The organism is Erwinia sp. S38 (assembly GCF_016624545.1).
Lineage (GTDB): Bacteria > Pseudomonadota > Gammaproteobacteria > Enterobacterales > Enterobacteriaceae > Erwinia > Erwinia coffeiphila.
Window position 1 is genome coordinate 229,911 of the sequence record NZ_JACVTS010000005.1, and the last position, 57,671, is coordinate 287,581.

Annotated in this window: 52 protein-coding genes (2 of these 52 cut by a window edge); 33 read left to right on the forward strand and 19 right to left on the reverse strand. The window is 55.7% G+C overall.

Going from position 1 to position 57,671, the window contains the following annotated elements:
• From panD to thpR, 9 genes are all read right to left on the reverse strand, one after another.
• Positions 1 to 125 carry the beginning of an aspartate 1-decarboxylase gene (gene panD / locus IBT46_RS08210; protein WP_062747172.1) on the reverse strand. It extends 256 nt beyond the left edge of the window, so only the first 125 of its 381 coding nucleotides appear in the window; the start codon lies at positions 123 to 125; its stop codon lies beyond the left edge, outside the window.
• A gap of 63 nt (positions 126 to 188) precedes the next feature.
• Entirely contained in the window at positions 189 to 1,043 is an 855-nt protein-coding gene (gene panC, locus IBT46_RS08215; RefSeq protein ID WP_200545269.1) for a pantoate--beta-alanine ligase, read from the reverse strand.
• Positions 1,044 to 1,058: 15 nt separating this feature from the next.
• Entirely contained in the window at positions 1,059 to 1,853 is a 795-nt protein-coding gene (gene panB / locus IBT46_RS08220; protein WP_200545271.1) for a 3-methyl-2-oxobutanoate hydroxymethyltransferase, read from the reverse strand.
• Positions 1,854 to 1,954: 101 nt separating this feature from the next.
• Complete coding sequence (folK, locus tag IBT46_RS08225) at positions 1,955 to 2,434, reverse strand: 2-amino-4-hydroxy-6-hydroxymethyldihydropteridine diphosphokinase (RefSeq protein ID WP_200545273.1); 480 nt, start codon at positions 2,432 to 2,434, stop codon at positions 1,955 to 1,957.
• Positions 2,431 to 3,855: a polynucleotide adenylyltransferase PcnB gene (gene pcnB / locus IBT46_RS08230; protein WP_370569422.1), complete on the reverse strand. Its 1,425-nt coding sequence runs from the start codon at positions 3,853 to 3,855 to the stop codon at positions 2,431 to 2,433. The genes folK and pcnB overlap by 4 nt, the downstream gene beginning before the upstream one ends.
• Before the next feature lie 58 nt (positions 3,856 to 3,913).
• On the reverse strand, positions 3,914 to 4,822 hold the full coding sequence (gluQRS, locus tag IBT46_RS08235) for a tRNA glutamyl-Q(34) synthetase GluQRS (RefSeq protein ID WP_200545326.1): 909 nt from the start codon (positions 4,820 to 4,822) through the stop codon (positions 3,914 to 3,916).
• A 70-nt stretch (positions 4,823 to 4,892) separates the two neighbouring features.
• Positions 4,893 to 5,348: an RNA polymerase-binding protein DksA gene (dksA, locus tag IBT46_RS08240; RefSeq protein ID WP_105595421.1), complete on the reverse strand. Its 456-nt coding sequence runs from the start codon at positions 5,346 to 5,348 to the stop codon at positions 4,893 to 4,895.
• A gap of 269 nt (positions 5,349 to 5,617) precedes the next feature.
• A complete protein-coding gene (sfsA, locus tag IBT46_RS08245) occupies positions 5,618 to 6,322 on the reverse strand; it encodes a DNA/RNA nuclease SfsA (protein WP_200545277.1) in 705 nt (234 codons plus the stop codon).
• 9 nt (positions 6,323 to 6,331) lie between these two features.
• Positions 6,332 to 6,859 (reverse strand): RNA 2',3'-cyclic phosphodiesterase, encoded by a 528-nt coding sequence (gene thpR, locus IBT46_RS08250; RefSeq protein ID WP_200545280.1) that lies wholly within the window; start codon positions 6,857 to 6,859, stop codon positions 6,332 to 6,334.
• 76 nt (positions 6,860 to 6,935) lie between these two features.
• On the opposite strand from thpR, the gene hrpB reads away from it, so the two are divergent.
• From hrpB to fhuB, 7 genes are all read left to right on the forward strand, one after another.
• Positions 6,936 to 9,377: an ATP-dependent helicase HrpB gene (gene hrpB / locus IBT46_RS08255; protein WP_200545282.1), complete on the forward strand. Its 2,442-nt coding sequence runs from the start codon at positions 6,936 to 6,938 to the stop codon at positions 9,375 to 9,377.
• Positions 9,378 to 9,500: 123 nt separating this feature from the next.
• Positions 9,501 to 12,038, forward strand: a complete 2,538-nt coding sequence (gene mrcB / locus IBT46_RS08260; protein ID WP_200545327.1) for a bifunctional glycosyl transferase/transpeptidase — start codon at positions 9,501 to 9,503, stop codon at positions 12,036 to 12,038.
• Between the two features lie 294 nt (positions 12,039 to 12,332).
• Positions 12,333 to 13,067 (forward strand): phosphatase PAP2 family protein, encoded by a 735-nt coding sequence (locus IBT46_RS08265; RefSeq protein ID WP_234480022.1) that lies wholly within the window; start codon positions 12,333 to 12,335, stop codon positions 13,065 to 13,067.
• A gap of 247 nt (positions 13,068 to 13,314) precedes the next feature.
• Positions 13,315 to 15,534, forward strand: coding sequence for a ferrichrome porin FhuA (gene fhuA, locus IBT46_RS08270; RefSeq protein WP_200545284.1), 2,220 nt, complete (start codon positions 13,315 to 13,317; stop codon positions 15,532 to 15,534).
• A gap of 48 nt (positions 15,535 to 15,582) precedes the next feature.
• Positions 15,583 to 16,377 carry a Fe3+-hydroxamate ABC transporter ATP-binding protein FhuC gene (gene fhuC, locus IBT46_RS08275; RefSeq protein ID WP_200545287.1) on the forward strand — a complete coding sequence of 265 codons (795 nt, stop codon included), beginning with the start codon at positions 15,583 to 15,585 and terminating at the stop codon, positions 16,375 to 16,377.
• Between the two features lie 9 nt (positions 16,378 to 16,386).
• A complete protein-coding gene (gene fhuD, locus IBT46_RS08280; RefSeq protein WP_200545288.1) occupies positions 16,387 to 17,268 on the forward strand; it encodes a Fe(3+)-hydroxamate ABC transporter substrate-binding protein FhuD in 882 nt (293 codons plus the stop codon).
• A complete protein-coding gene (gene fhuB / locus IBT46_RS08285) occupies positions 17,265 to 19,244 on the forward strand; it encodes a Fe(3+)-hydroxamate ABC transporter permease FhuB (protein ID WP_234480023.1) in 1,980 nt (659 codons plus the stop codon). The genes fhuD and fhuB overlap by 4 nt, the downstream gene beginning before the upstream one ends.
• 121 nt (positions 19,245 to 19,365) lie before the next feature.
• Here the strand turns inward: fhuB and hemL are convergent, their stop codons facing one another.
• Positions 19,366 to 20,646 carry a glutamate-1-semialdehyde 2,1-aminomutase gene (gene hemL, locus IBT46_RS08290; RefSeq protein ID WP_200545289.1) on the reverse strand — a complete coding sequence of 427 codons (1,281 nt, stop codon included), beginning with the start codon at positions 20,644 to 20,646 and terminating at the stop codon, positions 19,366 to 19,368.
• A gap of 275 nt (positions 20,647 to 20,921) precedes the next feature.
• Between hemL and erpA the strand changes: the two genes are divergently transcribed.
• Entirely contained in the window at positions 20,922 to 21,266 is a 345-nt protein-coding gene (gene erpA / locus IBT46_RS08295) for an iron-sulfur cluster insertion protein ErpA (RefSeq protein ID WP_105595431.1), read from the forward strand.
• A 74-nt stretch (positions 21,267 to 21,340) separates the two neighbouring features.
• Here the strand turns inward: erpA and IBT46_RS08300 are convergent, their stop codons facing one another.
• The 3 genes from IBT46_RS08300 to mtnN form a co-directional block, all read right to left on the reverse strand.
• Complete coding sequence (locus IBT46_RS08300) at positions 21,341 to 21,598, reverse strand: hypothetical protein (RefSeq protein WP_200545290.1); 258 nt, start codon at positions 21,596 to 21,598, stop codon at positions 21,341 to 21,343.
• A 146-nt stretch (positions 21,599 to 21,744) separates the two neighbouring features.
• Positions 21,745 to 22,539: a vitamin B12 ABC transporter substrate-binding protein BtuF gene (gene btuF, locus IBT46_RS08305; protein WP_200545291.1), complete on the reverse strand. Its 795-nt coding sequence runs from the start codon at positions 22,537 to 22,539 to the stop codon at positions 21,745 to 21,747.
• Positions 22,532 to 23,230, reverse strand: coding sequence for a 5'-methylthioadenosine/S-adenosylhomocysteine nucleosidase (mtnN, locus tag IBT46_RS08310; protein ID WP_200545292.1), 699 nt, complete (start codon positions 23,228 to 23,230; stop codon positions 22,532 to 22,534). The genes btuF and mtnN overlap by 8 nt, the downstream gene beginning before the upstream one ends.
• Positions 23,231 to 23,319: 89 nt before the next feature.
• Here mtnN and dgt point away from each other — a divergent pair, with 89 nt between their 5' ends.
• Both dgt and degP read left to right on the forward strand, forming a co-directional pair.
• Entirely contained in the window at positions 23,320 to 24,825 is a 1,506-nt protein-coding gene (dgt, locus tag IBT46_RS08315; protein ID WP_200545293.1) for a dGTPase, read from the forward strand.
• Positions 24,826 to 24,971: 146 nt separating this feature from the next.
• Positions 24,972 to 26,411: a serine endoprotease DegP gene (gene degP / locus IBT46_RS08320; RefSeq protein WP_200545294.1), complete on the forward strand. Its 1,440-nt coding sequence runs from the start codon at positions 24,972 to 24,974 to the stop codon at positions 26,409 to 26,411.
• A gap of 102 nt (positions 26,412 to 26,513) precedes the next feature.
• Here degP and IBT46_RS08325 read toward each other — a convergent pair whose 3' ends face one another.
• The 4 genes from IBT46_RS08325 to map all read right to left on the reverse strand — a co-directional run bounded on the left by IBT46_RS08325 (position 26,514) and on the right by map (position 31,701).
• Positions 26,514 to 26,906, reverse strand: a complete 393-nt coding sequence (locus tag IBT46_RS08325) for a DUF3461 family protein (protein WP_200545295.1) — start codon at positions 26,904 to 26,906, stop codon at positions 26,514 to 26,516.
• A 334-nt stretch (positions 26,907 to 27,240) separates the two neighbouring features.
• A complete protein-coding gene (gene dapD / locus IBT46_RS08330; protein WP_105595437.1) occupies positions 27,241 to 28,065 on the reverse strand; it encodes a 2,3,4,5-tetrahydropyridine-2,6-dicarboxylate N-succinyltransferase in 825 nt (274 codons plus the stop codon).
• A gap of 96 nt (positions 28,066 to 28,161) precedes the next feature.
• Positions 28,162 to 30,819 carry a bifunctional uridylyltransferase/uridylyl-removing protein GlnD gene (gene glnD / locus IBT46_RS08335; RefSeq protein WP_200545296.1) on the reverse strand — a complete coding sequence of 886 codons (2,658 nt, stop codon included), beginning with the start codon at positions 30,817 to 30,819 and terminating at the stop codon, positions 28,162 to 28,164.
• A gap of 87 nt (positions 30,820 to 30,906) precedes the next feature.
• Complete coding sequence (gene map, locus IBT46_RS08340) at positions 30,907 to 31,701, reverse strand: type I methionyl aminopeptidase (protein WP_200545297.1); 795 nt, start codon at positions 31,699 to 31,701, stop codon at positions 30,907 to 30,909.
• Here map and IBT46_RS08345 point away from each other — a divergent pair.
• The 23 genes from IBT46_RS08345 (at position 31,689) to IBT46_RS08455 (ending at position 57,209) form a co-directional block, all read left to right on the forward strand.
• Positions 31,689 to 31,883: a hypothetical protein gene (locus tag IBT46_RS08345; RefSeq protein ID WP_200545298.1), complete on the forward strand. Its 195-nt coding sequence runs from the start codon at positions 31,689 to 31,691 to the stop codon at positions 31,881 to 31,883. The genes map and IBT46_RS08345 overlap by 13 nt on opposite strands.
• Before the next feature lie 186 nt (positions 31,884 to 32,069).
• Positions 32,070 to 32,795: a 30S ribosomal protein S2 gene (gene rpsB / locus IBT46_RS08350; protein WP_105595440.1), complete on the forward strand. Its 726-nt coding sequence runs from the start codon at positions 32,070 to 32,072 to the stop codon at positions 32,793 to 32,795.
• 199 nt (positions 32,796 to 32,994) lie between these two features.
• Positions 32,995 to 33,846: a translation elongation factor Ts gene (gene tsf / locus IBT46_RS08355; protein ID WP_105595441.1), complete on the forward strand. Its 852-nt coding sequence runs from the start codon at positions 32,995 to 32,997 to the stop codon at positions 33,844 to 33,846.
• Between the two features lie 157 nt (positions 33,847 to 34,003).
• Entirely contained in the window at positions 34,004 to 34,729 is a 726-nt protein-coding gene (gene pyrH / locus IBT46_RS08360) for a UMP kinase (protein WP_105595442.1), read from the forward strand.
• A 246-nt stretch (positions 34,730 to 34,975) separates the two neighbouring features.
• The gene (gene frr, locus IBT46_RS08365) at positions 34,976 to 35,533 is read left to right on the forward strand and encodes a ribosome recycling factor (protein WP_200545330.1); all 558 of its coding nucleotides are present in this window, start codon (positions 34,976 to 34,978) and stop codon (positions 35,531 to 35,533) included.
• Between the two features lie 149 nt (positions 35,534 to 35,682).
• Positions 35,683 to 36,888 carry a 1-deoxy-D-xylulose-5-phosphate reductoisomerase gene (gene ispC, locus IBT46_RS08370; protein ID WP_200545299.1) on the forward strand — a complete coding sequence of 402 codons (1,206 nt, stop codon included), beginning with the start codon at positions 35,683 to 35,685 and terminating at the stop codon, positions 36,886 to 36,888.
• Between the two features lie 179 nt (positions 36,889 to 37,067).
• A complete protein-coding gene (gene ispU, locus IBT46_RS08375) occupies positions 37,068 to 37,820 on the forward strand; it encodes a (2E,6E)-farnesyl-diphosphate-specific ditrans,polycis-undecaprenyl-diphosphate synthase (protein ID WP_200545300.1) in 753 nt (250 codons plus the stop codon).
• A gap of 18 nt (positions 37,821 to 37,838) precedes the next feature.
• Positions 37,839 to 38,696: a phosphatidate cytidylyltransferase gene (gene cdsA / locus IBT46_RS08380; protein ID WP_105595445.1), complete on the forward strand. Its 858-nt coding sequence runs from the start codon at positions 37,839 to 37,841 to the stop codon at positions 38,694 to 38,696.
• Between the two features lie 9 nt (positions 38,697 to 38,705).
• Positions 38,706 to 40,055, forward strand: coding sequence for a sigma E protease regulator RseP (rseP, locus tag IBT46_RS08385; protein WP_200545301.1), 1,350 nt, complete (start codon positions 38,706 to 38,708; stop codon positions 40,053 to 40,055).
• A 96-nt stretch (positions 40,056 to 40,151) separates the two neighbouring features.
• Entirely contained in the window at positions 40,152 to 42,563 is a 2,412-nt protein-coding gene (gene bamA / locus IBT46_RS08390; protein ID WP_200545302.1) for an outer membrane protein assembly factor BamA, read from the forward strand.
• A 123-nt stretch (positions 42,564 to 42,686) separates the two neighbouring features.
• A complete protein-coding gene (gene skp, locus IBT46_RS08395; protein ID WP_200545303.1) occupies positions 42,687 to 43,184 on the forward strand; it encodes a molecular chaperone Skp in 498 nt (165 codons plus the stop codon).
• A 3-nt stretch (positions 43,185 to 43,187) separates the two neighbouring features.
• Complete coding sequence (gene lpxD / locus IBT46_RS08400; protein ID WP_200545304.1) at positions 43,188 to 44,210, forward strand: UDP-3-O-(3-hydroxymyristoyl)glucosamine N-acyltransferase; 1,023 nt, start codon at positions 43,188 to 43,190, stop codon at positions 44,208 to 44,210.
• Positions 44,211 to 44,369: 159 nt separating this feature from the next.
• Positions 44,370 to 44,825 (forward strand): 3-hydroxyacyl-ACP dehydratase FabZ, encoded by a 456-nt coding sequence (gene fabZ, locus IBT46_RS08405; RefSeq protein ID WP_105595450.1) that lies wholly within the window; start codon positions 44,370 to 44,372, stop codon positions 44,823 to 44,825.
• Positions 44,826 to 44,828: 3 nt separating this feature from the next.
• Positions 44,829 to 45,617, forward strand: coding sequence for an acyl-ACP--UDP-N-acetylglucosamine O-acyltransferase (lpxA, locus tag IBT46_RS08410; protein WP_200545305.1), 789 nt, complete (start codon positions 44,829 to 44,831; stop codon positions 45,615 to 45,617).
• A gap of 3 nt (positions 45,618 to 45,620) precedes the next feature.
• Positions 45,621 to 46,766 (forward strand): lipid-A-disaccharide synthase, encoded by a 1,146-nt coding sequence (lpxB, locus tag IBT46_RS08415; RefSeq protein WP_200545306.1) that lies wholly within the window; start codon positions 45,621 to 45,623, stop codon positions 46,764 to 46,766.
• Complete coding sequence (gene rnhB, locus IBT46_RS08420; protein WP_200545307.1) at positions 46,763 to 47,386, forward strand: ribonuclease HII; 624 nt, start codon at positions 46,763 to 46,765, stop codon at positions 47,384 to 47,386. Before lpxB ends, rnhB begins: the two co-directional genes overlap by 4 nt.
• A 30-nt stretch (positions 47,387 to 47,416) precedes the next feature.
• Complete coding sequence (gene dnaE, locus IBT46_RS08425) at positions 47,417 to 50,899, forward strand: DNA polymerase III subunit alpha (RefSeq protein ID WP_200545308.1); 3,483 nt, start codon at positions 47,417 to 47,419, stop codon at positions 50,897 to 50,899.
• Positions 50,900 to 50,911: 12 nt separating this feature from the next.
• Positions 50,912 to 51,871, forward strand: a complete 960-nt coding sequence (gene accA, locus IBT46_RS08430; protein WP_200545309.1) for an acetyl-CoA carboxylase carboxyl transferase subunit alpha — start codon at positions 50,912 to 50,914, stop codon at positions 51,869 to 51,871.
• Between the two features lie 132 nt (positions 51,872 to 52,003).
• Positions 52,004 to 52,789, forward strand: coding sequence for a hypothetical protein (locus IBT46_RS08435; protein WP_234480025.1), 786 nt, complete (start codon positions 52,004 to 52,006; stop codon positions 52,787 to 52,789).
• Between the two features lie 106 nt (positions 52,790 to 52,895).
• The gene (locus tag IBT46_RS08440) at positions 52,896 to 55,046 is read left to right on the forward strand and encodes a lysine decarboxylase LdcC (RefSeq protein ID WP_200545310.1); all 2,151 of its coding nucleotides are present in this window, start codon (positions 52,896 to 52,898) and stop codon (positions 55,044 to 55,046) included.
• An 82-nt stretch (positions 55,047 to 55,128) separates the two neighbouring features.
• Positions 55,129 to 55,524, forward strand: coding sequence for a VOC family protein (locus IBT46_RS08445; RefSeq protein WP_200545311.1), 396 nt, complete (start codon positions 55,129 to 55,131; stop codon positions 55,522 to 55,524).
• Between the two features lie 54 nt (positions 55,525 to 55,578).
• A complete protein-coding gene (tilS, locus tag IBT46_RS08450; protein ID WP_200545312.1) occupies positions 55,579 to 56,880 on the forward strand; it encodes a tRNA lysidine(34) synthetase TilS in 1,302 nt (433 codons plus the stop codon).
• A 14-nt stretch (positions 56,881 to 56,894) separates the two neighbouring features.
• On the forward strand, positions 56,895 to 57,209 hold the full coding sequence (locus tag IBT46_RS08455) for a cytochrome c (RefSeq protein ID WP_200545313.1): 315 nt from the start codon (positions 56,895 to 56,897) through the stop codon (positions 57,207 to 57,209).
• A 48-nt stretch (positions 57,210 to 57,257) separates the two neighbouring features.
• Here IBT46_RS08455 and rof read toward each other — a convergent pair whose 3' ends face one another.
• Together rof and IBT46_RS08465 are read right to left on the reverse strand one after the other, a co-directional pair.
• A complete protein-coding gene (gene rof, locus IBT46_RS08460; protein ID WP_105595461.1) occupies positions 57,258 to 57,521 on the reverse strand; it encodes a Rho-binding antiterminator in 264 nt (87 codons plus the stop codon).
• On the reverse strand, positions 57,508 to 57,671 hold the 3' portion of the coding sequence (locus IBT46_RS08465; RefSeq protein ID WP_105595462.1) for a YaeP family protein. The gene runs 37 nt beyond the window's last position; only the last 164 of its 201 coding nucleotides appear in the window; the start codon falls outside the window, past its right edge; the stop codon is at positions 57,508 to 57,510. Before IBT46_RS08465 ends, rof begins: the two co-directional genes overlap by 14 nt.

Genomic DNA, 57,671 nt, shown 5'->3' on the forward strand with positions numbered 1-57,671 from the left:
TCATACTGCAGGATGCCGGAAGCATCGAGGAAATCCTGATCGATGGCGCAGGAGCCTTCGTAATTCAGGTCGGCCTGGGTGACTTTCACCCGGTGGAGTTTACCCTGCAACATAGTACGGTTCATAAGCTGTAACTCTGCAATCAGTCGAAAAACGAACGACAGTATTGCCCCTGCGGGCAACGCTGTCTACTGGGTGAGATCAACCTGCTGGTTATCAATCAGGCGGGCTTTACCCAGCCACGCGGCCATCAGGATCACCGCCCGGCGGCTGTCCGTGGTTAACGGCAGCAGGGTATCGGCATCCACAATCGCCAGGCCATCGGCGCGTAGCCCTTTTTCCGCAAGCGCGATCTCCGCGTCGGCAATCAGCTCTTCAATATGGCGTTCGCCGTTGTTGAGTTTGGTGGCGATATCGTTCATCACCTGGCTCAGCCCCGGCGCGATTTTACGCTCATCGGCGGTCAGATAGCCGTTGCGAGAGCTGAGCGCCAGGCCGTCTTTCGCGCGCACCGTTGGTACGCCGACGATCTCTATGTCGTAGCCCAAATCCGCCACCATTTTGCGGATCAGCGCCAGCTGCTGGAAGTCCTTCTCGCCGAAGCAGGCGATATCCGGCTGGACCAGGTTAAACAGCTTGCTGACGATGGTGGACACGCCGCGAAAATGGCCGGGACGGCTCGCGCCTTCCAGCAGGGTGGAGAGGCCGGGAACGTCGACAAACGTCTGCTCGTGCAGCCCCTTGGGATAGATATCTGCCGGAGCCGGAGAAAACACCAGATCGACGCCGCGACGGTTCAGGTTTTCACAGTCGGCCTGCAGGGTGCGCGGGTAGTTCGCCAGATCGTCGGCGCGTTCAAACTGCATCGGGTTAACGAATATCGACACCACCACGATGTCCGCGCGTGCGCGAGCCTCATCAACCAGCGTCATATGCCCATCGTGCAGGTTGCCCATGGTGGGAACCAGCGCGATACGTTTACCATCCTGATGCCAGCGGCGGATTTCACGGCGGAGCAGCGGCAGGGTTTCAATAATCAGCACGGTGTTTCTCCTCGGTTACTGGAAGCTGTGTTGTTCGGCGGGATAGCTGCCATTTTCCACTTCCGCGACGTACTGCCGCACGGCGGCGCGAATGTCGCCGGTTTCTGCCAGGAAGTTTTTGGCGAATTTCGGGATATGGCCGCCGGTAATGCCGAACGCATCGTGCATCACCAGGATCTGTCCGTCGGTGACGTTACCGGCACCAATGCCGATAACCGGAATGGTCAGCGCGTCGGTGACGCGTTTTGCCAGCGCCACCGGCACGCACTCCAGCACCAGCAGCTGCATACCGGCGGCTTCCAGCGCCAGCGCATCCTCCAGCAGGCGATCGGCGTCGGCCTCGGCGCGGCCCTGAATTTTATAACCGCCGAAGATATTTACCGACTGCGGTGTCAGGCCGAGGTGGCCACACACCGGCACCGCGCGTTCGGTTAGCTGTTTAACCGTATCGGCCAGCCATTTACCGCCTTCCAGCTTCACCATATTGGCCCCGGCGCGCATCAGCTGCGCCGCGCTGTCGAAGGTTTGCTGTGGCGTGCTGTAGCTCATAAACGGCAGGTCGGCGAGCAGCAGGGCGGCGGGCGCACCGCGGCGGACCGTTTCGGTGTGGTAGGCGATATCAGACACGGTGACCGGCAGCGTGGAGTCGTGTCCCTGAACCACCATACCCAGCGAATCGCCCACCAGCAGAACCTGAATGCCTTCATCGGCAAACAGACGGGCGAAGCTGAACTCATAGGCGGTGATAGAGGCAAATTTACGCCCCTGCTGTTTCCATTGACGCAAGGTCGAGACGGTAGTCGGTTTCATCGTATCCTCAGTAAGAGTCTTCCTGGTTGGCGTATCTTAAAGGATGGGGAGGAGAGTGCAAAGGAGATATCCGGCGCAGCACGGGCTGCACCGGAAAGGCATTACCAGGGGTGGATCGCGCTGCTGTCGAGAGGAGCCAGCAGATCGGCAATACGCGTACCGTCCGGCAGACAGAGGTCGGGAGCGATCTCTCGCAGCGGCAGCAGCATAAAGGCGCGGTTGTGCATATCGTAGTGCGGCACCGTCAGGCGAGTCGTTGCCAGCGTCAGGTCGCCAAACAGCATGATGTCGAGATCCAGCGTGCGCGGGCCCCAGCGATGATCCTTGCGCACGCGTCCCTGTTCCAGCTCAATACGCTGGGTGTGATCCAGCAGCGCTTCGGGGCTGAGTTCGGTATCCAGCGCCACGGCGGCGTTCAGATAGTCAGGCTGATCGGGTGGCCCGTACGGCGGCGTGCGATAAAGCGAAGAGCAGGCAATCAGCCTGCTCTGTGGGATCGTCGCCAGCGCATCCAGGGCTGATTGCACCTGATGCAGCGGATCGGCCAGGTTACTGCCCAGCGCCAGATAGACCCGCGTCATGCGTTGTTATTATGGCTGTCACGGCGGCTGTTTCCCGGAACGCGCTTACGCGGACGGCGGGTGCGGCGGCGCGGTGCCGGATCGTCACCGAGGGTGTTCAGCATGGTTTTCTGCTGCGGCGGTGCGGAGACCTGGAACTCGCCCCACCAGGTGGTCAGGCGCTGCAGTTCGTGATTGTTTTCCACTTCGGCACGCAGGGCCAGCAGATCGTAGGCGGCGCGGAACTTCGGATGTTCCATCAGCTTCCACGCGCGTTTGCCGTGGCGACGCGACAGGCGCAGCTGTAAGGTCCAGATATCGCGCACCAGCGAGGTGATGCGTTTCGGAATCGCCAGTGAGCGGCAGGCTTCATCCAGCACGTCGTTCATCGCCAGAGCGAAGGCATCGTAATAGGCAAGGCCACTTTCCTGGGCAATTTTCTGCGCTGCTTCCAGCTGCGGATACCAGAACATCGCCGCAAACAGGAACGCCGGGTTCACGCGCATCTGGCTGTGGATACGGGTATCCGTATTCTTCAGTACCAGCTGGATCATCCGCTCCATGTTGCTGTCACCCTGCTCAGTGAAGTAGCGGGTGATGATCGGGAACAGTGGCTGGAACAGCTGATATTCGCACAGCTTGCGGTAGGTGGCTTCACCGTAACCCGCCTGCAGCAGCTTGAGGGATTCTTCAAACAGACGTGCCGGTGGGATATCGCGCAGCAGTGTAGCAAGACGCGGGATCGGTTCACCGGTTTCCGGCGCGATGCTCATATCCAGCTTGGCGGCGAAGCGCACCACGCGCAGCATGCGCACCGGATCTTCGCGATAGCGGGTTTCCGGATCGCCGATCATGCGGATAATGCCCTGCTGCAAATCGTTCAGGCCGCCGACATAATCGCGGACGGTAAAATCGGCCACGCTGTAGTAGAGGCTGTTAATGGTCAGATCGCGGCGCTGGGCGTCATCTTCGATAGAACCAAAAATGTTATCGCGCAGCAGCATGCCGTTCTGGCCGCGCTGCGAGTTGTTACGATCGTCAACGGACGGCTGCTCAGCTTCGTGGTGACCGCGGAAGGTGGCCACTTCGATGATCTCCGGGCCAAACATCACGTGTGCCAGGCGGAAACGGCGGCCCACCAAGCGACAGTTGCGGAACAGTTTACGCATCTGCTCTGGCGTCGCATTGGTCGTGACATCGAAATCTTTTGGCTTTTTACCCAGCAACAGATCGCGTACGCCACCGCCCACCAGGTAGGCTTCAAAGCCCGCTTTATTCAGGCGATAGAGCACCTTGAGGGCATTTTCGCTGATGTCCTTACGTGAGATATTATGACGATCGCGAGGAATAACGGTCATCTGACGCTCTTCCTCGATCCCGGCTGGTACTACCTCATCGCGACTGAGAACTTTTCGGCAAAAATTAGCAACTCGGGTAAAAATGGGACACCTCGATAGTGACAATGAATTCTGTGCGGTAAAAACAGCGGCTAATCATAGCTCAGAGTGAACCGTTTGAGAATGCCGATGTCGCCGTATCCTGCTGCTGCGCGTCGGTAATCGGGATTAAACTCAAATCCCAGCGACTGACAGCCTGCTGTAAAAGTGCTTCCTGTGTCGTATCACGCCAGTTCTCTGTTACTGGCTGGCCAAGGAAGCGCAGCGCCTGTACCAGTGCGGGGCGCGGATCGCCCTCTGGCAGCGGCGTGGCGTGATTCTGTTTCGACAGCTTGTTGCCATCATGATTAAGCACCAGCGGCAAATGCAGATGGTCGGGAACCGTCCAGCCAAACTGCTGATAAAGGGTTATCTGCCTGACCGTCGGTTCGATTAGATCCGCACCGCGCACCACTTCAGTGATCCCCTGAAAGTGATCGTCAACCACCACGGCCAGATTATAGGCAAACAGCCCGTCGCGGCGGTGAATAATAAAGTCCTCTGCGGCCAGGCGCGTATCGGCCTGCACTACACCGCGCAGGCGATCGCTGAAGGAGCTCACCGGTGCATCTACCTTCAGACGCAGCGCAGCCTGCTGCGGGCCGTGATGCAGGGTGCGGCAGTGGCCATCGTACAGGCCGCCGATCTGCTGAATGCGGCTACGTGTGCAGGTACAGTAATAGCTCATTCCCTGCTGTTTTAGCCAGTCAAGTGCGGCGCGGTAGGCGTCATGGCGCTGCGACTGCCAGAGCACGTCACCGTCCCAATGCAGACCGTAGTGCTCAAGCTGCCTGAGGATGCGGGTGGCGGCACCGGGAATTTCACGGGGAGGATCGATATCTTCAATGCGCACCCGCCAGATCCCGTGCTGCGCACGAGCCTGCAGGTAGCTGCCAACGGCGGCAATCAGAGAGCCGAAATGCAAATCACCGGATGGAGAGGGGGCAAAGCGCCCGATATAGGATGCTGACATCATGAATGGGGAAGGGCAGTGAAACGGGAACGAGAGCCGCTCCCGGATACACTGCGCAATCCTTGTGCCGTTAACCGGCCATTTGTTTTTCGCGGATTTCCGCCAGCGTTTTGCAGTCGATGCACAGATCGGCAGTTGGACGCGCTTCAAGGCGACGGATACCGATTTCAACGCCACATGATTCACAGTAGCCGAAATCGTCGTCCTGCACTTTCTTCAGCGTCTTCTCGATCTTTTTGATCAGCTTGCGCTCGCGGTCACGGTTACGCAGTTCAAGACTAAACTCTTCTTCCTGTGTTGCGCGGTCAGCGGGGTCCGGGAAGTTAGCAGCTTCATCCTGCATGTGCGAAACCGTGCGGTCCACTTCATCCCGAAGCTGGTTGCGCCAGGCTTCAAGGATCTTCTTGAAGTGCTCCAGCTGGGCTTCATTCATATACTCTTCGCCCGGCTTCTCTTGGTATGGCTCCACCCCAGCGATGGCGAGAATACTCAGGGACGATGTTTTACGGTTTTGCCCTTCTTGCATGTTGTTTCTCCTGGATAACACGCACTATACCCTTCACTTCTCAGGCTGCAGATACTGTCAGCCGGCGAAGTACCACACGGCTATTACCTGCCCTGCATCCCGAGACTGTCGGGCATCGATCCCCCGGAGGGGAAAAAACAGGCCGCTATAAATAACAGAAGCGATTAAGGTTGGCAATTATTCCTGAACATGCCTTGACAAGCATGTGAGGAAGAGCGTATTTGGCCCCTTGCCGAAAGCGTGCTTATAACAGCAAATTGCGCCAATTTTTACAACTCTACCTTCAGGGGCCGAATCAGGCTTATCCCTTCGGGTGATAACTGCGCCTTATAGCAAAGCAGCTCAACGCCATTTTGCTGTGCCTGTACCAGTAGTTCTGCGTAGCGCGCATCAATGTGACTTGCGGGGGCAACGTCCTCAATCCCCGAGTGCAGAACGGCGAAAAACAGAACTGCCCGTTGGCCGGATTGCGCGATCTGGCTCAGCTCGCGCAGATGCTTCTGACCACGCGTGGTCACCGCGTCCGGGAAGTACCCTTTGCCCTGCTGTAACAACGTAACGGATTTGACTTCAATATAGCAGTTACGGCAACCCTCTGCCTGTAACAGGAAATCAATACGGCTGTTTTCGGCGCCGTATTTAACTTCAGGTTGCAGGCGGGTGTAACCGGATAATTCTGCAATCCGTCCTTCTTCCAATGCTTCACGTACTAACGTGTTAGCCCGCAGGGTATTAATACATATCAACTCTCCGCTTTGCGTCCCGGTCAGCTCCCAGCTGTGGGGATACTTTCGTGTCAGACTGGCGGAGGTGGAATACCACACGGTATCCCCCGGCGTGGCACAGCCGGTCATCGCGCCGGTATTGGCGCAGTGAATCGTCAGCGTCTCGCCGTCTGGCGTGATCACATCGGCCAGAAAGCGCTTGTAGCGTTTAATCAGCGTGGCCGATTGCAGGACGGGACTGTATTCCATAGGAATTCCTTATTGAAGCGCCCAGTCCTTAATCTCCTTAATACGGGTTTTCCCGCGGGAGAAGTGCGACTGAAACAGCACAAAACGCCCGACGGGCAGCGACCAGCTAAAATGGCGTGCTGGCAGCTTTACCGGCTGCGTAGCCTGGCGCAGTAATGTGACATGCGGATGAAAGGGTTGTGGCGATTGATAGCACCCGCTGCGGGCTGCCTGGGAACGCAGCAATTCTGCCAGCTGGAGCAGGCCCCGCGGTGCACGGTGCGGCCCGAGCCAGATCGTTCCTGAACGCGGCCAGTGGCCGGCATCGTCCAGTGTCAGGGTGAATCCCGGCTGCCGAATGCGCCCGGCCAGTTGCATCAGCATCTGCGCTTTCTCATCGCTCACTTCGCCCAGATACGCCAGCGTCAGATACAGGCTCTCGGCGGCAACGGGAAAACCGGCCTCAGTGGGAAAGCTGTCGGCACGCCACTGTATAATCTGCTGCTTCACCTCACCCGGCAGATCGAGGCCGAAGAACAGCCGTTTAGATGCGCCCATCGCGTCCTCCGGTAAATTAAACCCGGGAATGCTACAATGCGCGGAAGATTAAGACCATGTTGTTATGGAGCTAAACGTGAGTTCATTACCGGTCAGTGCCATTTTGCCCGAGCTGCTGGTGGCGCTGGAATCCTTCCCTCAGGTCCTTCTGGCAGCTCCCACCGGTGCCGGGAAATCCACCTGGCTGCCGCTACAGATTTTAAAGCAGGCTTCCTTTAGCGGGCGCATTCTGCTGCTGGAGCCGCGCAGGCTGGCGGCACGCAATGTGGCGCAGCGGCTGGCGGAACAGCTGGGGCAGGAGCCGGGTGGGATCGTCGGTTACCGTATGCGCGGCGAAAGCCGCAGCGGGCCGCAGACCCGGCTGGAGGTGGTGACGGAAGGGATCTTAACCCGCATGTTGCAGCAGGACCCGATGCTGGACGGCGTGTCGTTGGTCATCCTTGATGAATTCCATGAACGCAGCCTGCAGGCCGATCTGGCCCTGGCGCTGCTGCTGGATGTGCAGCAGGGGCTGCGTGATGATCTGAAGGTGCTGATTATGTCGGCAACGTTGGATAACGCGGCGCTAAGCAAACGTCTGCCGCAGGCACCGATGATTGTGTCTGAAGGGCGATCGTATCCGGTGGACCGCCGTTACCAGCCGCTGGCGACGAATCAGCGTTTCGACGAGGCGGTAGCCCGGCAGACGGCGCAGCTGCTGCGTGAAGAACCGGGATCGCTGCTGCTATTTTTGCCCGGCGTGGCGGAGATCCAGCGGGTGCAAACTCAACTGGCTGAGATGATCGCGGCCGATATCGATCTTTGCCCGCTTTACGGCGCGCTGCCGCTGTCCGAGCAGCAAAGGGCGATCCTGCCCGCGGCGGAGGGGCGGCGTAAAGTCGTGCTGGCAACCAATATTGCCGAAACCAGCCTGACGATTGAAGGTATCCGGCTGGTGGTGGACAGCGCGCTGGAACGTAGTGCGCTGTTCGATGTGCGCACCGGCCTGACCCGTCTGCAAACCCAGCGCGTCAGCCAGGCTTCGATGACCCAGCGTGCCGGTCGTGCCGGGCGACTTGAACCCGGCATCTGCCTGCATCTGCTGGCGAAAGAGCAGGCGGAGCGCGCGGCGTCACACGGCGAACCGGAGATCCTGCACAGCGATCTCTCCGCCCTTTGGCTGGATCTGCTGCAGTGGGGCTGTCGTGATGCCGATCAGCTAAACTGGCTGGATCGCCCACCTCAGACGGCTATTGATGCCGCCCGACAGCTTTTATGTCAGCTGGGCGTGGCAGACGGCGGCGGACAGCTGACTACGCGCGGGCGTAAAATTGCTGCGCTGGGCAGCGAGCCGCGCTTCGGGGTGATGCTGGCGGCAGCGGGTGACAGTGCCGATGCCGTTGCCACCGCCGCGCAGCTGGTGGCGATGCTTGAAGATCCACCGCGCGGCAGTATCGACCTGCGCGACGGTTTTCATCGCCGTCTGCCGCACTGGCAGCGCCGGGCAAAGCAGCTCCAGCAGCGGGCGGGCATCAGCGGTGGCACAGTGGATGAGGATCGCCTTGTTCCGCTGCTGGCGGCGGCTTTCCCGGACCGGATTGCCCGGCGCCGCGGCGATGGGGGGCGCTATCAGTTGGCGAACGGCAGCGGTGCCACGCTGGAAAATGATGAGGCGCTGACCCGCTACGAATGGCTGATTGTGCCATCGCTGCTGCAAAGCGGTAGCCAGCCCGATGCGCGAATATTGCAGGCGCTGCCGGTAACGATTGACTCCCTGATCCGTGAGGTTCCGGCGCTGGTACAGCAGCAAACGGAAGTGGAGTGGGACGAAGAAAAAGGCACGCTGCGCGCCTGGAAACGTGAACAGATCGGCCAGTTGGTTCTTAAATCGCAGCCGCTGGCTAAGCCCGATGAGCAGGAACTGCATGCCGCCATGCTGCGCTGGGTGCGCGGCAAAGGGCTGAGCGTGCTGAACTGGACGCCGCAGGCCGAACAGCTGCGACTGCGGTTATTGTGTGCTGCACAGTGGCTACCGGAGGCCGAGTGGCCCGGCGCGGATGAGGCCACGCTGCTGGCCGCGCTTGAACAGTGGCTGCTGCCGGCGATGAGTGGCGTACGCGACGGTAAAGGACTGAAGCAGCTGGATGTGGTGGGGGCGCTCTTACAAATGTTGACATGGTCACAGCGTCAGCAACTGGATACTGTGTTGCCAACTCATTACACTGTGCCCACCGGAAGTCGGCTGCCGATCGTCTACCATGATGATAAGCCCCCGGTGCTGGCGGTGCGACTGCAGGAGATGTACGGCGAAGCGCAGAATCCCAGCGTTGCGCAGGGAAGAGTGCCGCTGGTGCTGGAGCTTTTGTCTCCGGCGCATCGGCCGTTGCAAATAACGCGCGATTTGGCGGCCTTCTGGGCCGGAGCATACCGTGACGTGCAAAAAGAGATGAAAGGGCGCTATCCAAAGCATCTGTGGCCCGACGATCCCGCCAGCGCGCTCCCCACGCGGCGGGTTAAAAAATTTTCCAACCCGTCATAAGCCCCGGCTTTGTTTAGCTGGCATGACGGCCGCGCTATTTCGGAAGGTTCTTCTTCCACAATAGCCAGAGTAAGACGAGAGTAGTCGGCGTTGCCGACGCCTGCCTCAGGAGAAATGAAACGAATGTCTGACGATCGCGAGCCTATCGGGCGCAAAGGTAAGCAGCCCAAGCCAACGCGGAAATCTGCGGGAAAAGGTCGCTACAGGGAAGAAGAGTATGACGAATATGACGATCAGGATGATGACCAGGAAGACGAGGAGGTAACCCCGGTGCCACGTAAGGGAAAAGGTACACCACCGCGTAAAAAACGCCGTTGGCTAAGACTGCTGCTTAAACTGCTGGTGATCTTTATTGTGGCGATGGCCGCCTATGGCGTTTATCTTGATTCACAGATCCGCAGCCGTATTGATGGCAAAGTCTGGCAGCTGCCGGCCACGGTCTATGGTCGTATGGTCAGCCTCGAGCCGGGCATGTCCTACAACAAAAAAGAGATGATCGCTCTGCTGGAAGGCACGCAGTACCGCCAGGTCACGCGCATGACGCGCCCCGGTGAATTCACCGTGCAGGCCAACAGCATTGAGATGATCCGCCGTCCGTTTGATTTCCCCGACAGTAAAGAGGGGCAGATCCGCGCACGTCTCAGCTTCAGCGGCAACAGCCTGAGCGACATTAAAAACCTCGATAACGGGCGCAGCTTTGGTTTCTTCCGCCTCGATCCGCGGCTGATCACCATGCTGCAGTCGCCGAACGGCGAACAGCGCCTGTTTGTTCCCCGCGCTGGTTTCCCGGACCTGCTGGTGGACACGCTGGTGGCTACCGAGGACCGTCACTTCTATCAGCATGACGGCATCAGCTTCTACTCAATTGGCCGTGCGTTCCTCGCCAATATTACCGCCGGTCGCGCGGTACAGGGCGGCAGTACGCTGACCCAGCAGCTGGTGAAGAACCTGTTCCTGACCAACGAACGTTCGCTGTGGCGTAAGGCGAACGAAGCCTACATGGCGCTGATTATGGATGCCCGCTACAGCAAGGATCGTATCCTTGAACTGTATCTGAACGAGGTTTACCTCGGTCAGGCGGGCAGCGATCAGATCCGTGGCTTCCCGCTGGCCAGCCTTTACTATTTCGGTCGTCCGGTTGATGAGCTGAGCCTCGATCAGCAGGCGCTGCTGGTGGGCATGGTGAAGGGCGCGTCATTGTACAACCCGTGGCGCAATCCTAAGCTGGCGCTGGAGCGTCGTAACCTGGTGCTGCGTCTGTTACAGCAGCAAAACGTGATCGACCAGGAACTCTACGACATGCTGAGCGCGCGTCCGCTGGGCGTGCAGCCGAAAGGTGGAGTGATTACGCCGCAGCCTGCATTTATGCAGATGGTACGTAACGAGCTGCAGGCGAAGCTGGGTGATAAGGTTAAAGATCTCTCCGGCGTGAAGATTTTCACCACCCTGGATTCGGTTTCGCAGGATGCGGCGGAGAAATCCGTTGAGGATGGCATTCCGGCGCTGCGTAAACAGCGTGGCCTGAACGATCTGGAAACCGCGATGGTGGTGGTCGATCGCTTCAGCGGTGAAGTGCGCGCAATGGTCGGCGGTGCCGATCCGCAGTTTGCCGGCTATAACCGTGCGCTTCAGGCGCGGCGTTCAATTGGTTCACTGGCGAAACCAGCGACCTATCTGACCGCGTTGAGCCAGCCGGATACCTATCGTTTGAACACGTGGATTGCCGATAATCCGATCTCGCTGAAGCAGCCTAACGGCCAGATCTGGCGTCCGCAGAATGACGATCATCGCTTCAGCGGCCAGGTGATGCTGGTGGATGCGCTGACCAACTCGATGAACGTGCCGACGGTGAATCTGGGGATGACGCTGGGCCTGCCGCAGGTGGTGGATACCTGGACTAAGCTGGGCGTGCCGAAAGATCAGCTGCAGCCGGTTCCGGCTATGCTGCTGGGTGCGTTGAACCTGACGCCAGTTGAAGTTGCGCAGGCTTTCCAGACGATTGCCAGCGGCGGTAACCGTGCTCCACTGTCGGCGTTACGCTCGGTGATTGCGGAAGACGGTACCGTGCTGTATCAGAGCTTCCCGCAGGCGGAGCGTACGATCAGCGCGCAGGCGGCTTACCTGACGCTCTATACCATGCAGCAGGTTGCCGATCACGGTACGGCGCGTGCGCTGGGTGCCAAATATCCGAAAGCGATGCTGGCAGGGAAAACCGGTACGACCAATAACCTGGTGGACAGCTGGTTTGCCGGGATCGATGGTAAAGAAGTGGCGATTACCTGGATTGGTCGTGATAACAACCAGCCGACCAAGCTGTACGGGGCCAGCGGGGCGATGCAGCTGTATCGCCGCTATCTGGAAAATCAGGCACCGATGCCGCTGCAGCTGACGCCTCCTGAGGACATCGCCCGAATGAACGTCGACTCTGCCGGTAACTTTGTTTGTGGCTCAGGCAGCAGCAGCTGGCGCTCCCTGCCGGTATGGACCACCGACGCCGATGCGCTCTGTCAGCAGCAACAACAGCAGCATATGCTGCAGCAAAACAACAATCCTCAGCAGAATCCTCAGGGGCAGCCGCAGACTCAGCCGCAGCAGTCACAGGATCAGCAGAAGGATAGCGATGGCGTCGCTGGCTGGATTAAGGATATGTTCGGTCAATAATCAACCTGAACATATCAGCATAACCGGGGAGATAATCTCCCCGGAAATAAAGCGCACTTCGGCATATCAGTAAAAAATAAGACCCGAATTCGATATTGTTATCAATTCGGGTTTTTTATTCTTATGGGATTTGTGAATAATTAATTGTTTGTATTAACTATTTATTTTAACCTTGCGTGCTATTTAAACTTTTATTTTACATCCTTTTATAAAAACAGGATCGTGAGCGCATTTTTTAAACATCTGTTTCAGAGAGTATGGGATCGCTGATTAATTTTATTAAGGGGATAATGCATGAAGCATAATTTAATTGTTTCCAGCTTGCTGTTTAGTGCTACGTTATTATCGACGACCGCCATTCAGGCAGCCGAACAACCGCAATTAAAGCCCGCTCCACTTCACGAAGAATCTTATACCGTCGACAGCCTTTACTACCTGCCACCGCCGCCGAAACAGGGGGATGCTGTCTTTGAAAATGACAAAGCGGCCTATCGTAACGGCTTCAAAATGAAGGGATCGGCGCGCTGGAAGCAGGCGGCGGAAGATGCCGATCTTCATCAGGCCAACCAGGCGAAAGTCTGGTCGGAAGCGCTGGGTGTTAACATCAGTGAGGCGACGACGCCTGCAACCTGGAAAATGCTGGGGGAGTTACTGGTGGTGGGAGCCGACTATGCCAGCAACCGTGCGAAGCAGCATTATATGAGAATCCGTCCTTTCGTGGTGTTTAATAATCCGACCTGTTTACCGGCCGATGAGCCGGCATTAAGAAAAAATGGTTCCTATCCGTCCGGGCATACCGCCTTTGGAACAGTGACGGCGCTGACATTCTCCCAGGCAAAACCTGAACGGGCAAAAGAGCTCATGAAGAAAGGCTATGAATTTGGTCAGAGCAGGGTAATTTGTGGAGATCACTGGCAGAGCGATGTTGACGCGGGTCGATATGTTGGTGCAACGGAATATGCGCGTCTGGAAACGCTGCCTGAATTCCATAAACAAATAGAACAGGTTAAATCCGAACTTCATCCGTAAGTATCTTTAATCTATTTCCAGCAGGATTATTGATTTGATATAGATATTATTTTTAACCGCGCAAACAATAATCTCCTTTCGGGTTACGTGGGCAATATGCACGTAACCCTTTCTGCGTTTCAACAAGCCGATTTTTTCTTGCAGAACTTGCTTTGTTTCGCATATTATCTAATCGTTATAATAATAATTCTCGTTTAGCTTCACATTTACCACTCACTCAATCACTCTTTGTTCAGAGAAAAGCAATATGGCCCATTCGCGTGATTTTTCATCAAATAATTCAAACATAAACACCCGTAAGCGTCAGCTGGCAATTTTTGTTGCCCTGTCGCTGGCGGGGATCGGCAATGCAATTGCCGCCGGTGAACAGACGATCACCGTGAGTGCTAACGCCGCGAATGGACCGCAGGAAAGTGCATGGGGACCGGCACCAACAATAGCCGCAAAACGTTCGGCAACCGGAACGAAAACAGATACGGCGCTTGAAAAGAATCCCCAGTCCGTTTCGGTGGTGACCAGCCAGGAAATCGAACTGCGCCAGCCGCAGTCGGTCAAAGAGGCTTTTGGCTACAGTGCGGGAGTAATGGTCGGTAACCGTGGTGCCTCTAACGTCATTGACGCGCTGGCGATTCGCGGCTTTAGCGAAACCAATACCAATCAGTATTTTAATGGCCTGAAATTACCCGCTGACTTCTATTCTGAATTTAGCATCGATCCTTACTTCCTGGAGCGCGCGGAGTTGCTGCGTGGTCCTACGTCCGTGCTTTACGGGCGTAGCAACCCAGGTGGAATTGTATCGATGATCAGCAAGCGTCCGACCACGGAAACGCTGCGTGAAGTTCAGTTCCAGATGGGCAGTAACAACCTTTATGCCACCGGTTTTGATTTTGGCGGCGCGCTGGATGACAACAACGAATTTTCCTATCGTCTGACCGGTAAAGCCAGCAGTGCCGACGCACAGCAACAGATGAACAAAGAGAAGCGCTACACCATTGCGCCTTCGTTCAGCTGGCAGCCAGATGAGAAAACGAACTTCACCTTCCTCAGCTATTTCCAGAACGAGCCGGAAACCGGCTACTACGGCTGGCTGCCGCGTGAAGGGACGGTGGTTCCGCTGATCGACGCCAATGGCAATCAGCACAAGCTGTCGACCGATTTTGATGACGGTGACGGGAAAAATAAAATTTCCCGCAAGCAGCAGATGGTGGGCTACAGTTTCGACCACGAATTTAATGACACCTGGACCGTGCGCCAGAATCTGCGCTATGCGAAAGTGCAAACTGATTACCGCAGCCTGTACGGTTACGGCGTGATACCGGGTACCACAACCCTGCAGCGCTCGACCGCTGTCTCTGATGAAGATCTGAGTTCGTTCGCTGTTGACACCCAGGCACAGGCTAAATTCGCTACCGGTGCCGTGGATCACACTCTGCTGCTGGGTGTGGATTTCCAGCGTATGCACAATGATATCAACGCTGGATTCGGCTATCTGGCCGGTTCTTCACTTGACCTGTTAAACCCACAGTACAGCGAAGATGCAATGGTTACCACTTATCCGAATAGCGTGGTGGACAAGCAACAGCAGACCGGTCTGTATGCGCAGGATCAGATGGAATGGGATCGTTGGGTCCTCACGCTGGGCGGTCGTTACGACTATGCGATGACCTCCGTTTACAACCGCAATGCTGCCGCCGGAACCGATCCGCTAGATAAGCGTAACGACCAGGCCTTTACCTGGCGCGGAGGCATAAACTACGTCTTTGATAACGGTATTGCACCTTACGCCAGCTACAGTGAATCCTTCATTCCAACGTCAGGGAAATCGTTCACCCAGCAGGCATTTGAACCTTCCCGCGCTAAGCAGTACGAAGCAGGCGTGAAGTTTGTGCCGAAAGATCGGCCGATCATTGTAACCGCAGCGGTCTATGAGCTGACGAAAACCAAAAACCTGACCGCTGACCTGGTGAATCCAGGTTACAGCATTATGGGCGGCGAAATTCGCTCACGCGGCATTGAGCTGGAGGCCAAAGCAGCGGTTAATGCCAATATCAATGTGTTGGCGTCCTATAGCTTTACCGATGCAAAGTACACCAAAGATTCCGAGCTTCAGGGCCAGCGTCCGGTGCAGGTGCCAAGAAATATGGCTTCCCTGTGGGCCGACTACACCTTCCATGAAACGGCGCTTAGCGGCCTGACCATCGGCAGTGGTATACGCTATGTGGGTAACACCGTCGGTCAGTACAGTACCGGCACCGATATTAATAAAAACTTCAGCGTAGCCTCCTACTCGGTGGTTGATGCGGCGGTGAAATACGATCTGGGGCGCTTCGGCCTGCCGGGCTCTTCCGTCGGTGTGAATATCAACAACCTGTTCGATCGCGAATACGTTGCCAGCTGCTACCGCGACTACGCCTGCTACTGGGGCGCGGATCGTCAAATCATTGGTACGGCTACCTTCCGCTTCTAAATGTCTAACCGGGCGCAGTTCGCTGCGCCCGCCAATCAGAAGATCGCTATGCAACCTCAGCACGCTACAGAAACGACTTTCTCTCTCGATAATGTCAGTTTTACCGTTCCAGGCCGGACGCTGCTTCAGCCGCTGTCTCTGACCTTTCCTGCCGGAAAAGTCTGTGGGCTGATTGGCCACAACGGTTCCGGTAAATCCACCCTGCTTAAAATGCTTGGCCGCCATCATGCGGCAACGGCGGGGCAGGTGATGCTCAACGATCGCCCGGTGGCGGACTGGCAGAACAAAGCCTTCGCCCGTGAAGTGGCCTATCTGCCGCAGCAGCTGCCTGCCGCTGAAGGGATGACGGTGCGCGAGCTGGTGGCGATTGGCCGCTACCCGTGGCACGGTGCGTTAGGGCGTTACGGTATTGAGGACCGCGAACGCGTGGATGAAGCCATTGCGCTGGTCGGCCTGAAGCCGTTTGCCCAGCGACTGGTGGACAGCCTCTCCGGAGGAGAACGCCAGCGTGCGTGGATTGCCATGCTGGTGGCGCAGAACAGCCGCTGCCTGCTGCTGGATGAACCGACTTCCGCGCTGGATATTGCCCATCAGGTTGAAGTGCTGGCGCTGATCCAACGCCTCAGCCGCGAGCGTGGTCTGACGGTGATTGCCGTGCTGCACGATATTAATATGGCTGCCCGCTACTGCGACCACCTGGTGGCGCTGCGCGGCGGTGAAATGATTGCTCAGGGCGATCCCGAAGCGATTATGAACGGCGACGTGCTACAGGAAATTTACGGTATTCCAATGGGGATATTGCCGCATCCGCAGGGTGGGGCACCGGTAAGCTTTGTTTACTAAGGATTGATTGTGACCCCGGATATCACACGCCGCCGTCTGCTGACGGCGCTCGCTTTTTCTCCGCTGCTCGCCCATCTTCCCGCCATTGCCCAACTGCCGACCGAAGAGCGGATTATCGCACTGGAGTGGCTGCCGCTGGAGCTGTTGATGGCGCTGGGCGTAACGCCAATGGGCGCGGCCGAACTGTTTAATTACCGCCAGTGGGTCGGCAAGCCGGAGCTGCCGGCTTCGGTTGTTGATGTCGGGCTACGTACCGAACCTAATCTTGAGCTGCTCACCCAGATGCGGCCGTCGCTGATCCTCTATTCTCAGGGCTACGGTCCCGATCCGGCCCGCTTCGAGCGCATCGCGCCGGGTATGGGCTTTTCCTTTAACGACGGTAAAGGTAAACCGCTGAGCGCCGCGCGTGATTCGCTGATGGCGCTGGCTAAGCGTATTCAGCGCGTGCCGCAGGCGGAGGCCCACCTTGCCGAGCTGGATGCGCTGATCCTGCGGGTGAAAACCCGTCTGGCGGCGCGACCGCAGCGCCCGCTGCTGCTGATGTCTATCTTTGACGCACGCCATGCCATTGTGTTCAGCGCCAACGGTCTGTTCCAGCAGGTGATGGACGATCTGGGGCTGGTTAATGCCTGGAAAGGGGAGAGTACCTTTTGGGGCAGCGTGGTGGTCGGTATTGAACGGCTGGCCGATATGCACGATGTTGAGGCGATTAACTTTGAGCACGACAACCAGAATATTATCGACCAGGTGACGTCCGCTTCGCTCTGGCAGTCGCTGCCGTTTGTCCGCGAGGGCCGTTTCCGCCAGGTGCCGCGCGTGTGGTTCTACGGCGCAACGCTGTCGGCTATTCAGCTGATCCATACTCTTGACAGCGCGCTGGGGGAAAAATGATCAAAACGTATCGCTTACCCATTTTCCTGCTGCTGCTGCTGTTTGTTTCCGCGCTGCTGCTGACCCTCAGTAACTTTAAACATCATCTGCCGATGGATCAGTGGCTGCTGGCGCTGCGCTCCCCGGACGCCGATAACATTCAGCAAATGGTGTTCCACCACAGCCTGCTTTCGCGCCTTGCGCTGTCGCTGCTGGTCGGTGCCGGGCTGGGGCTGGTCGGCCTGCTGTTCCAGCAGGTATTGCGCAACCCGCTGGCGGAGCCAACCACGCTTGGCGTGGCTAGCGGTGCTCAGCTCGGTATCACTGTGGCTACGCTCTGGAGCCTGCCCGGTGGATTAGTCACCCAGCAGCTGGCGGCGACCATCGGAGCGGTGGCTATCGGTCTGCTGGTGTTTGGCGTGGCGTGGGGTAAACGCATGTCGCCGGTAACGCTAATCCTCGCCGGGCTGGTGCTGTCGCTCTACTGCGGTGCGGTAAACCAGATTTTCGCCATCTTTAACCATGACCAACTGCAAAACATGTTCCTGTGGAGCACCGGTTCACTGAATCAGATGGACTGGAGCAACGTCAGCTTTATCTGGCCGCGCCTGCTGGCCGGTGTGGTGCTGACGTTGCTGATGCTGCGGCCGATGACCCTGATGGGCCTGGACGACGGCGTGGCGAAAAACCTTGGGCTGGGGCTGTCGCTGGCGCGTTTTGCCGTACTGGCGATCGCCATTCTGATCAGCGCCTCGCTGGTGAATGCTGCCGGGATTATCGGCTTTATCGGGCTGTTCTCTCCGCTACTGGCGAAGATGCTCGGCTTCCGTCGTCTGTTCAGCCGTCTGCTGCTGGCACCGCTGATCGGTGCGCTGCTGCTGTGGCTGGCGGACCAGTGCGTGCTGTGGCTGACCGATCGGCTGGGGGAAATTTCCACCGGTACGGTTACCGCAGTGATCGGTGCGCCGCTGCTGCTGTGGCTGCTGCCGCGCCTGCGGACCGGTGGCAGCGGTCCGGCGATGAACTTTGGCGATCGCGTGCCGGCGGAACGGCAGAACGTGCTGCTCTGGTCGCTGTGCGGCGGCGGAGTCATGCTGGTGCTGGCGGCGATCGCACTGAGCTTTGGCCGCAATGCCGATGGCTGGGTATGGGCAACCGGTGACCTCTGGCAGCAGCTGCTGCCGTGGCGTGGCCCAAGGTTGGTGGCCGCGCTGGCCACCGGGATGATGCTCGGCGTGGCGGGCTGTATGGTGCAGCGCCTGACGGGGAATGCGATGGCCAGCCCGGAAGTGCTGGGCATCAGCTCCGGTGCCGCCTTCGGCGTGGTGATCATGCTGTTTATCGTGCCCGGTGATGCGTTTGGCTGGCTGCTGCCTGCGGGTACGCTGGGGGCGGCGGTGACGCTGCTGATCATCTCGATTGCTGCCGGGCGGGGTGGTTTCTCGCCGGAACGTATGCTGCTGGCGGGGATGGCACTGAGTACCGCCTTTACCACCATCACCATGCTGCTGCTGGCCAGCGGCGATCCGCGGATGGCCAGCCTGCTGACCTGGATGGCGGGATCGACCTACAAAATCGATGCCCCGCAGGCGCTGCGCACGGTGATCATCGCCGTGGTGCTGATTGCGCTGGTGCCGCTCTGCCGTCGCTGGCTGACCGTGCTGCCGCTGGGCGGCATGACGGCGAAAGCGGTAGGCATGGCGCTGACGCCTTCGCGGCTGGCCCTGCTGCTGCTGGCGGCCTGTCTGACCGCTGCCGCGACGTTAACCATTGGTCCGCTGAGTTTTGTCGGGCTTATGGCACCGCATATGGCGCGTATGCTCGGCTTCCGCCGCGCGCTACCGCAGCAGGTGATGGCTGCGCTGCTGGGCGGTGGCCTGATGGTCGCGGCCGACTGGTGCGGGCGCATGCTGGCCTTCCCCAATCAGATCCCGGCGGGGGTGCTGGCAACCTTTATCGGCGCGCCGTACTTTGTTTATCTGCTGCGGAAGTCGTGATGAAAAAGACGAACCCCATCTGAAAAAAGGGGTTCATCAGCAATATGAACGGGGCGAAAGCCCCGTTTTTTATGCTGAGGTCAGCGACAGATGGCCGCTGACGCGATACGAGGGAGCGTGATTACAGCTTGGCGAAACTGCGGCGTGCAGCAGAAATCGTGCGCTGGATATCCTCTTTACTGTGTGCGAGGGACATAAAGCCGGCCTCAAATGCGGAAGGTGCGAAATACACCCCTTCTTCCAGCATCAGGTGGAAGAAGCGCTTAAAGCGTTCCACATCGCATTTTGTCACGTCTGCGTAGCTGGTGACGGTCTTTGCATCGGTAAAGAACAGACCAAACATGCCGCCGACGTGGTTCACCACCAGCGGGATATTTTCCGCCGCGGCGGCTTCCAGCAGGCCTTCCGCCAGTTCAGTCGTCAGATCGGTCAGTGTGGCATGGGTACCCGGCTGAGATATTTCGGTCAGGCAGGCGTATCCTGCCGCCATCGCAATCGGGTTGCCGGAAAGCGTGCCCGCCTGGTAAACCGGACCAACCGGCGCCAGCGCATCCATCACCTCACGGCGACCGCCGAACGCGCCCACCGGCATACCGCCGCCGATGATTTTGCCCAGGCATGTCAGATCCGGCTCAACGTCGTAGTAAGCCTGCGCACCCGCCAGCGCCACGCGGAAACCGGTCATCACTTCATCGATAATCAGCAACGCGCCGAACTCATCGCACAGCGCGCGCAGGCCCGGCAGGAACTCCGGCAGCGGTGGGATGCAGTTCATATTCCCGGCCACTGGCTCAACGATGATACAGGCGATATCTTCCGGGTACTGCTCGAAGGCGGCACGTACGCTGTCGAGATCGTTATAGGTGCAGGTCAGCGTATGTTTGGCGAAATCGGCCGGGACACCCGGAGAGTTCGGCTGGCCGAGGGTCAGCGCGCCGGAACCGGCTTTCACCAGCAGGCAGTCGGCGTGGCCATGGTAGCAGCCTTCAAATTTGATGATTTTATCGCGGTGGGTGAAGCCGCGCGCCAGGCGAATGGCGCTCATGGTGGCTTCGGTTCCCGAGTTAACCATGCGCACCGTATCCATGGTCGGCACCAGTTCGGTGACCAGCTGCGCCATTTTCACTTCCATCTCGGTTGGCGCACCGAAGCTGAGGCCGCGCTCGGCCGCCTCGATCACCGCATTGCGAATAGCGGGATGGTTGTGACCGAGAACCATTGGCCCCCAGGAACCGACGTAGTCGATATAGGCTTTGCCGTCGGCGTCATACAGCCAGGCACCGTCGGCGCGTTCAATGAAGAGCGGCACGCCGCCGACGCCGGTAAAGGCTCGCACCGGCGAATTCACGCCGCCGGGGATGAATTGCTGCGCCTGAGCGTACAGGTTTTCAGACTTACTCATGGAACCGCTCCTGATTATTCATTAAAAAAACCCGTCTATTCTAAGGGAACACCTGCGCGAAACGAAAGGCAGAAAAAATTAACTCAGCGACTGCGCTTGTATTCCACACTATCTGCCCGCACTCTGAGTACGGTAGGGCAGCAGATAGGGATCACCGCACGGGGTGGTACAGCCATAACTTGATTGCTACCCCTGCGTATAAGATAATAGCCATAACAATGGTCGAATAATGACCTGTCAGGCAAATGGCCTGAGTGCATCCTGGAGTATTTTAAATGAGCGACGACGTAGCCGTACCCCTGCAGTTTACCGAAGCAGCGGCCAGTAAAGTGAAGAATCTGATTTCCGATGAGAACAACCCGGATCTGAAACTGCGCGTGTATATCACCGGCGGTGGTTGCAGCGGTTTCCAGTACGGCTTCACTTTTGACGATAAAATTAACGACGGTGACATGACTATCGAGAAAGCGGGCGTAGCGCTGGTTGTCGATCCGATGAGCCTGCAGTATCTGGTCGGCGGCGCGGTGGACTATACCGAAGGGCTGGAAGGTTCGCGCTTTATTGTGACCAACCCGAATGCGAAAACCACCTGCGGCTGCGGTTCCTCCTTCAGCATCTGATTGCTTCTCTTCTGAGATTACCCTGGCCTGCACGGTAAGGGTAATCACCCGGCACAGCGGTGCCGGGCAGGGCTTTACCATTCAACGGTGATGAGCCTTTTTTCCAGATCGGTTTCCGTTTTTGGGCTGAGAATCGCCTCGGTGATTTTCGGCTGAACGTCGTTGCGCGTGCCGCAGGCGACGGTGGGCAGGTGTGAGGTGGCTGACATACTGCCATTAACCTGGCACAGTGGTGCAATGATGGTGAGTTGCACACCAATGGTGCCGCTGGTCGCAGCCACACAGGTATGCGCCGCCATTATCAGTCCCAGAGACAGATAAACGGTTTTCATGATCTGATTTTCCTGATGTTTCAATAAGGCCTGTTGGCCAAAATCAGGTAGCTTGTGCGGCTGCACGGCTACCGTATTTCTTCTTCACGCTACTGGCCAAAAAGCGGCATTCAGTGCGCGATTCTTAACTGCGTTATGGGTATTTCTTACTTTCTGTCGGGCTGTAATTGGGCGCAAAGCTGCCGCGCGGCCTGAATGATGCGCGGCCCGGCCCGGCTGAACCAGTCGTCGTTGACCGTATAGACCGGAACCTTAAGCTGTGGTTGCCAGAACTGTTCAACCGTCACGGCCCGGGCGGCGTCACCCGGCATCACGATGGCCTGCGGCTGGCGCACCAGCACCTGCTCACGGCTGACCTGCGGCCAGGGCACGCGGCTGTCGGAAAAAATATTCTCTCCGCCGCACAGCCCGAGCACTTCGTTTTGCAGCGTGTTATCCGCTGCGGTAAACAGCGGCTTCATACCGAACTGCAAAAACACCCGCTTACGCTGCGGCTGGCGATAGCGCTGCTGAAGATCGTCGAACTGCTGCTGAAGTGTGGCAGCGGCCAGCTCTGCCTGCTGCGGCTGCGGGCTGTACTCTGCAAGCTGACGCAGGGTAGCGATAAGCTGTTCGATAGAGTCCGGGGCCAGCCACAGCACCTTCACGCCCAGCGACTGGAGCTGCTCGATCTGGCGCGGTGATGTTCCTCCGCGCCAGGCGATGACCAGATCGGGCTTCAGGCTCAGCAGCTTTTCGGTATTGATCCCCTGCCAGTTGGCCACGTGAACAATACTTTTTGCCACCGCAGGATAATCCGAATAGTCGCTCACACCGACCGGCGTGATGCCAGCCGCAAACGCCAGTTCGGTAAGATTGGGGGCCAGTGTGACCACCCGCTGCGGTGCCGCTGCTGCGGAGAAGGTCAGCCACAGCAGCAGGGCGATAAGGCCTTTAGCCATTGGCCAGGCGGGCCAGCAGCGTTTCAACCATCAGGGAAGACTGCGTGGCGGCAACGGCCAGGAACTCGTCAAAGCTGAGGTGGGATTCTTTATCCGCCACATCGGAGATCGCGCGGACGACCACAAACGGCGTGCTGAACTGATGGCAAACGTGGCCGATTGCCGTGGCTTCCATCTCGACGGCGATCGCCTGCGGGAAGGTGCCGCGAATGCGCGCCAGCGGCTCTGCACCGTTGATAAAGGCGTCGCCGCTAACCACTAGGCCGCGTACCGCATTCAGCTGCAGATCGCTGATGCACTGTTCTGCCGCCGCAATCAGCTTATCGTTGGCTTTAAACGCTGCCGGGCAGCCGGCCATCTGGCCCGGCTCGTAGCCGAAGGCGGTAACGTCGGCATCGTGATAGCGCACTTCATCGGAAACGACGATATCACCGACTTTCAGCGACGGGGCCAGGCCACCGGCAGAACCGGTGTTAATAATGAAGTCGGGTTTACACAGTTCCAGCAGCAGCGTGGTGCCCAGCGCGGCGGAGACTTTACCAATGCCGGATTTCAGCAGGGCCACCTCGACGCCGTTTAACGTACCGGTATAGATTTCGCAGCCTGCCAGCGTGAGCGTTTGACGGTTTTCAATCTTGTCACGCAGCAGCGTCACTTCCTGTTCCATTGCACCAATAATGCCTGCTTTCATGGGGATACTCGCTATTTCAGTGGAATTTTTCGTGGTTTTCGGCGCATAGTCTATCATGGCAACATGATGGAAATAACAGGGAACTCCGGATGACCGGGATCGACTTTCGCAAAAAAATTAACTGGCAGCGCTGCTATCGTCCCTATGAAGGTGAGAAGGACGAGCACGAGATCCTGCGCATTTTTGAAAGCGAGCGCGGGCGGATCGTTAACTCGGCGGCCATTCGTCGGCTGCAGCAGAAAACCCAGGTCTTTCCGCTGGAGCGCAACGCCGCGGTACGAACCCGGCTGACGCACTCGCTGGAGGTGCAGCAGGTGGGGCGCTATATCGCCAAAGAGGTGCTCACCCGACTGAAGGAGCAGGGGCAGCTGGAACAGCTGGGGCTGTCGCAACTGACCGGGCCGTTTGAAAGCATCGTCGAGATGGCCTGCCTGATGCACGATATCGGCAACCCGCCGTTTGGTCATTTCGGCGAGTCGGCGATTAACGACTGGTTCCGCCAGCGGTTGGATGCTGACTGGCAGCCGCAAAGTGCCACTGCCGATCGCTGTGAGGTGGCGGTTTTACGCAGTAAAGAAGATGGCCTTGACCCGCTGCGTGCAAAGATTCGTCAAGATTTATCTCACTTCGAAGGTAATGCGCAGGCGATCCGCATGGTACATACGCTGATGAAAATGAATCTGACGTGGGCGCAGGTCGGCTGTATTTTAAAATATACGCGCCCCGCCTGGTTTACCGGCGATATCCCCGTCAGCCATCGTTATTTGATGAAAAAGCCGGGGTATTATCTCGCTGAAGAAGAATATGTCGCAAATTTGCGGCAGGAATTAGATTTAGAGCCACACTGCCGTTTCCCACTGACCTATATTATGGAAGCGGCGGATGATATTTCTTACTGCGTTGCCGATCTGGAAGATGCGGTAGAAAAAAATATTTTTACCGTTGAGCAGCTTTACGAGCATTTATACCGGCTTTGGCCGAAACATCAGTCCGATGACCTGTTTTCTGAGGTGATTACCGTTGCGCTGGAGAAGTCGCGCAGAACGCCCGCCGACCGTTGCAACGAAGACCAGTTCTTTATGTATTTACGGGTGAATACCGTTTCTCGCCTGGTGCCGCATGCTGCAAATCGTTTTATCGATAATCTTCCCGAGGTCTATCACGGCGAGTTTAATGAAGCCCTGCTGGAGGACGGCAGCCCGCACAGCCTGCTGCTGGATATCTTTAAGAAAGTCGCTTTTCGCCATGTTTTTAACCATCCCGAGGTGGAACAGCTGGAGCTACAGGGATATCGCGTGATCAGCGGGCTGCTGGATATCTACCGTCCGCTGCTGCTGCTGACACAGCAAGAATTTAGCGAGCTGGTTGAAAAAGATTATCTGAAAGGATATCCGATCGAAACGCGGCTTTTTCATAAGCTGTCTACCCGTTTCCGCCAGGCCTATAATGAAGCGGTTGAACGGCTGGATAAAACCCCCGCTGAGACCGAAATCTGGGAATATTATTATCGCGCCCGCCTGTTGCAGGATTACATTAGTGGAATGACCGATCTGTATGCCTGGGATGAGTACCGCCGTTTGATGGCGGTAGAATAAAAATGCCAGTGATGAGTTTTGTAAAGATGCACAATAATTTTTTACTTTTCATCAATATTCAAACATGAACTTCGCGCTAAAAAATTAATCTCAATGACACGACCGCAGCAATGGTTACTTAACTGAATCACTTGAGAATCCAACGAATGAAAAAAACAACGTTAGCACTAAGCGCACTGGCCTTCAGCATTGGACTGGCAATGAGCCCTGTTACCGCCAGTGCCGCTGAAACCGCGTCATCAACAACCTCCACTCAGCAGCTGCCAAGCCTGGCACCGATGCTGGAAAAAGTGATGCCTTCCGTGGTCAGCATTAATATCGAAGGTAGCACCACCGTGCGGACTCCACGCCTGCCGCAGCAGTTCCAGCAGTTCTTTGGCGATAATTCTCCGTTCTGCCAGGACGGTTCGCCATTCCAGAGCTCGCCAATGTGCCAGGGCGGTCAGGGCGGTGCGGGCGGTGATGATACGCAGCAGCAGAAATTCCGCGCGCTCGGTTCCGGTGTGGTGATTGATGCCGCTAAAGGCTATGTGGTGACCAACAACCACGTGGTGGATAACGCCACCAAAATTTTGGTGCAGCTGAGCGATGGCCGTAAGTATGACGCGAAGGTGATTGGTAAAGATCCGCGCTCTGATATCGCGCTGATCCAGCTGAAAGATGCCAAGAATCTGACTGCAGTGAAAATTGCCGATTCCGACAGCCTGCGCGTAGGTGATTATACCGTAGCTATCGGTAACCCTTACGGTCTGGGTGAAACCGTGACCTCGGGCATCGTATCCGCGCTGGGCCGCAGCGGCCTTAACGTTGAAAACTACGAGAACTTTATTCAGACCGATGCCGCCATCAACCGGGGTAACTCCGGCGGTGCGCTGGTTAACCTGAACGGTGAACTGATCGGGATCAACACGGCGATCCTGGCACCGGACGGCGGTAACATCGGTATCGGCTTCGCTATCCCCAGTAATATGGTGAAAAACCTGACCAGCCAGATGGTTGAGTTCGGCCAGGTGAAACGCGGCGAGCTGGGAATTATGGGTACCGAGCTGAACTCCGAGCTGGCGAAGGCGATGAAAGTCGATGCCCAGCGCGGTGCGTTCGTCAGCCAGGTGCTGCCGAAGTCCTCTGCGGCGCAGGCCGGGGTGAAAGCCGGTGACGTGATTGTCTCGCTGAATAAAAAGCCGATCTCCAGCTTTGCCGCGCTGCGCGCCGAAGTCGGCTCGCTGCCGGTGGGAACCAAGATGGAACTGGGCCTGATCCGCGACGGCAAGCCGCTGACGGTCAACGTTGAGCTGCAGCAGGGCGCGGGCGTGAAGGTGGATTCCGGCACGATTTACACCGGTGTTGAAGGGGCGGCACTGAGCAACTACGACAGTAAAAACGTTAAGGGCGTGAAGGTCGACAGCGTGAAAGCCGGTTCGGCTGCGGCGCGTATTGGCCTGAAGAAAGACGATATCATCCTCGGTGTTAACCAGCAGCCAATTACCAACCTTGGTGAGCTGCGTAAAATTCTGGATGCCAAACCGTCCGTGCTGGCGCTGAATATTCAGCGTGGTGACAGCTCTATTTATCTGCTGATGCAGTAAGCTCAGAATAACGGCCGGCTATCCGGCCGTTTCTGACGGACAATAAAAAAACGGTGCTAATAAATAGCACCGTTTTTTTTTAATTCTGCCGAACGGAATAAATTAGCGACCGCCGCGGGTCAGCTTATCCAGGTCAGATTCGATCTCAGCGATTTTATTGGATACCACGCTTTCCAGATGACGCAGATCGTCAAGGATTTTGCGTTTCAGATCGACTTCAACCTGGTCACGCTGGCAGATCTGATCCAGTTCATCAATCACATAGCGCAGGTTTGGGCTGATTTCCTGAATCTCTTTGTAGCCCTGGCTGGCGTTATCGGCCACCACGGTTTTACGCTGGCGCGGATATTTGAATTTTACACTTTTGGCAAAGAACTCGCCTTTATCCTTGCGGAAATAGATTTTCAGGATGTCGTTATTCGCTTCCTGACGCAGGCTGTAGCGATCGATATCTTCGGGCGAAGAAATACCCAGACCTTTTAAATTATCATACATAGCATCGGTTCCTTATAACTCAGGTGAAGATCCGGCTGCGCGTGGTGACTACTGCGTTGTGCAGAGCTGGCCTTCCTCACGTACCGGGTACGCTGAGGTGGCTGCGCGCTTACGCCTTGTCTTCACTTAGCTCATGTGTTTCAAACAACGGTGTATCCAGAGGATGCATCTGAAACAGTCAGGATCGTTTAAAATTAATACTGGAATTAACTGGCGCGGATTATACGCCTGGAATGTGCGCAATATCACTATCTGATGAAAGGCAAAAAAGCGGTTGTGTAACGGAAAAGCGTAAAGAAAAAATTACGGGCCGCCGCAGCGGCCCGCAGATAAATCAGTCGATGGTACGCAGCAGCTCGTTAATACCGACTTTGCCACGGGTTTTCGCGTCAACTTTCTTCACGATCACCGCGCAGTAAAGGCTGTAGCTACCGTCTTTAGACGGCAGGTTGCCGGAAACCACTACGGAGCCAGCAGGTACGCGGCCGTAGTGAACTTCACCGGTTTCGCGGTCATAGATTTTGGTGCTCTGGCCGATGTAAACGCCCATGGAGATCACTGCACCTTCTTCCACGATCACGCCTTCGACGATCTCAGAACGCGCGCCGATGAAGCAGTTATCTTCAATGATGGTTGGGTTAGCCTGCAGCGGCTCAAGTACACCGCCGATGCCCACGCCGCCTGACAGGTGAACGTTTTTACCGATCTGCGCGCATGAACCCACGGTCGCCCAGGTATCCACCATTGAGCCTTCATCAACATAAGCACCGATGTTGACGTAAGACGGCATCAGAACGGTGTTGCGAGCGATGTAGGCACCCTGGCGTACTGCGGCCGGTGGTACAACGCGGAAGCCTTCTTTTTTGAAACGCGCGTCGTCGTAGTCAGCGAATTTCATCGGAACTTTGTCGTAGTAACGGCTCTCTGCGCCATCAATTACCTGATTGTCATTGATGCGGAAAGAGAGCAGAACGGCTTTCTTCAGCCACTGATGCGTCACCCACTGGCCGTCAATTTTTTCTGCGACACGCAGGGCACCGCTGTCCAGCAGGGCGATAACCTGGTTAACCGCTTCACGGGTAACGGTGTCAGCATTCGCTGGGGTGATGTCAGCACGGCGCTCAAAGGCCGCTTCAATAACACTCTGTAACTGTTGCATGGTTTCTGCTTTCCTGGTTCTGCCATCCCGTGAAACCGCATAACAATGCGGTTTATAAGGCATTGCGGGGTGGCGAGGTTAAAAAGTAAATCCGGGTCACACTTTATCGTTTGGATTAAGGGCCTCTGTCAACCGTTGTTGCAGCACTTCGCGCATTTCTGCATCTAATGCCCGCCGATCGCTGTTGGCGAGGATAAATAAATCCTCTACCCGTTCCCCAATCGTACTGATCCGTGCCCCGTGCAGCGAAATATTCAGGTCGGCAAAAACTTCCCCTACGCGGGCAAGTAATCCTGGCTGATCGAGGGCGATGAGTTCCAGGTAGGTGCGGCGATCGGTGTGGGTTGGCAGAAAATTAACCTCGGTATCGACATTAAAGTGCTTCAGCCGCGCCGACTGGCGACGGGCACGTGGAGGCTGCCAGCTGCTCTGGGTGATTGCCTGTTCCAGTGCGTGGCGGGTCAGCTCATGCCGATCGGCCGACAGCGGGCTGCCGTCTGGCTCCAGCACGATAAACGTATCCATGGCCATGCCGTCGCGGCTGGTAAAGATTTGCGCGTCGTGAACGCTGAGGTTGCGGCGATCCAGCTCACCAGCAACGGCGGCAAACAGATAAGGGCGATCCGGGCTCCAGATAAAGATCTCGGTGCCGCCGCGCGTCGCCTGCGGGCTGACGAGGATCAGCGGCTGGTCGAGATCGTGCTTCATCAGATGGCGAGCGTGCCAGGCCAGCTGATTCGGCGTGTGTCGCAGGAAGTAATCCGCGCGACAGCGCCCCCAAATCTGATGTAGTGCCTCTTCGTTAATATTGTCCATCCGCAGAAGGGCCAGCGCCTGCAGGCGGTGGTGGCGCACGCGTTCGCGCAGGTCAGGGCTGTTTTCCATGCCCCGACGCAGCTGTTTCTCAGTAGCGAAGAACAGCTCGCGCAGCAGGCTCTGCTTCCAGCTGTTCCACAGGGTTTCATTGGTGGCGCAGATATCGGCGACGGTCAGGCAGACCAGATAGCGCAGGCGGTTTTCGTTCTGCATCACTTCGGCAAACTGCTGAATAACGGTCGGGTCCTGAATGTCACGGCGCTGGGCGGTGACCGACATCAGCAGGTGGTGGCGCACCAGCCAGGCAACCAGCTGGGTTTCCCGCGAGTTCAGGCCGTGCATCTCAGCAAACTCCAGCGCATCCTGCGCGCCGAGAATAGAATGGTCGCCGCCGCGTCCTTTGGCAATGTCGTGGAACAGGGCGGCCATCAGCAGTAGCTCCAGCTGCGGCAGGCGCGGCCACAGCTCTACGCAGAGTGGATGAAGAGAGCGGGTTTCTTCGTTGGCAAAGCTTTCCAGCTTTTGCAGCACGCGAATGGTGTGTTCATCAACCGTGTAGGCGTGGAACAGGTCGAACTGCATCTGGCCGACAATGTTGCTCCACTGCGGCATATAGGCCCACAGCACGCTGTGGCGATGCATCGGAACCAGCGCCCGGCTGACCGCCCCCGGATGGCGCAGAATCGACATAAACAGCTCGCGGGCAATCGGAATGGTGCACAGCGGCTGTTTCAGGTTACGCCGCGCATGGCGAAGATGGCGCAGCGTAGTGGAGTAAATACCGGTGATTTTTGGCGTGCGCACCATGGTGTAAAACATGCGCATAATCGCTTCCGGCTCGCGGTTGAACAGGTTTTCATCACGCAGGTCGATAAGCGAACCGCGCAGCTGGAAATTATCGTCGATCGGCCGCGGCTTTTCGTCGGTCGGCAGGGCCAGAATCGCTTCATCAAACAGCTGTAGTAGCATCTGGTTCAGCTCGCCCACCCGGCGGGTGACGCGGAAGAAATCCTTCATCATCCGCTCAACCGGTTCATTGCCTTCGCCCTGATAGTTCAGGCGTCGGGCAACGTTGAGCTGGCGGTCAAACAGCAGGCGGTTATCGTAGCGGGTCAGCGTCAGGTGCAGGGCGAAGCGAATCCGCCACAGAAAGCTCTGGCATTCGTTGAGTTCATTGCGTTCGGCCTGAGTTAAAAAGCCAAAGCCGACCATCTCATCCAGGGACGTTGCGCCAAAGTGGCGGCGCGCAACCCACAGCAGGGTGTGAATATCGCGCAGGCCGCCAGGGCTGCTTTTGATGTCTGGCTCAAGGTTATAGCTGGTGCCGTGATAACGTTTATGGCGCTCCTGCTGTTCGCTAATTTTTGCCGCGAAGAAGCGGTCGGAAGGCCAGAAACCATCGCTGAAGACGTTTTTCTGCATCTCCAGAAACAGCGCCAGATCGCCGGTCAGCATGCGCGACTCAATCAGGTTGGTCGCCACGGTCAGATCGGACAGCCCTTCCAACAGGCACTCTTCCAGCGTGCGTACGCTATGGCCGACTTCAAGGCGGAGGTCCCACATTAGCGTCAGCAGATCGCTGGTACGCTGTGCGTCAGCATCGGAAAGCGGCTTGCGGCTGAGGATCAGCACATCAATATCGGAGAGCGGATGCAGTTCACCGCGCCCGTAGCCGCCGACCGCAACCAGGGCGATACCTTCTTTTTCCGGGAAGCCAAAGAAGCGCCACAGACGGCGCAGCAGCCGATCGATGAACAACGTGCGTGCGGCAATCAGGCTTTCCGCATCCTGGCCTGCATCGAAGGCTCCGGCCAGATGTTGCTGAAAGTTATCCAGATGAGTCTTCAGGAATTCGCGAGTGATTTCAGCATCTTCCCAAAGTATGGGCGACTTGGTTAATATTTTCAGCGTGCTGGCATCGGTCACATCTTTATTCATTTCACCGCTCCGGACAGATACTGCAGACATTAAAAAAGCCGGCGGGTGCCGGCTTCAGACTCACTGTAAGGGTCGATTTTACGGCGATTAGCCTTCGTGCGTCAGAACGGACGGAAGGGTTTCATCTTTACGCAGCGTCATAATTTCGCAGCCGTTTTCCGTTACTACAATAGTGTGTTCATACTGCGCGGACAAGCTGCGATCTTTGGTTTTTACCGTCCAGCCGTCTTTCATCGTACGAATGCGGTAGTCACCGACGTTGACCATCGGTTCAATGGTGAATGCCATACCTGCCTGTAATACTACGCCGCCGTCATCGGCATCGTAATGCAGAACCTGAGGTTCTTCATGGAAGCCTTTACCAATACCGTGGCCGCAGTATTCGCGCACCACCGAGAACTGCTCGGCTTCAACAAATTTCTGAATTTCACGGCCAAGGGCGCGCAGACGAATGCCCGGCTTAACCATGCGCAGCGCCAGATACAGGCTCTCCTGGGTGACACGGCACAGGCGTTCGCCCTGAATAGTTGGTTTACCGACGATAAACATGGTGGAGGTATCGCCGTGATACTCATCCTTAATGACCGTCACGTCAATGTTGACTACGTCGCCATCCTTCAGGATTTTTTCATCGCTTGGAATACCGTGGCACACCACTTCGTTGACCGAAATACATACCGATTTCGGGAAGCCGTGATAGCCGAGACAGGCGGAAACGGCCTGCTGTTTGTTGACGATGTGCTCGTGGCACAGGCGGTCCAGCTCTCCGGTGCTTACGCCGGGTTTAACGTGAGGTTCAATCATCTCAAGAACTTCGGCTGCGAGGCGACCGGCCACGCGCATTTTTTCGATTTCTTCAGGTGTTTTAATTGAAATTGCCATTCATTAAGTCCGCATTTGTCGTCATTTTCGACAATAATAAAGAAAGTGCTGCAATGGTAACAGCCCGTCCGGACGCTGCCAATTGTCGTTTATGGCGAAGCTTGTTCGGTATCGGTAAGGGCGATGCAGCGCAGCGTAAAGCGGCAACAACTATTGGCGTCAACGGCTGCTTTATGGTATAAAGCGCGCCGACGATTCTTTGTTCGGTGGATTTCTCCCCGTCTGAGAACGCGAAAATCTCACTTTGTGTAAATAACACACACGTATCGACACCTTACTCCGGGGTGCCCAAAAGCGTTAACGCTTTTGTGGTCGGTTGTATGGGATACGTGGAGGCCTAACCCCAATCAATCTATTTAGAGGTAATCATGGCAACTGTTTCCATGCGCGACATGCTCAAGGCTGGTGTTCACTTCGGTCACCAGACCCGTTACTGGAACCCGAAAATGAAGCCATTCATCTTCGGCGCACGTAACAAAGTTCACATCATCAACCTTGAGAAAACTGTACCAATGTTCAACGAAGCTCTGGCTGAGCTGAACAAGATCGCTGCTCGTAAAGGCAAGATCCTGTTTGTTGGTACTAAGCGCGCTGCAAGCGAAGCGGTAAAAGATGCTGCTCTGAGCTGCGACCAGTTCTTCGTTAACCACCGCTGGTTGGGTGGTATGCTGACTAACTGGAAAACCGTTCGTCAGTCAATCAAACGTCTGAAAGATCTGGAAACTCAGTCTCAGGACGGTACCTTCGACAAACTGACCAAGAAAGAAGCGCTGATGCGCAACCGTGAACTGGCCAAGCTGGAAAACAGCCTGGGCGGTATTAAAGACATGGGCGGCCTGCCAGACGCACTGTTTGTTGTTGATGCAGATCACGAACACATCGCTATCAAAGAAGCAAACAACCTGGGTATCCCAGTATTTGCTATCGTTGATACTAACTCTGATCCAGACGGCGTTGACTTCATTATCCCTGGTAATGACGATGCAATCCGTGCTGTTAGCCTGTACCTGACTGCAGTGGCTACCACTGTACGTGAAGGTCGCTCTCAGGACCTGGCTCAGCAGGCAGAAGAAACCTTCGCCGAAGCTGAGTAATAAGGCTTGCTCTTAACAGAGCCCTTATCAATCAGATGTAAATCTGTAAGGGGCCAGAATGGCCCCTTTATTTTTTCGACTTCGCTTTGCCGTTTGTCACAATCGGCGAGGCAGAATGTATCTCCCGAGAAATAGACATGTGATGTGGACTTGCCCGATGGCGAGCTGCAGCAGATGCTGACTAACCGAGGATTAGAGAATGGCTGAAATTACCGCTGCTCTGGTAAAAGAACTGCGCGAGCGTACTGGCGCTGGCATGATGGATTGTAAAAAAGCACTGACCGAAGCGAGCGGCGACATCGAGCTGGCGATCGAGAACATGCGTAAATCTGGCGCGATCAAAGCCGCTAAGAAAGCAGGCAACGTTGCTGCTGACGGCGTGATCAAAACCAAAATCGTTGGTAACTACAGCGTGATTCTTGAAGTTAACTGCCAGACCGACTTCGTTGCTAAAGATGCTGGTTTCCAGGCGTTCGCTGATAAAGTGCTGGATGCCGCAGTTGCTGGCAAAATCACTGACATCGAAGTGCTGAAAGCACAGTTCGAAGAAGAGCGTGTTGCGCTGGTTGCTAAAATCGGTGAAAACATCAACATCCGTCGCGTATCTTCTCTGGAAGGCGAAGTGCTGGGTAGCTACCTGCACGGCGCACGTATCGGCGTTCTGATCTCTGCTAAAGGCGCAGACGAAGAGCTGGTTAAGCAGCTGGCAATGCACGTTGCAGCAAGCAAGCCAGAATTCGTTAAGCCAGAAGACGTTTCTGCAGAAGTGGTTGAGAAAGAGTACAAGGTTCAGCTGGACATCGCCATGCAGTCCGGTAAGCCGAAAGAAATCGCAGAGAAAATGGTTGAAGGCCGCATGAAGAAATTCACCGGCGAAGTTTCTCTGACCGGCCAGCCTTTCGTTATTGACCCAAGCAAAACCGTGGGCCAGGTTCTGAAAGAGCACAATGCTGACGTTGTTAACTTCATCCGCTTCGAAGTGGGCGAAGGTATTGAGAAAGTTGAGTCTGACTTCGCAGCAGAAGTTGCTGCCATGTCTCAACAGTCTTAATCGCGATAAAGGAACCGCCAAACGGCGGTTCTTTTTTGCCTGCCTCTGGCGCAGCGCAATTTCAGTCTCATCCCAATAGCATTCTTCTCCTGCTTCCAGGATGATACCGCACAGTTTATACCCCTTTTTTCGATGATTGCTTCCAGGAAAAAACACCATGGCGACTAATGCAAAACCCGTATATCAACGTATCCTGCTGAAACTGAGTGGCGAAGCACTGCAAGGCGCAGAAGGCTTTGGTATTGATGCCAGCGTTCTGGATCGCATGGCTCAGGAAGTGAAAGAGCTGGTTGAACTGGGCATTCAGGTGGGCGTGGTCATCGGTGGGGGGAACCTGTTCCGTGGTGCTGGCCTGGCACAGGCCGGCATGAACCGCGTTGTTGGTGACCACATGGGTATGCTGGCAACCGTGATGAACGGCCTGGCAATGCGTGATGCGCTGCACCGCGCCTATGTGAATGCTCGCCTGATGTCGGCAATCCCGCTGAACGGCGTTTGCGACAACTACAGCTGGGCAGAAGCGATTAGCCTGCTGCGTAATAACCGCGTGGTGATTTTCTCTGCCGGTACTGGTAATCCGTTCTTTACCACTGACTCCGCAGCCTGCCTGCGCGGCATCGAAATCGAAGCCGATGTGGTGCTGAAAGCCACGAAAGTGGATGGCGTTTATTCTGCCGATCCGGTGAAGAACCCGGATGCAACGCTGTATGAACAGCTGACCTATACTGAGGTGCTGGATCAGGAACTGAAAGTGATGGATCTGGCCGCCTTTACGCTGGCGCGCGATCACCAGCTGCCTATCCGCGTGTTCAATATGAACAAACCTGGCGCACTGCGTCGCGTGGTAATGGGCGAAAAAGAAGGCACGCTGATTACGCATTAATATCAGTCTGCATTTAAAATGGTTAAAATAAGGTATATTCTGCCAGTCAGGGTTATCCTTCATACTCTAAATAATTCGATCTGCGGCAAAGCCGTGAGTCAGCGGAAGCACCGAAAGCGGTGTGACCGGGGTGAGTGGTGACAGCAAACGCACCTGCAGCTTGAATTATGACGCGTATACATATATTTGAACGGCTTCCGGCGCTGCCGGATGCTGGTGGATCAAACAGAATCCAAGGGTTTCAACGTGATTAACGACATCAAGAAAGATGCAGAAGTACGCATGGATAAATGCGTAGAAGCATTCAAAAACAACATCAGTAAAATTCGTACCGGCCGCGCATCGCCGTCTATTCTTGACGGTATTATGGTCGAATACTACGGGTCTGCGACCCCGCTGCGCCAGCTGGCAAGCGTCACAGTCGAAGACTCCCGCACGCTGAAAATCAACGTGTTTGACCGCTCAATCAGCACTGCGGTTGAAAAAGCGATTATGTCTTCTGACCTCGGTCTGAACCCAATGTCTGCGGGCACCGATATCCGTGTTCCACTGCCAGCGCTGACGGAAGAACGTCGTAAAGATCTGATTAAAATCGTTCGCGGTGAAGCAGAGCAGGGCCGTGTGTCCGTGCGTAACGTGCGCCGTGATGCCAACGACAAAGTCAAAGCGTTGCTGAAAGACAAAGAAATCAGTGAAGACGATGACCGTCGTTCACAGGAAGACATCCAGAAAATGACCGATGTTGGTATCAAGAAAATTGATGCTGCACTGGCCGAGAAAGAAGCGGAGCTGATGGAATTCTGATTTCATCATGATCCGATGAAACGCCGTACAGATCGCCTTTCCTGGGAACGGACGATCTGGCGGCGTTTTGCATTTACTCATTCCCCCAAAGAGCGGTTTTGCCTTTCCCTGGTTGCCGCCTGTGACGGGTCACTACACAGAGCAGCCTCATGAAGCAATTGACCATTCTCGGTTCGACCGGTTCAATCGGCACCAGTACGCTGGCCGTCATTCGTGCTAATCCTCATCTGTTTTCCGTCAGGGCACTGGTTGCCGGGCGTAATGTTGAACTGATGGTTGAGCAGTGCCTGGAATTTCGCCCCACTTATGCCGCGATGTCGGATGAGCAGGCAGCGATAGAACTGCGCCTGCGTCTGCAGAGCCTTAACGTGAAGACGGAAGTGCTGAGCGGCGAGCAGGCGGCCTGCGATCTGGCCTCGCTCGATGATGTCGATCAGGTGATGGCAGCGATTGTCGGCGCGGCGGGTTTACTGCCGACTCTGGCGGCCATTCGCGCCGGTAAGCAGGTGCTGCTGGCAAATAAAGAAGCGTTAGTGACCTGCGGACGTCTGTTCCTTGATGCTGTCAGCGCATCAAAAGCTCAGCTTTTACCCATTGATAGTGAACACAATGCGATTTTTCAGAGTTTGCCTGCTTCCTTACAGCAGCAGTTAGGGTACGCTTCTCTCGAGGAAAATGGCATCGATAGCATTATCCTCACGGGGTCAGGTGGCCCCTTCCGCGATACACCGTTGGCCGAGCTTCGCCACGTGACGCCAGATCAGGCGTGTGCGCATCCGAACTGGTCTATGGGAAGAAAAATCTCCGTTGATTCGGCCACCATGATGAACAAAGGCCTGGAATATATTGAAGCCCGCTGGTTGTTTAACGCCACGGATGCGCAGATGGAAGTCATTCTGCATCCGCAGTCCGTTATCCACTCGATGGTTCGCTACCGTGACGGCAGCGTGATTGCACAGCTGGGGTCACCGGATATGCGTACGCCAATTGCCCATGCGATGGCGTGGCCGGAGCGCGTTAACTCAGGTGCTCCGCCGCTGGATTTCACCCGCATGAAGGCACTCACTTTTGCGGAGCCGGACTACGTACGTTATCCGTGCCTGAAGCTGGCAATCGATGCGAGTCTTGCCGGACAGGCGGCGACTACCGCGTTGAATGCGGCCAATGAGATCGCCGTTGCGGCGTTTCTGGCATCGCAAATCCGCTTTACCGATATTGCAGCACTCAATGTTGCGGTACTGGAAAAACTGTCCAGCCAGGAGCCGCAAAGCGTAGAGGCGGTACTCGCTATCGATCGCGAAGCGCGTGCTTTGGCGACGTCCCTGGTACCTCGTTTTTCTGCTCCCTCGGCGTAACGCGATTTCGCGCGTCGCCATTTGTGGGCACCGGGAGGAGATGATATAGTCTCCGCCCACCGAACAGAGGTACTACGTGATAAAGCGGATGAGCCAACCCTTTTTGCACGAATTTTGTGCTGTGCGGGTGAAATATTCCAAAGCCGTTGTATTTCTGAACAAGGAAATCATTACGCGTTATGTCGTCCGAAAATTTATTACAAAGCGATGACCAGACGGGGCTGAAGCCTCGCCATGTGGCCATCATTATGGATGGCAATGGCCGCTGGGCTAAAAACCAGGGTAAGCTGCGCATTTCCGGCCATAAAGCGGGGGTTAAATCCGTGCGCCGCGCCGTCAGTTTCGCCGTCAGCAATAAGCTGGACGCGCTGACGCTGTATGCCTTCAGCAGCGAAAACTGGAATCGTCCGCAGCAGGAAGTTCTGGCTTTGATGGAGCTGTTTGTCTGGGCACTCGACAGCGAAGTAAAAAGTCTCCATAAGCATAACGTCAGACTGAGAATTATCGGTGACATTAGTCGCTTTAATTCCCGTTTGCAGGAACGTATTCGCCGCGCTGAGGAACTTACTCAACAAAATAATGGACTAACGCTCAACATAGCCGCGAATTATGGCGGTCGTTGGGATATTATCCATGGTGTCAGAAAATTGGCCGAGCAGGTCCAGGAAGGTCTTCTTCGCCCCGATCAGATTGGGGAAGAGACGCTGGAACCTTATCTTTGCCTCAATGAACTGGCCCCTGTGGATTTAGTAATAAGGACTGGGGGAGAGCATCGCATCAGTAACTTCCTGCTGTGGCAAGTCGCCTACGCAGAGTTCTGGTTTACTGATACTCTCTGGCCTGATTTTGATGAACAAGTTTTTGAAGGTGCACTGAATGCGTTTGCACAACGAGAGCGCCGATTTGGCGGCGCAGCACCCGGCAGCGTATAGGCGCACTGGGGGTAATCTTTGCTAAAGTCTCGCCTGATTACCGCATTTATTTTAATTCCGATTGTGATTGCAGCGCTGTTTCTGCTGCCACCGTTAGGATTTGAGATCGTCATTTTAGTGATTAGCATGCTGGCTGCCTGGGAATGGGGGCAGTTCTCCGGCTTTGCTTCGCGTTCGCAGCGGATCTGGCTGGCGCTGCTTTGCGGCTTGCTGCTGGCATTTATGCTCATCACTCTTCCTGCTTATCAACATTTGGTTCAGCTGCCACAGGTTAGTGGTGCGCTCTGGCTCGCCTTAGGCTGGTGGATTGCGGCGCTGCTGCTGGTGCTGTTCTACCCGGGCTCCGCAGCGCTCTGGCGGACATCTAAGCCGCTAAGACTGATATTTGGTTTGCTCACGATAGTACCGTTTTTCTGGGGCATGCTGGCGCTACGCCAGTATCATTACGAAGCTGACCACTTCGCCGGTGCCTGGTGGCTACTGTACGTGATGCTGCTGGTATGGGGCGCCGATTCCGGTGCCTATATGTTTGGTAAGCTGTTTGGCAAACATAAGCTGGCACCGAAAGTTTCTCCGGGTAAAACCTGGGAAGGTTTTATCGGCGGGCTGGTCACCTCTGCGTTGCTCTCGTGGTTGTTCAGCGCGTTTGCTCCACTTGAGGTTTCCTTAGGCACGCTGTTGGTTTGCTCTATCGCGGCCGCACTGGCCTCGGTGCTGGGCGATTTGACCGAGAGCATGTTCAAGCGTGAAGCGGGCATCAAGGACAGCGGTAATCTTATTCCCGGCCACGGTGGCATCCTCGACCGTATTGATAGCCTGACCGCGGCGGTTCCTGTTTTTGCCTGTCTTCTACTGCTGGTGTTTGGGACTCTGTAGGGAAACATTATGTTGAGCGTACTCTGGAGTCTTGCTGCTTTTATCGTTGCGCTGGGGATTTTAATCACCGTGCATGAGTTTGGTCACTTTTGGGTGGCCCGCCGCTGTGGCGTCAAAGTCGAACGTTTCTCGGTCGGCTTTGGTAAGGCCCTGTGGCGTCGTCGTGATAAGCAGGGAACAGAGTACGTTATCGCCCTGATCCCACTCGGCGGCTACGTCAAGATGCTCGATGAGCGTGTTGAGAGCGTGCCGCCGGAGCTTCGCCATCAATCCTTCAACAACAAAACCGTTCTTCAGCGCGCTGCTATTATTGGCGCCGGGCCAATGGCCAACTTCATCTTTGCTATCATTGCCTACTGGCTGGTATTTATCATCGGTGTTCCCGGTGTTCGACCGGTTATTGGTGAAATAACCAGCAATTCGCCGGCTGCAATCGCGCAAATTACCCCAGGCATGGAACTTAAAGCCGTTGACGGTATCGAAACGCCTGATTGGGATGCTGTGCGTATGGCACTTGTTGCGAAGATTGGTGATGAAAGTACCACCGTCAGCGTAGCGCCGTTCGGTAGCGATCGGACAAGTGACAAACGCATCGATCTGCGCAACTGGCAGTTCGAACCCGATAAGCAGGATCCGGTTGTGGCCCTGGGTATTCAGCCCCGCGGACCACAGATAGAAACGACACTGGCTCAGGTGCAGAAGAATTCCGCGGCAAGTAAGGCGGGTTTGCAAGCGGGCGACAGGATCGTTAAAGTCAGTGGTCAGCCGCTGGACCAGTGGCAGGATTTTGTGACGACAGTGCGTGATAATCCGGGAACGGCGATTGCACTGCAGGTTGAACGTCAGGGTGGCACGGTTGATTTAACGCTGACCCCGGACATCAATCCGCGTAATAAGGCAGAAGGGTTTGCCGGGGTAGTCCCGCGGGTTATTCCACTGCCCGATGAGTACAGAACGGTACGACAGTATGGACCGTTTGCCGCTATCGGTGAGGCCAGTGCAAAAACCTGGCAGCTGATGAAGTTAACGGTAAGCATGCTGGGTAAACTGATTGTCGGTGATGTGAAACTGAACAATCTCAGCGGGCCGATTTCTATCGCCCAAGGGGCTGGGATGTCAGCGGAGTATGGCTTGATTTATTATCTGATGTTCCTCGCTCTGATTAGCGTGAACCTTGGCATAATCAACCTGTTCCCACTGCCGGTGTTAGATGGTGGACATCTGTTATTCCTGGCGATCGAAAAGATCAAAGGGAAGCCGGTGTCCGAGCGAGTTCAGGACTTCAGTTATCGTATCGGCTCTATTTTGCTGGTGCTGTTAATGGGGCTTGCACTATTCAATGATTTCTCGCGCCTCTAGGAGCTCAGGAATCAGCCAGCGAAGGTCACAACAGACCGGCGTGAGCTGAAATCCCCTTAAGCGATGAGAACCAGTTAGGAAGAATGCATAACAACGATGGCGATGAAAAAGTTGCTCATAGCGTCGCTGCTGCTTAGCAGCGCTACCGTATACGGTGCAGACGGATTCGTAGTGAAGGATATTCATTTCGAAGGCCTGCAGCGAGTCGCCGTCGGTGCGGCATTGCTCAGTATGCCAGTCCGCGTGGGAGACACTGTCTCCGATGAAGATCTCAGTAATACTATCCGCGCACTTTTTGCGACCGGGAATTTTGAAGACGTTCAGGTCCTGCGCGACGGCAACACGCTGATTGTTCAGGTTAAAGAGCGTCCGACGATTGCCAGCATCACTTTCTCCGGCAATAAAGCGGTGAAAGAGGACATGCTGAAGCAAAACCTCGAAGCTTCAGGCGTGCGTGTGGGTGAAGCACTGGATCGCACCACCATCTCCTCGATTGAAAAAGGACTGGAAGACTTCTACTACAGCGTCGGTAAATACAGTGCCAGCGTTAAAGCAGTGGTAACTCCGCTGCCGCGCAACCGTGTTGACCTGAAGCTGGTGTTTACCGAAGGTGTTTCCGCACAGATTCAGCAGATCAACATCGTTGGTAACAAAGCCTTCAGTTCCGAAGAGCTGATCTCCCGCTTCCAGCTGCGCGATGAAGTGCCGTGGTGGAACGTGGTGGGCGATCGTAAATACCAGAAACAGAAACTGGCCGGTGACCTTGAGACGTTGCGCAGCTTCTATCTGGATCGCGGCTATGCTCGTTTCAACATCGATTCCACCCAGGTCAGCCTGACGCCGGATAAAAAAGGCATTTACATTACCGTTAACATCACCGAAGGCGATCAGTACAAGCTCTCTGGCGTGACGGTAAACGGCAATCTGGCAGGGCACTCGGCGGAGATCGAAGGGTTGACTAAAATCACCCCGGGTGAACTCTATAACGGTGCCAAAGTGACCCGTATGGAAGACGATATCAAGAAGCTTCTGGGGCGTTATGGCTATGCCTATCCGCGCGTTCAGACGCAGCCTGAAATCGACGACAGCAATAAGACCGTTAAACTGCATGTGAATGTGGATGCGGGTAATCGTTACTACGTGCGCAAAGTTCGCTTCGAGGGTAACGATACTTCGAAAGACTCCGTGCTGCGCCGCGAAATGCGCCAGATGGAAGGGGCATGGTTGGGCAGTGACCTGGTTGAGCAGGGCAAAGAGCGTCTGAACCGCCTTGGCTACTTCGAAACCGTGGACACCGAGACACAGCGTGTTCCAGGTTCGCCGGATCAGGTTGACGTGGTCTATAAGGTAAAAGAGCGTAACACCGGTACGCTGAACTTTGGTATCGGCTACGGCACCGAGAGTGGCGTCAGCTTCCAGGTGGGTGTGACCCAGGATAACTGGCTCGGTACCGGTAATACCGTTGGTATCAGCGGAACCAAAAACGATTACCAGACCTATGCTGAATTCTCACTGACCGACCCGTACTTTACGGTCGACGGTGTCAGCCTGGGCGGTCGTATTTTCTACAACGACTTTAAAGCTGATGATGCTGACCTGTCTGACTATACCAACAAGAGCTATGGTTTAGACGGCACGCTGGGCTTCCCGGTGAACGAAAACAACACCCTGCGTGTGGGACTGGGTTATGTGCATAACAGCCTGTCTAACATGCAGCCGCAGATTGCTATGTGGCGCTATCTGCGTTCTGTTGGGCAAAATCCAACAATTGCGGGTGACGAAGATTATTCGGCCGATGACTTCACCTTTAACTACGGCTGGACATACAACACGCTGGACCGCGGTTTCTTCCCGACGTCCGGTAACCGTACTAACCTGAATGGTAAAATCACCATTCCTGGTTCAGACAACGCCTTCTATAAGGCAACGCTGGATACGCAACAGTATCTGCCGCTGAATCAGGATCGTACCTGGGTGATGCTGGGTCGTGGCCGCGTAGGTTATGGTGACGGGCTCAGCAGCAAAGAGCTGCCGTTCTATGAGAACTTCTATGCCGGTGGATCCAGCACCGTGCGTGGCTTCCGTTCCAATAACATTGGTCCGAAAGCGGCATACCTGAACAACGGTTCTTCAGACTGTTCCGGCACTGACGTGAACAAAGTCTGTAACTCAGACGATGCGATCGGTGGTAACGCCATGGCTGTCGCCAGCCTTGAGCTGATTACGCCAACGCCATTTATCAGTGAGAAGTACTCGAACTCGGTACGTACGTCACTGTTTGTGGATGCGGGTACGGTCTGGGATACTAAGTGGGAAAACACCGCCGAAACGCGTGCGGCAGGTATTCCTGACTATAGCGATCCAAGTAACATTCGTATGTCTGCCGGCTTAGCGTTGCAGTGGATGTCACCTTTAGGTCCTCTGGTGTTCTCCTACGCTCAGCCGTTTAAAAAGTATGATGGAGATAAAGCCGAACAGTTCCAGTTTAACATTGGTAAAACCTGGTAATTCGGTGTAGCAAGGAAGTACGCAAAAGAGTATCGCGCAGTTAAGTGATGGCCTGCTTAAGCAGGCCATACAATGCGCAACACATGTGTCCATGACACAAACGTTGATGGTAAGGAGTTTATAGTGAAAAAGTTGTTGTGTGCCGCAGGTCTGGGTATTGCTATGGCGGTTTCCGCTGGAGCCCAGGCAGCTGACAAAATTGCAGTGGTGAACGTTTCCAGCATTTTCCAACAGTTACCAGCGCGTGCGACCGTTGCGAAGCAGCTTGAGAATGAATTCAAAGGCCGTGCTACCGAACTTCAGGGCATGGAACGCGATCTGCAAACTAAAATGCAGCGTTTACAGCGTGACGGTTCTACCATGAAAGCCAGCGATCGTAGCCGTCTGGAAAAAGACGTGATGGCGCAGCGCGAAACCTTCTCAACCAAAGCGCAGGCTTTCGAGCAGGATAACCGTCGTCGTCAGGCTGAAGAGCGCAACAAAATTCTGACCCGCATCCAGGATGCAGTGCAGAAAGTTGCTGATAGCGAAGGCTATGATGTGGTTATCGATCAGAATGCCGTAGCCTACTCGGCTAAAGCAAAAGACATCACTGCAGATGTACTGAAACAGGTTAAATAATACATGTCTTCAATTCGACTGGCTGATTTAGCCCAGCAGTTGGATGCAGAATTGCACGGAGATGGCGATATCGTCATCTCCGGCATTGCTTCTATGCAATCCGCTCAAACCGGTCAGATCACTTTCCTTTCCAACAGCCGTTATCGTGAACAGCTGGCTACCTGTCAGGCGTCTGCCGTGGTGCTGTTAGAAGCAGACCGCGAATGCTTTGCTGGCGCGGCTCTGGTAGTGAAAAATCCTTATCTGACCTATGCCCGTATGGCGCAGCTGCTGGATACGACACCGCAGCCGGCCACCGCTATCTCGCCGCACGCAGTGATCGATCCTACTGCGACTTTGGGCAAAAATGTCTCGATTGGCGCAAATGCGGTGATCGAATCCGACGTCGTGCTGGGCGATAACGCGGTTATCGGTGCTGGCTGCTTCGTTGGGAAAAAAGCACGAATTGGTGCCGGTAGCCGCCTTTGGGCCAATGTGACCGTTTACCACGAAGTGCAAATCGGCAGCGATTGCCTGATCCAGTCAGGTACAGTCATTGGTGCTGACGGTTTCGGCTATGCCAACGATCGCGGCAATTGGGTGAAAATTCCCCAGCTCGGCACGGTCATTATTGGCGATCGCGTTGAGATCGGCGCCTGTACCACCATCGATCGTGGTGCGCTGGATAACACTCAAATCGGGAATGGTGTTATCATAGATAATCAGTGCCAGATTGCACACAATGTTGTGATCGGTGACAACACTGCTGTTGCAGGCGGAGTGATTATGGCTGGCAGTCTTAAGATCGGTCGTTACTGCATGATCGGCGGTGCCAGCGTAATTAATGGTCATATGGAAATTTGTGACAAAGTAACCGTCACTGGAATGGGAATGGTGATGCGACCAATCACCGAACCTGGGGTATACTCTTCGGGGATTCCACTGCAGCCCAACAAAACCTGGCGCAAAACTGCAGCGCTGGTGATGAACATCGACGAACTGAGCAAACGCTTGAAGGCCGTCGAACGCAAGGTTGATAAAGACTGAGCGACGATTCACCACTTACGCTGCCCAGCTTTCATAAATAGAACATGCTAAGCAGGGAAAGCCAAGCGCACGGAAATGATTTGCGGCCTGCTAACGATCTCCGATTGTTGCAGGCCGTGTTATTGATGCCATCAGAATGTTTAGGACAGGAAGAGTATTTTGACTACTGAAACTCATACTCTGAAGATTGAAGAGATTATTGAACTACTGCCGCACCGCTACCCGTTTCTGCTGGTCGATCGCGTGCTTGAGTTTGAAGAGCACAAGTATCTGCGTGCGGTGAAGAACGTCTCGGTTAACGAACCGTTTTTCCAGGGCCATTTCCCTGGTAAGCCGATTTTTCCAGGCGTGTTGATCCTGGAAGCGATGGCTCAGGCCACGGGAATTCTGGCGTTCAAGAGCGTAGGGAAACTGGAACCGGGTGAGCTGTACTACTTCGCCGGAATTGACGAAGCGCGTTTTAAGCGCCCTGTAGTGCCTGGTGACCAGATGATCATGGAAGTGACCTTCGAGAAAACCCGCCGTGGGTTAACGCGCTTTAAGGGCGTGGCAACCGTTGACGGTAAAATTGTCTGCGAAGCAACAATGATGTGTGCCCGCAGCCGGGAGGCTTAATTCGTGATTGACAGCACCGCCGTAATTCACCCAAGTTCGATCGTTGAAGAAGGTGCCGTCATAGGCGCTGGCGTTCAGATTGGTCCCTTTTGCGTCGTAGGCGCTAATGTATCAATCGGTGAAGGCACGATTCTCAAATCGCACGTCGTGGTGAATGGCCATACCCGTATTGGTAAGGACAACACCATTTACCAGTTTGCCTCCATCGGTGAGGTAAACCAGGATCTGAAATACGCCGGTGAACCTACCCGTGTTGAGATTGGCGATCGTAACCGCATTCGCGAGAGCGTAACCATCCATCGTGGTACTGCTCAGGCAGAAGGCGTGACCAAACTGGGTGATGATAATTTGCTGATGGTGAATGCGCATATTGCCCATGACTGCGTCGTTGGCAATCGCTGTATCCTGGCGAACAATGCCACGCTGGCAGGCCACGTTACCGTCGATGACTTCGCGATTATCGGTGGTATGACGGCGGTGCATCAGTTCTGCATTATTGGCGCGCATGTGATGGTCGGCGGCTGTTCCGGTGTAGCGCAGGACGTTCCTCCTTACGTTATCGCCCAGGGCAATCACGCAACGCCATTTGGTATTAACCTTGTGGGTCTGCAGCGCCGTGGCTTCAGCAAAGATGCCCTGCACGCAATCCGTAATGCTTACAAGCTGCTGTACCGCAGCGGTAAGACGCTGGATGAAGTGAAGCCAGAGATTGCAGAGCTGGCGAAAGCGCACCCTGAAGTTCAGCCTTTCTATGACTTCTTTGCGCGCTCGACCCGGGGTCTGATTCGTTAACTCATGCCTAAGCATCCCTTAACGATTGCCCTCGTCGCCGGAGAAACCTCCGGCGATATTCTTGGTGCCGGTCTGATCCGTGCACTGAAGGCAAAGCATCCTGATGCCCGTTTCGTTGGCGTAGCGGGCCCGCTGATGCAGGCCGAAGGCTGCGAAGCGTGGTATGAGATGGAAGAGTTAGCCGTGATGGGTATCGTCGAGGTACTCGGACGGCTGCGCCGTATCCTGCATATCCGCCGGGATTTGACTGCCCGCTTTACCGAGCTGAAGCCCGATGTTTTCGTCGGTATTGATGCGCCCGATTTCAATATTACGCTGGAAGAACGCCTGAAACAGCGCGGTATTCGAACGATCCATTATGTCAGCCCGTCAGTCTGGGCATGGCGGCAAAAGCGGGTATTTAAAATAGGCCGTGCTACCGATCTGGTGCTGGCCTTCCTGCCGTTTGAAAAAGCCTTTTATGACCGCTTTAATGTACCCTGCCGCTTTATCGGCCATACGATGGCCGATGCGATGCCGATAGAGCCTGATAAGCTGGCTGCGCGGCAGGAACTGGGCATCGCGCCCGATGCGCTTTGCCTCGCTCTGCTGCCGGGCAGCCGCAATGCCGAAGTGGAAATGCTCAGCGCAGATTTCCTGCGTACCGCCATGCTGCTGCGGCAAAAATACCCGCAGCTGGAGGTGGTTGTTCCGCTGGTCAATCCGCGCCGCCGCGAGCAGTTTGAAAAGATAAAAGCCGACGTTGCGCCGGATTTGACCATGCATTTGCTGGATGGCAAAGGCCGCACAGCAATGGTGGCCAGCGATGCCGCACTGCTTGCCTCCGGCACTGCCGCGCTGGAGTGTATGCTGGCGAAATGCCCGATGGTCGTGGGCTACCGTATGAAGCCGTTCACTTTCTGGCTGGCGAAACGCCTGGTGAAAACGGACTATGTTTCACTGCCCAATCTTCTGGCAGGCCGGGAACTGGTGAAAGAGCTGTTGCAGGATGAGTGTGAACCGCAGAAACTGGCTGCAGCGCTGGAACCACTGTTGTTCAACGGTGAAGCTCGTCAACAGTTACTGGCGACCTTTACCGAGTTGCACCACCAAATCCGCTGGAATGCGGATGAACAGGCTGCGGCCGCCGTACTGGAGCTGTGTCCATGAGTGATTTTATTTATCCCAACGCCGCGCTGATTGCTGGCGTTGATGAAGTTGGGCGTGGCCCGCTTGTCGGTGCCGTGGTAACCGCGGCGGTGATCCTCGATCCTGCGAACCCGATTCAGGGGCTGGCCGATTCGAAAAAGCTGTCTGAAAAGCGGCGGCTGGCGTTGTACGATGAAATCGTCGAAAAAGCGCTGAGCTGGAGTCTGGGACGAGCGGAACCGGAAGAGATCGACCAGATCAATATCCTGCATGCCACTATGCTGGCCATGCAGCGTGCCGTGGCCGGTCTGCACATCACGCCTGATTTCGTGTTGATCGACGGCAATCGCTGCCCGGCGCTGGCGATGCCCAGCCAGGCCGTGGTCAAAGGGGATAGCCTGGTGCGTGAAATCAGTGCGGCGTCCATTATTGCCAAGGTCACGCGTGACCGCGAGATGGCCGAGCTGGATCTGCAGTATCCTGAATACGGTTTTGCCCGGCACAAAGGCTATCCAACGGCGCTGCATATGGAAAAACTGACGCAGCACGGTGCAACGCCGCATCATCGCCGCAGTTTTGCTCCGGTGCGCAATGCGCTGCTGGACGCCGAAATTGCCGCGACGCGTTCCCGTACGCTGTAATCTTCCCCTTCAGTTTTAACGGAATCCCAGATGGCCGAACCTCGTTTTATTCATTTACGCGTTCACAGCGACTACTCCATGATCGATGGACTGGCGAAGACGGGCCCGTTGGTGAAAAATGCGGCGAAAATGGGTATGCCGGCTATTGGTATCACCGATTTCACCAACCTGTGCGGGCTGGTCAAGTTTTACGGGACTGCACACGGGCAGGGAATGAAGCCGATTATCGGCGCAGATTTCAACGTTGCCAGCCCGCTGATGGGCGATGAACTGAGCCAGCTGACCGTCCTTGCCGCAGACAATGAAGGCTATCAAAATCTTACCCTGCTGATTTCCCGCGCCTACCAGCGTGGCTACGGACCGGCGGGCCCGACCATTGACCGCGACTGGCTGATGGAGCACCAGCAGGGCATTATTCTGCTCTCCGGTGGGCGGCGCGGTGACGTCGGCAAAATGCTGCTGCGCGGCAATCCCACCGGCGTTGCCGAGTGCCTGAGCTTCTACCAGACTCATTTCCCGGATCGTTACTATCTGGAACTGATCCGCACCGGCCGTCAGGATGAAGAAGTTTACCTGCATGCGGCGGTCGATCTGGCGATTGCTGAAGGGATACCGGTAGTGGCAACCAACGAAGTCTGCTTCCTGCAGGAAGATGACTTTGACGCCCATGAGATCCGCGTGGCGATCCACGACGGCTTCACGCTTGACGATCCCAAGCGCCCTAAAAACTACAGCCCGCAGCAGTATATGCGGACGGAAGAGGAGATGTGCGAGCTGTTCTCGGACATCCCGGAAGCGCTGGAAAACAGCGTGGAAATTGCCCGCCGCTGTAACGTGACCATCCGCCTGGGTGAATACTTCCTGCCGCAGTTCCCGACCGGTGAAATGACCACCGAAGATTTCCTGGTGATGAAATCGAAAGAGGGGCTGGAAGAGCGTCTGGAATTCCTGTTCCCTGATGAACAGCTGCGTACCGAACGCCGGCCGGAATATGACGAGCGTCTGGATGTTGAACTCAACGTTATCAACCAGATGGGGTTTCCTGGTTACTTCCTTATCGTGATGGAGTTTATCCAGTGGTCGAAGGACAATGACGTGCCGGTGGGGCCGGGGCGTGGTTCCGGTGCCGGTTCGCTGGTGGCGTATGCGCTGAAAATCACCGACCTCGATCCGCTGGAGTTTGACCTGCTGTTCGAACGCTTCCTCAACCCTGAACGTGTTTCCATGCCGGACTTCGACGTTGACTTCTGTATGGAGAAGCGCGACCTGGTCATTGATCACGTGGCGGAAATGTACGGACGTGAGGCGGTATCACAGATCATTACCTTCGGTACGATGGCGGCGAAGGCGGTTATCCGCGATGTGGGGCGCGTGCTCGGGCATCCGTACGGCTTCGTCGATCGTATTTCCAAGCTGGTGCCGCCCGATCCGGGGATGACGCTGGAAAAAGCCTTTGCCGCAGAGCCGCAGCTGCCGGAAATCTATGAGGCAGATGAAGAGGTTAAAGCGCTGATTGATATGGCGCGCAAGCTGGAAGGCGTCACACGTAACGCCGGTAAGCACGCCGGGGGCGTCGTTATCGCGCCCACTAAAATTACCGACTTTGCGCCACTTTACTGTGATGAAAACGGCAACCACCCCGTTACTCAGTATGATAAGAATGACGTGGAATACGCAGGGCTGGTCAAGTTCGACTTCCTCGGCCTGCGTACGCTGACGATCATTGACTGGGCGTTGGGAATGATCAACGCGCGGCGTAAAAAAGAGGGGCTTGAGCCGATCGATATCGCGGCCATCCCGCTTGAAGACCAGAAAAGCTTCGACATGCTGCAGCGTTCGGAAACCACTGCGGTCTTCCAGCTTGAATCGCGCGGCATGAAGGATCTGATTAAGCGCCTGAAGCCCGACTGCTTCGAAGACATGATCGCTCTGGTTGCCCTGTTCCGTCCCGGGCCGCTGCAATCCGGCATGGTAGATAACTTTATTGACCGTAAGCACGGACGTGAGGAAATCTCCTATCCTGATATTCAGTGGCAGCACGAGTCGCTGAAGCCGGTGCTGGAACCCACCTACGGCATCATCCTGTATCAGGAACAGGTTATGCAGATTGCCCAGGTGCTGGCGGGATACAGTCTGGGCGGCGCGGACATGCTGCGTCGTGCAATGGGTAAAAAGAACCCGGTTGAAATGGCCAAGCAGCGCGGCGGCTTTGAAGACGGCGCGAAAGCTCGCGGCGTTGACGGCGAACTGGCGATTAAGATCTTTGACCTGGTGGAGAAATTCGCCGGGTACGGCTTTAACAAATCACACTCCGCCGCCTATGCGCTGGTTTCTTATCAGACCCTGTGGCTGAAGGCGCACTATCCGGCCGAGTTTATGGCTGCGGTAATGACCGCCGATATGGACAACACCGAGAAGGTGGTTGGCCTGGTGGATGAGTGCTGGCGTATGGGCCTCAAGGTGCTGCCGCCGGATATTAACTCCGGGCTGTATCAGTTCCACGTCAATGACGATGGTGAAATCGTTTACGGCATCGGAGCGATTAAGGGCGTCGGCGAAGGCCCGATCGAAGCGATCATTGAGGCGCGTAACGAGGGAGGATACTTCCGCGAGCTGTTCGACCTCTGCGCCCGTACCGACACCAAAAAGCTGAACAAGCGGGTGTTGGAAAAACTGATTATGTCCGGTGCGTTTGACCGCCTGGGGCCACACCGTGCCGCGCTGATGAGTGCGCTGCCCGATGCGCTGAAGGCTGCCGATCAGCATGCGAAAGCAGAAGCGATTGGCCAGGCGGATATGTTTGGCGTGCTGGCGGAAGCGCCTGAGCAGGTAGAAAAGTCCTATTCTGACGTCACACCCTGGCCTGAACAGATCCAGCTGGATGGCGAAAGAGAGACTTTAGGGCTTTACTTAACCGGTCACCCGATTAATCAGTATTTAAAAGAAATTGAGCGCTATGTCGGTGGACTGCGCCTGAAAGACATGCACCCGACCGAACGTGGCAAAATGACCACTGCGGCCGGTCTGGTGGTGGCGGCCCGCGTAATGGTAACAAAACGCGGTAACCGGATTGGTATCTGTACACTTGACGACCGTTCGGGTCGTCTGGAAGTGATGTTATTTACAGATGCGTTAGATAAATTCCAGCATATGCTGGAAAAAGACCGTATCCTGATCGTCAGCGGACAGGTCAGCTTTGATGACTTCAACGGCGGGCTTAAAATGATGGCCCGAGATATGATGGACATCGACGAAGCACGCGAAAAATATGCGCGTGGACTTGCTATATCGCTGACGGACAGGCAAATTGATGACCAGCTTTTGAACCGTCTCCGTCAATCCCTGGAACCCCATCGTTCGGGGACAATTCCGGTACATCTCTACTATCAGAGAGAGGATGCGCGGGCGAAGTTGCGCTTTGGCGCGACCTGGCGCGTGTCGCCCAGCGATCGTTTATTAAACGATCTGCGGTCGTTGATAGGATCGGAGCAGGTGGAACTGGAGTTTGACTAAAACAGGATTATTATGAGTCTTAATTACCTGGATTTTGAACAGCCAATCGCAGAGCTTGAAGCGAAAATTGATTCACTGAAATCGGTTGGCCGTCAGGATGAAAAACTGGATATTAATCTGGATGAAGAAGTTCAGCGTCTGCGCGATAAAAGCGTGGAACTGACCCGTAAAATCTTCTCCGATTTAGGTGCATGGCAGATCGCGCAGCTTGCGCGTCATCCGCTGCGTCCTTATACGCTGGATTATGTTCGTAACGTTTTCACCGATTTTGATGAGCTGGCGGGCGACCGTGCCTATGCCGATGATAAAGCCATTGTTGGCGGCATCGCTCGTCTGGAAGGCCGTCCGGTGATGATCATTGGTCATCAGAAAGGGCGTGAAACCAAAGAGAAAATTCGCCGTAACTTCGGCATGCCGGCACCGGAAGGTTACCGTAAAGCGCTGCGTCTGATGGAGATGGCCGAGCGTTTTAATATGCCTATCGTCACCTTTATCGATACCCCTGGTGCTTATCCGGGTGTGGGTGCGGAAGAGCGCGGTCAGTCTGAAGCTATCGCCCGTAACCTGCGTGAGATGTCCGGTCTGAAAGTGCCGGTTATCTGTACGGTGATTGGTGAAGGTGGTTCAGGTGGTGCACTCGCTATCGGCGTGGGCGACAAAGTGAACATGCTGCAGTACAGCACCTACTCGGTGATCTCACCGGAAGGCTGCGCATCGATTCTGTGGAAAAGCGCTGACAAAGCGCCGCTGGCTGCGGAAGCGATGGGGATTATTGCCCCACGTCTGAAAGAGCTGAACCTGATCGATACCGTGATCCCGGAACCGCTGGGCGGCGCGCACCGTAATCCACTGGCGATTGCTGATTCTCTGAAAGCGCAGCTGCTTTCAGATCTGGCGGAGCTGGATGCATTAAGCAAAGAGGAACTGCTGGATCGTCGCTATCAGCGCCTGATGAACTACGGTTACGCTTAATTTTGTACCCGTCGTGATAAAGGCCCCTCAGGGGCCTTTTTTGTCTCAGAATTTTCACAATTCATGCTATCTGTAATCTTACCCGAGTCATGTTAGCCTTTTTTTGCTAACTCACTAAAAGGAAGGGATATTATGGATATCAATCGTCGTAAATTAGCCATGGGATTACTGACCCTCCCGGCCGTTGCCGTCGTTGGCGGCTGCGTTTCAGCAGAAAAGCCCCACAAAGATAAAACCTTCGATCGGATGGCACTCAATCAGCTGAGCGACCAGCTGGAGGATCGCCACACGGCCGATATTCTGGCCCCGTTTATTCTGGATGCAGCTTTTAACATGACACCACCGACCGGCCGGATACAGGAGGCCAGCATGGTGATGGCTTTCGCCTTCGGCAACCGGCCTAATCCTGAACACGATCCCAATAAGCTTGCTTTGCCAGGACCGATGAATCGGGTGCTGGCCCAGTGCTGTGCTGCCGTATGGCGTAAAAAACGCATGCCGCTCTATCTGCAATGGGAAATTGCACGCTGGATGGAATCCTCCGAATTCTCGGATATTCCACGAAGTGACATTATTTCTATTGAGCCCTACTGGGATGAAGACGGTAAGCTGATTTATCTCAGCACTGATGGTGTTGTGCAGGAAATTATTAATAAGTACTTTTCCGGCGATCCTGCAAAAATGGGCAAGGCTGCGATCGTGGGTCATCGCGACCATGTTAAACGTTGCATTATGACCTGTGCGGCGCGTCAGGTGCGTGGGTTTGCACCCGGGGGAATTTCCCTGCCGCGATGGTATGACCCACAGTCAGATCAACCCTGGACCCGGCGTCGCGATCTTTATGTGCTACAGGACATTACCGCGCAGCTGTCGATGAGCGCCCAGGCAAACATTGCTAAGGCTTACCCGCAGGGATAAGCGCAAGAGGATGCGATCCGCTATGCTTACAGTTTGACTGCAGGGTCAACCGGTCTTGACCAGGCGGAAGCAATCTTCCGCCTTTGTATGCAGATGGAGGTAAGCATTGAACATTATCGCGATCGTAGGACCGCACAACGTTTTTTATAAAGATGAACCGATCCGGCAGCTGGATGCCGCACTGCAATTACAGGGCTTCCAGACCATCTATCCGCACGATGCTGCGGACCTGCTGAAGCTGATTGAACATAACCCGCGAATAAGCGGCGTGATTTTTGACTGGGACGAGCACAGCTTCGAACTGTGCAGCGAAATCAATCAGCTTAACGAATACCTGCCGCTGTACGCCTTTATCAATACCCATTCGACGATGGACGTCAGCATCAATGAGATGCGTATGGCAATCTGGTTCTTCGAATACGCGCTCAACGCGGCGGAAGAGATAGCCCAGCGGATCAGGCAGTACACCGATGAGTATCTGGAAAACATCACGCCGCCGCTGACCCGCGCGCTGTTCACCTACGTTAAAGAAGGAAAGTACACCTTCTGTACCCCCGGACACATGGCCGGAACGGCTTTCCAGAAAAGTCCGGTAGGTTGCCTGTTTTACGATTTCTTTGGCGCAAACACCCTGAAGGCGGATATTTCTATCTCGGTGACCGAACTGGGATCGCTGCTCGACCATACCGGTCCGCATCTTGAGGCCGAAGAATATGTTGCCCGTACCTTCGGCGCCGAGCAGAGCTATATGGTCACTAACGGAACCTCGACCTCAAATAAAATCGTCGGCATGTATGCAGCCCCCGCCGGAAGCACCGTGCTGGTCGATCGTAACTGCCATAAATCGCTGACCCATTTGCTGATGATGAGTGATGTTATTCCGGTATGGCTGAAGCCGACGCGCAACGCTCTGGGGATACTTGGCGGTATACCGAAACGAGAGTTCACCAGAGAGAGCATTGAACAGAAAGTGGCCCGGACGCCGCGTGCCAGCTGGCCGGTCCACGCGGTGATTACCAATTCAACCTACGACGGGCTGCTGTATAACACGCAGTATATTAAGGAGACGCTGGACGTTCCCTCTATCCACTTTGATTCTGCCTGGGTGCCGTATACCAATTTTCATCCTATCTATAGCGGGCTGAGCGGCATGAGCGGCGATAGAACGGCGGGGAAAGTGATTTATGAAACGCAGTCGACGCATAAACTGCTGGCCGCTTTCTCGCAGGCGTCGCTGATCCACATTAAGGGCGACTACGATGAACAGACCTTTAATGAGGTCTATATGATGCACACCACCACGTCGCCCAATTATTCAATCGTCGCTTCCATTGAAACGGCGGCGGCCATGCTGCGCGGTAATCCCGGTAAGCGGCTGATTAACCGTTCGGTTGAGAGGGCACTGCATTTCCGCCGTGAAATCCAGCGACTGCGCGAAGAGTCAGACGGTTGGTTCTTCGATATCTGGCAGCCGGAAGGCATTGATGAACCGGAATGCTGGCCGATCCAACCGGGTGAGGAGGACTGGCACGGCTTTCGCGATGCGGATGCCGATCATATGTACCTTGATCCGATCAAAGTCACTATTCTGACTCCCGGTATGAGCGAGCTTGGCGAGATGGCGGAAGAGGGGATTCCGGCGGCGCTGGTGGCGAAATTCCTCGATCAGCGCGGTATCGTGGTGGAGAAAACCGGGCCTTACAATCTGCTGTTCCTGTTCAGTATTGGCATTGATAAAACCAAAGCGATGAGCGTGCTGCGCGGGTTGACGGAGTTCAAGCGGGCCTACGATCTTAACCTGCGGGTCAAAAATATGCTGCCGGATCTGTATGCGGAAGATCCGGACTTTTATCGCAATATGCGTATTCAGGATCTGGCGAAGGGGATCCACTCGCTGATCTGCCAGCATGATCTACCACGACTGATGCTGCAGGCGTTTGCCGTACTGCCGGAGATGAAACTTACCCCACACCAGATGTTCCAGCAGCAGGTTAAGGGCAATGTTGAAACCGTGGATATCAGCGAGCTGGTGGGGCGGATCTCGGCCAATATGATCCTGCCCTATCCGCCGGGCGTACCGGTGGTAATGCCGGGTGAGATGATCACCGCTGAAAGCCGCGCCGTGCTCGATTTTCTGTTGATGCTGTGTTCGGTGGGGGAGCGCTATCCCGGCTTTGAAACGGATATACACGGTGCCACTCTTACCGAGGACGGGCAGTATCTGGTGCGGGTGCTGAAAGATGACGCGGTAATTTAGGCCGTTTACGGAATCTCACCCGTTGCGGTCAGGTTCGTCGCTGCGTAAGGTACTGCTAAACAGCATTGATTCAGGTGACAGTATGTCCGGTTTACAGTTAAAGCAGGTGCATCATATCGCGATTATTGCGCGAAACTATCCGCTCAGCCGAGCGTTTTACTGCGATATTCTGGGTTTTACGCTCATGGCAGAGGTCTATCGCGAAGCGCGTGATTCCTGGAAGGGCGATCTGGCACTGAACGGCAGCTATGTGATTGAGCTTTTTTCGTTCCCTGAACCCCCGTCGCGGCCTTCGCGGCCGGAAGCCTGCGGCCTGCGCCATCTTGCATTCAGCGTGGAGGATATTGATGCCGCCACGCAGTATCTGAGCGAACGCGGCGTGATCTGTGAAGATATTCGCATCGATCCGCTGACCGGCAAGCGTTTTACCTTCTTCAGCGATCCTGACGGTTTGCCCCTGGAACTGTATCAGGCTTAAAATAGGAACGTCCAAACCCGGCGTACCGCGCCGGGTGTTCTCTTTAGGATTACCATGTCAGATCTTGCTCATCTCGAACGCTCACTGACGGCAGAGCAGCGCGTACTGCTGGCCTACAGCGGCGGTCTGGATTCAACCGTGCTGCTTCATCAGCTGGTGCAGCTGCGCCAGCAGTGGCCGACGCTGCGACTGCGGGCGCTACACGTTCATCATGGTCTTAGCCCGCTGGCGGACGGCTGGGTGGCACATTGCCGCCGCCAGTGTGCGGAGTGGCAGGTGCCGCTGGAGGTGGTGAAGGTGACGGTTGATGTGCGGCAGGGGGGCATTGAGTCGGCGGCGAGAAGCGCACGCTATCAGGCGCTGGCTCAGCACATCGATCCGAAGGAAACGCTGTTGACCGCGCAACACCGGGACGATCAGAGTGAAACCCTGCTGCTGGCGCTCAAACGCGGTAGCGGCCCGGCGGGCCTGGCGGCCATGTCACCGGTGCAGATGCGCGGTGACAATCTGCATCTGCGCCCGCTGCTGGATTTCAGTCGTCAGCAGCTTGAGGCGTGGGCCGCGCGCTATCGGCTCAGTTGGATTGAAGATGAGAGTAATCAGGACACGCGCTATGACCGCAACTTCCTGCGCTTGGAGATATTGCCGTTACTGAATGAACGCTGGCCACACTTTTCTGCCGCAGCTGCCCGCAGCGCCGCACTGTGCGGCGAACAGGAGCAGCTGCTTGACGAGCTGCTGGCCGAGTCGCTCGATGCGCTGATCGCCGAAGACGGAAGCCTGGGTTTTACGCCGCTGTTGAGTATGAGCCCGGTCCGCCGCGCTGCGCTGCTGCGGCGCTGGATTGCGCGGCAAAACGGTGTGATGCCCTCGCGGGAAGGGCTGGAGCGGCTGTGGCAGGAGGTGGTGCTGAGCCGTGAAGATGCCACGCCGTGCCTGCGACTTGGAGTTTCTGAAGTTCGTCGTTTTCGCGATCGTCTGTGGTGGTTACGCCCATCTGAACCGCTGGCCGAACGTCAGATCGACTGGGCTGCACCCTGGCTACCGTTGACGTTACCGGCGGAGCTGGGGCAGCTGACTGTAGATGATGATGGGATTTTGCTGCGCCGGCCGCAGTCATCGGAAACGGTCAGCGTACGATTTCAGGCGCGGGGCTCGTTTCATATCGTGGGCCGTGCGGGCAGCCGCCCGTTGAAAAAACTCTGGCAGGAGGCCGGTATTCCGCCCTGGCGGCGTGAACGTATACCGCTGCTGTTTTATGGTGAACAGCTGATTGCCGCGCTGGGAGTATTTGTGACCCATGAAGGGGCGCCATCTTCAGCGGAAACCGCCTGGCGGATACGCTGGCAACAATGAATTCAGGGAGTGCTATGTTGAAAAAAAGCCTGACGGCAGCGATGTTTGTGTTAACCAGCCTGCCGGTTATTGCGGCGGGTGACAGCAGCGCCGGACAGCAAAAATCCGCAGCCTGTATGGCCTGCCATGGTGCAGACGGTAAAGCCGCTGCGCCGATCTACCCTAATCTGGCTGGGCAGAATGAGGCGTATCTTGGACTGGCGCTACACGCATATAAAACTGGCGCCCGCAGTGGCGGACAGGCTGAGGTGATGAAGGCGTTTGTTGCCGGTCTCAGTGATGAAGATATCGATGATTTAGCGGCGTACTACGCGGGCCTGAAGCCCTGACGGGGCAGGGGCGAGGTGTTTCCGCCCCTGTTATGATTGACGTGTGGGTTAATCTGACTCGCTGACCACGACGGTGCCGAGGTCGGGATGGCTGAAACTGGCAATATGATCGAGGCGGAGGTCGCTGGTTTCACCGGCAATCTCCACCGTCAGGTACTCAACGTTTTTCCGCGACAGAATGTCTTTCGCTTTGGCTTTTAACTGCTCGCCGCTCTTCAGCGTCAGCGCCAGCGTCCAGTGTTTTTGGCAGGCGAGTTCCAGGCTGTCGTAGTCATCACAGTTGATCGGTTTGTAGGCTTCATTCGTCAACATAGTCGCTCACCAATAAGTTAGCGGCAGCAAAGGCTGCCTGTTCCCTGATGGAAGAGTTTAGCTCAGGATTCCCGGCTATTTCATCGAGTGCTTTCAATACGCAGGCCAGAGCATCCGGCACGTATCCCAGATCGCCACTGCCGATCTCGG

What these genes read in the sequence shown, in the direction of transcription:
- thpR (WP_200545280.1), bottom strand. Translation starts at nt 6,859, where the DNA reads ATGGGCGCATCTAAACGGCTGTTCTTCGGCCTCGATCTGCCGGGTGAG.
- fhuA (WP_200545284.1), top strand. Translation starts at nt 13,315, where the DNA reads ATGGCCCATTCGCGTGATTTTTCATCAAATAATTCAAACATAAACACC.
- IBT46_RS08325 (WP_200545295.1), bottom strand. Translation starts at nt 26,906, where the DNA reads ATGTATGATAATTTAAAAGGTCTGGGTATTTCTTCGCCCGAAGATATC.
- glnD (WP_200545296.1), bottom strand. Translation starts at nt 30,819, where the DNA reads ATGAATAAAGATGTGACCGATGCCAGCACGCTGAAAATATTAACCAAG.
- bamA (WP_200545302.1), top strand. Translation starts at nt 40,152, where the DNA reads ATGGCGATGAAAAAGTTGCTCATAGCGTCGCTGCTGCTTAGCAGCGCT.
- gluQRS (WP_200545326.1), bottom strand. Translation starts at nt 4,822, where the DNA reads ATGTCAGCATCCTATATCGGGCGCTTTGCCCCCTCTCCATCCGGTGAT.
- tilS (WP_200545312.1), top strand. Translation starts at nt 55,579, where the DNA reads ATGTCAGATCTTGCTCATCTCGAACGCTCACTGACGGCAGAGCAGCGC.
- erpA (WP_105595431.1), top strand. Translation starts at nt 20,922, where the DNA reads ATGAGCGACGACGTAGCCGTACCCCTGCAGTTTACCGAAGCAGCGGCC.
- rseP (WP_200545301.1), top strand. Translation starts at nt 38,706, where the DNA reads ATGTTGAGCGTACTCTGGAGTCTTGCTGCTTTTATCGTTGCGCTGGGG.
- IBT46_RS08265 (WP_234480022.1), top strand. Translation starts at nt 12,333, where the DNA reads ATGAAGCATAATTTAATTGTTTCCAGCTTGCTGTTTAGTGCTACGTTA.
- mrcB (WP_200545327.1), top strand. Translation starts at nt 9,501, where the DNA reads ATGTCTGACGATCGCGAGCCTATCGGGCGCAAAGGTAAGCAGCCCAAG.
- folK (WP_200545273.1), bottom strand. Translation starts at nt 2,434, where the DNA reads ATGACGCGGGTCTATCTGGCGCTGGGCAGTAACCTGGCCGATCCGCTG.
- lpxD (WP_200545304.1), top strand. Translation starts at nt 43,188, where the DNA reads ATGTCTTCAATTCGACTGGCTGATTTAGCCCAGCAGTTGGATGCAGAA.
- btuF (WP_200545291.1), bottom strand. Translation starts at nt 22,539, where the DNA reads ATGGCTAAAGGCCTTATCGCCCTGCTGCTGTGGCTGACCTTCTCCGCA.
- accA (WP_200545309.1), top strand. Translation starts at nt 50,912, where the DNA reads ATGAGTCTTAATTACCTGGATTTTGAACAGCCAATCGCAGAGCTTGAA.
- rnhB (WP_200545307.1), top strand. Translation starts at nt 46,763, where the DNA reads ATGAGTGATTTTATTTATCCCAACGCCGCGCTGATTGCTGGCGTTGAT.
- sfsA (WP_200545277.1), bottom strand. Translation starts at nt 6,322, where the DNA reads ATGGAATACAGTCCCGTCCTGCAATCGGCCACGCTGATTAAACGCTAC.
- map (WP_200545297.1), bottom strand. Translation starts at nt 31,701, where the DNA reads ATGGCAATTTCAATTAAAACACCTGAAGAAATCGAAAAAATGCGCGTG.
- IBT46_RS08435 (WP_234480025.1), top strand. Translation starts at nt 52,004, where the DNA reads ATGGATATCAATCGTCGTAAATTAGCCATGGGATTACTGACCCTCCCG.
- dapD (WP_105595437.1), bottom strand. Translation starts at nt 28,065, where the DNA reads ATGCAACAGTTACAGAGTGTTATTGAAGCGGCCTTTGAGCGCCGTGCT.
- rpsB (WP_105595440.1), top strand. Translation starts at nt 32,070, where the DNA reads ATGGCAACTGTTTCCATGCGCGACATGCTCAAGGCTGGTGTTCACTTC.
- mtnN (WP_200545292.1), bottom strand. Translation starts at nt 23,230, where the DNA reads ATGAAAGCAGGCATTATTGGTGCAATGGAACAGGAAGTGACGCTGCTG.
- ispU (WP_200545300.1), top strand. Translation starts at nt 37,068, where the DNA reads ATGTCGTCCGAAAATTTATTACAAAGCGATGACCAGACGGGGCTGAAG.
- ispC (WP_200545299.1), top strand. Translation starts at nt 35,683, where the DNA reads ATGAAGCAATTGACCATTCTCGGTTCGACCGGTTCAATCGGCACCAGT.
- IBT46_RS08455 (WP_200545313.1), top strand. Translation starts at nt 56,895, where the DNA reads ATGTTGAAAAAAAGCCTGACGGCAGCGATGTTTGTGTTAACCAGCCTG.
- dksA (WP_105595421.1), bottom strand. Translation starts at nt 5,348, where the DNA reads ATGCAAGAAGGGCAAAACCGTAAAACATCGTCCCTGAGTATTCTCGCC.
- dnaE (WP_200545308.1), top strand. Translation starts at nt 47,417, where the DNA reads ATGGCCGAACCTCGTTTTATTCATTTACGCGTTCACAGCGACTACTCC.
- lpxB (WP_200545306.1), top strand. Translation starts at nt 45,621, where the DNA reads ATGCCTAAGCATCCCTTAACGATTGCCCTCGTCGCCGGAGAAACCTCC.
- IBT46_RS08445 (WP_200545311.1), top strand. Translation starts at nt 55,129, where the DNA reads ATGTCCGGTTTACAGTTAAAGCAGGTGCATCATATCGCGATTATTGCG.
- fhuB (WP_234480023.1), top strand. Translation starts at nt 17,265, where the DNA reads ATGATCAAAACGTATCGCTTACCCATTTTCCTGCTGCTGCTGCTGTTT.
- hemL (WP_200545289.1), bottom strand. Translation starts at nt 20,646, where the DNA reads ATGAGTAAGTCTGAAAACCTGTACGCTCAGGCGCAGCAATTCATCCCC.
- dgt (WP_200545293.1), top strand. Translation starts at nt 23,320, where the DNA reads ATGACCGGGATCGACTTTCGCAAAAAAATTAACTGGCAGCGCTGCTAT.
- pyrH (WP_105595442.1), top strand. Translation starts at nt 34,004, where the DNA reads ATGGCGACTAATGCAAAACCCGTATATCAACGTATCCTGCTGAAACTG.
- IBT46_RS08300 (WP_200545290.1), bottom strand. Translation starts at nt 21,598, where the DNA reads ATGAAAACCGTTTATCTGTCTCTGGGACTGATAATGGCGGCGCATACC.
- panB (WP_200545271.1), bottom strand. Translation starts at nt 1,853, where the DNA reads ATGAAACCGACTACCGTCTCGACCTTGCGTCAATGGAAACAGCAGGGG.
- tsf (WP_105595441.1), top strand. Translation starts at nt 32,995, where the DNA reads ATGGCTGAAATTACCGCTGCTCTGGTAAAAGAACTGCGCGAGCGTACT.
- fhuC (WP_200545287.1), top strand. Translation starts at nt 15,583, where the DNA reads ATGCAACCTCAGCACGCTACAGAAACGACTTTCTCTCTCGATAATGTC.
- rof (WP_105595461.1), bottom strand. Translation starts at nt 57,521, where the DNA reads ATGTTGACGAATGAAGCCTACAAACCGATCAACTGTGATGACTACGAC.
- degP (WP_200545294.1), top strand. Translation starts at nt 24,972, where the DNA reads ATGAAAAAAACAACGTTAGCACTAAGCGCACTGGCCTTCAGCATTGGA.